The sequence below is a fragment of the Citrobacter sp. Cpo148 genome (genome assembly GCF_030332375.1).
In the GTDB taxonomy this organism is placed as follows: domain Bacteria; phylum Pseudomonadota; class Gammaproteobacteria; order Enterobacterales; family Enterobacteriaceae; genus Citrobacter; species Citrobacter portucalensis.
This window is the reverse complement of record NZ_JAOWHY010000044.1, coordinates 118,183-161,665: the sequence shown is the minus strand read 5'-3', so window position 1 is coordinate 161,665 and position 43,483 is coordinate 118,183. Positions and strand designations below refer to the sequence as shown.

The 43,483-nt window shown below is 52.9% G+C and carries 32 protein-coding genes, 1 rRNA gene, 1 other RNA gene, 1 pseudogene and 1 other annotated feature; of the genes and pseudogenes, 19 read left to right on the top strand and 16 right to left on the bottom strand.

The features are described from left to right. Window positions 1-12: 12 nt before the first annotated feature. From OGY10_RS14840 to rluD, 4 genes are all read right to left on the bottom strand, one after another. Window positions 13-1,554: ribosomal RNA gene (locus OGY10_RS14840) — 16S ribosomal RNA — on the bottom strand. Between the two features lie 444 nt (window positions 1,555-1,998). Further along, window positions 1,999-4,572, bottom strand: coding sequence for an ATP-dependent chaperone ClpB (clpB, locus tag OGY10_RS14835; protein ID WP_020996274.1), 2,574 nt, complete (start codon window positions 4,570-4,572; stop codon window positions 1,999-2,001). Window positions 4,573-4,701: 129 nt separating this feature from the next. Further along, the gene (gene yfiH / locus OGY10_RS14830; protein ID WP_008785512.1) at window positions 4,702-5,433 is read right to left on the bottom strand and encodes a purine nucleoside phosphorylase YfiH; all 732 of its coding nucleotides are present in this window, start codon (window positions 5,431-5,433) and stop codon (window positions 4,702-4,704) included. Continuing rightward, on the bottom strand, window positions 5,430-6,410 hold the full coding sequence (gene rluD / locus OGY10_RS14825) for a 23S rRNA pseudouridine(1911/1915/1917) synthase RluD (RefSeq protein ID WP_003826464.1): 981 nt from the start codon (window positions 6,408-6,410) through the stop codon (window positions 5,430-5,432). Before rluD ends, yfiH begins: the two co-directional genes overlap by 4 nt. Window positions 6,411-6,541: 131 nt before the next feature. Here rluD and bamD point away from each other — a divergent pair, with 131 nt between their 5' ends. The 4 genes from bamD to pheA all read left to right on the top strand — a co-directional run bounded on the left by bamD (window position 6,542) and on the right by pheA (window position 9,298). Further along, window positions 6,542-7,279 carry an outer membrane protein assembly factor BamD gene (gene bamD / locus OGY10_RS14820; RefSeq protein WP_003826460.1) on the top strand — a complete coding sequence of 246 codons (738 nt, stop codon included), beginning with the start codon at window positions 6,542-6,544 and terminating at the stop codon, window positions 7,277-7,279. Window positions 7,280-7,548: 269 nt separating this feature from the next. Continuing rightward, window positions 7,549-7,887 carry a ribosome-associated translation inhibitor RaiA gene (gene raiA, locus OGY10_RS14815; protein ID WP_003031244.1) on the top strand — a complete coding sequence of 113 codons (339 nt, stop codon included), beginning with the start codon at window positions 7,549-7,551 and terminating at the stop codon, window positions 7,885-7,887. A 102-nt stretch (window positions 7,888-7,989) separates the two neighbouring features. Continuing rightward, window positions 7,990-8,115, top strand: a sequence feature (Phe leader region). Beyond that, the gene (pheL, locus tag OGY10_RS14810) at window positions 7,991-8,038 is read left to right on the top strand and encodes a pheA operon leader peptide PheL (protein ID WP_100250063.1); all 48 of its coding nucleotides are present in this window, start codon (window positions 7,991-7,993) and stop codon (window positions 8,036-8,038) included. Its footprint overlaps the feature before it by 48 nt. 22 nt (window positions 8,116-8,137) lie before the next feature. Beyond that, window positions 8,138-9,298, top strand: coding sequence for a bifunctional chorismate mutase/prephenate dehydratase (pheA, locus tag OGY10_RS14805; RefSeq protein WP_048236504.1), 1,161 nt, complete (start codon window positions 8,138-8,140; stop codon window positions 9,296-9,298). 96 nt (window positions 9,299-9,394) lie between these two features. On the opposite strand, the gene tyrA is transcribed toward pheA, so the two are convergent. Both tyrA and aroF read right to left on the bottom strand, forming a co-directional pair. Continuing rightward, window positions 9,395-10,516 (bottom strand): bifunctional chorismate mutase/prephenate dehydrogenase, encoded by a 1,122-nt coding sequence (tyrA, locus tag OGY10_RS14800; RefSeq protein WP_003826456.1) that lies wholly within the window; start codon window positions 10,514-10,516, stop codon window positions 9,395-9,397. Window positions 10,517-10,526: 10 nt separating this feature from the next. After that, the gene (aroF, locus tag OGY10_RS14795; protein WP_008785515.1) at window positions 10,527-11,597 is read right to left on the bottom strand and encodes a 3-deoxy-7-phosphoheptulonate synthase AroF; all 1,071 of its coding nucleotides are present in this window, start codon (window positions 11,595-11,597) and stop codon (window positions 10,527-10,529) included. Between the two features lie 215 nt (window positions 11,598-11,812). Here aroF and OGY10_RS14790 point away from each other — a divergent pair, with 215 nt between their 5' ends. The 4 genes from OGY10_RS14790 (at window position 11,813) to OGY10_RS14775 (ending at window position 14,578) form a co-directional block, all read left to right on the top strand. Continuing rightward, on the top strand, window positions 11,813-12,187 hold the full coding sequence (locus OGY10_RS14790) for a DUF2799 domain-containing protein (RefSeq protein ID WP_008785516.1): 375 nt from the start codon (window positions 11,813-11,815) through the stop codon (window positions 12,185-12,187). Window positions 12,188-12,345: 158 nt separating this feature from the next. Continuing rightward, the gene (yfiR, locus tag OGY10_RS14785; RefSeq protein WP_003826451.1) at window positions 12,346-12,864 is read left to right on the top strand and encodes a regulatory sequestration protein YfiR; all 519 of its coding nucleotides are present in this window, start codon (window positions 12,346-12,348) and stop codon (window positions 12,862-12,864) included. Next, entirely contained in the window at window positions 12,857-14,083 is a 1,227-nt protein-coding gene (gene dgcN, locus OGY10_RS14780; RefSeq protein ID WP_003826449.1) for a diguanylate cyclase DgcN/YfiN, read from the top strand. The genes yfiR and dgcN overlap by 8 nt, the downstream gene beginning before the upstream one ends. Before the next feature lie 12 nt (window positions 14,084-14,095). Then, on the top strand, window positions 14,096-14,578 hold the full coding sequence (locus OGY10_RS14775) for an OmpA family protein (RefSeq protein WP_032944605.1): 483 nt from the start codon (window positions 14,096-14,098) through the stop codon (window positions 14,576-14,578). Between the two features lie 132 nt (window positions 14,579-14,710). Here the strand turns inward: OGY10_RS14775 and rplS are convergent, their stop codons facing one another. From rplS to ffh, 5 genes are all read right to left on the bottom strand, one after another. Then, complete coding sequence (gene rplS / locus OGY10_RS14770) at window positions 14,711-15,058, bottom strand: 50S ribosomal protein L19 (protein ID WP_002914145.1); 348 nt, start codon at window positions 15,056-15,058, stop codon at window positions 14,711-14,713. Between the two features lie 39 nt (window positions 15,059-15,097). Continuing rightward, on the bottom strand, window positions 15,098-15,865 hold the full coding sequence (trmD, locus tag OGY10_RS14765) for a tRNA (guanosine(37)-N1)-methyltransferase TrmD (protein ID WP_003031232.1): 768 nt from the start codon (window positions 15,863-15,865) through the stop codon (window positions 15,098-15,100). Window positions 15,866-15,909: 44 nt separating this feature from the next. Next, a complete protein-coding gene (gene rimM, locus OGY10_RS14760) occupies window positions 15,910-16,458 on the bottom strand; it encodes a ribosome maturation factor RimM (RefSeq protein WP_003031230.1) in 549 nt (182 codons plus the stop codon). 18 nt (window positions 16,459-16,476) lie between these two features. Then, the gene (rpsP, locus tag OGY10_RS14755) at window positions 16,477-16,725 is read right to left on the bottom strand and encodes a 30S ribosomal protein S16 (protein WP_003031228.1); all 249 of its coding nucleotides are present in this window, start codon (window positions 16,723-16,725) and stop codon (window positions 16,477-16,479) included. 249 nt (window positions 16,726-16,974) lie between these two features. Continuing rightward, entirely contained in the window at window positions 16,975-18,336 is a 1,362-nt protein-coding gene (gene ffh / locus OGY10_RS14750; protein ID WP_003031226.1) for a signal recognition particle protein, read from the bottom strand. Window positions 18,337-18,501: 165 nt separating this feature from the next. Between ffh and OGY10_RS14745 the strand changes: the two genes are divergently transcribed. Then, window positions 18,502-19,293, top strand: coding sequence for a cytochrome C assembly family protein (locus OGY10_RS14745; protein ID WP_003031224.1), 792 nt, complete (start codon window positions 18,502-18,504; stop codon window positions 19,291-19,293). Between the two features lie 18 nt (window positions 19,294-19,311). Next, window positions 19,312-20,601 carry an HlyC/CorC family transporter gene (locus OGY10_RS14740; protein WP_008785520.1) on the top strand — a complete coding sequence of 430 codons (1,290 nt, stop codon included), beginning with the start codon at window positions 19,312-19,314 and terminating at the stop codon, window positions 20,599-20,601. 49 nt (window positions 20,602-20,650) lie between these two features. On the opposite strand, the gene grpE is transcribed toward OGY10_RS14740, so the two are convergent. Then, a complete protein-coding gene (gene grpE, locus OGY10_RS14735; protein WP_008785521.1) occupies window positions 20,651-21,244 on the bottom strand; it encodes a nucleotide exchange factor GrpE in 594 nt (197 codons plus the stop codon). 122 nt (window positions 21,245-21,366) lie between these two features. Between grpE and nadK the strand changes: the two genes are divergently transcribed. The 3 genes from nadK to bamE all read left to right on the top strand — a co-directional run bounded on the left by nadK (window position 21,367) and on the right by bamE (window position 24,486). Next, entirely contained in the window at window positions 21,367-22,245 is an 879-nt protein-coding gene (gene nadK, locus OGY10_RS14730; protein WP_003826406.1) for an NAD(+) kinase, read from the top strand. A gap of 85 nt (window positions 22,246-22,330) precedes the next feature. Next, entirely contained in the window at window positions 22,331-23,992 is a 1,662-nt protein-coding gene (gene recN, locus OGY10_RS14725; protein WP_286576941.1) for a DNA repair protein RecN, read from the top strand. 149 nt (window positions 23,993-24,141) lie between these two features. Then, window positions 24,142-24,486 (top strand): outer membrane protein assembly factor BamE, encoded by a 345-nt coding sequence (gene bamE / locus OGY10_RS14720; RefSeq protein WP_008785524.1) that lies wholly within the window; start codon window positions 24,142-24,144, stop codon window positions 24,484-24,486. 50 nt (window positions 24,487-24,536) lie between these two features. Here the strand turns inward: bamE and OGY10_RS14715 are convergent, their stop codons facing one another. Together OGY10_RS14715 and ratA are read right to left on the bottom strand one after the other, a co-directional pair. Then, window positions 24,537-24,833, bottom strand: coding sequence for an RnfH family protein (locus tag OGY10_RS14715; protein ID WP_008785525.1), 297 nt, complete (start codon window positions 24,831-24,833; stop codon window positions 24,537-24,539). Then, entirely contained in the window at window positions 24,817-25,260 is a 444-nt protein-coding gene (gene ratA, locus OGY10_RS14710) for a type II toxin-antitoxin system toxin RatA (RefSeq protein WP_003826396.1), read from the bottom strand. The genes OGY10_RS14715 and ratA overlap by 17 nt, the downstream gene beginning before the upstream one ends. A 154-nt stretch (window positions 25,261-25,414) precedes the next feature. Between ratA and smpB the strand changes: the two genes are divergently transcribed. The 6 genes from smpB (at window position 25,415) to ssrA (ending at window position 42,971) form a co-directional block, all read left to right on the top strand. Further along, the gene (gene smpB / locus OGY10_RS14705) at window positions 25,415-25,897 is read left to right on the top strand and encodes an SsrA-binding protein SmpB (protein WP_003031211.1); all 483 of its coding nucleotides are present in this window, start codon (window positions 25,415-25,417) and stop codon (window positions 25,895-25,897) included. Window positions 25,898-26,481: 584 nt separating this feature from the next. Continuing rightward, on the top strand, window positions 26,482-37,671 hold the full coding sequence (locus OGY10_RS14700) for a BapA/Bap/LapF family large adhesin (protein ID WP_286576939.1): 11,190 nt from the start codon (window positions 26,482-26,484) through the stop codon (window positions 37,669-37,671). A 100-nt stretch (window positions 37,672-37,771) separates the two neighbouring features. After that, on the top strand, window positions 37,772-39,181 hold the full coding sequence (locus OGY10_RS14695; protein ID WP_008785529.1) for a TolC family outer membrane protein: 1,410 nt from the start codon (window positions 37,772-37,774) through the stop codon (window positions 39,179-39,181). After that, on the top strand, window positions 39,178-41,364 hold the full coding sequence (locus OGY10_RS14690; RefSeq protein ID WP_079934271.1) for a type I secretion system permease/ATPase: 2,187 nt from the start codon (window positions 39,178-39,180) through the stop codon (window positions 41,362-41,364). The genes OGY10_RS14695 and OGY10_RS14690 overlap by 4 nt, the downstream gene beginning before the upstream one ends. A 7-nt stretch (window positions 41,365-41,371) precedes the next feature. Beyond that, entirely contained in the window at window positions 41,372-42,535 is a 1,164-nt protein-coding gene (locus OGY10_RS14685; protein ID WP_156183273.1) for a beta-barrel domain-containing protein, read from the top strand. Window positions 42,536-42,607: 72 nt separating this feature from the next. After that, window positions 42,608-42,971: a transfer-messenger RNA gene (gene ssrA / locus OGY10_RS14680) on the top strand. Between the two features lie 117 nt (window positions 42,972-43,088). On the opposite strand, the gene OGY10_RS14675 is transcribed toward ssrA, so the two are convergent. Then, window positions 43,089-43,307 carry an ogr/Delta-like zinc finger family protein gene (locus tag OGY10_RS14675; RefSeq protein WP_000980498.1) on the bottom strand — a complete coding sequence of 73 codons (219 nt, stop codon included), beginning with the start codon at window positions 43,305-43,307 and terminating at the stop codon, window positions 43,089-43,091. Between the two features lie 68 nt (window positions 43,308-43,375). Next, window positions 43,376-43,483, bottom strand: a pseudogene (locus OGY10_RS14670) (phage late control D family protein); the annotation flags it as partial.

Below are 43,483 nucleotides of genomic sequence, written 5' to 3'. Positions count from 1 at the left end.
GGTTCTTTAAGGTAAGGAGGTGATCCAACCGCAGGTTCCCCTACGGTTACCTTGTTACGACTTCACCCCAGTCATGAATCACAAAGTGGTAAGCGCCCTCCCGAAGGTTAAGCTACCTACTTCTTTTGCAACCCACTCCCATGGTGTGACGGGCGGTGTGTACAAGGCCCGGGAACGTATTCACCGTGGCATTCTGATCCACGATTACTAGCGATTCCGACTTCATGGAGTCGAGTTGCAGACTCCAATCCGGACTACGACATACTTTATGAGGTCCGCTTGCTCTCGCGAGGTCGCTTCTCTTTGTATATGCCATTGTAGCACGTGTGTAGCCCTACTCGTAAGGGCCATGATGACTTGACGTCATCCCCACCTTCCTCCAGTTTATCACTGGCAGTCTCCTTTGAGTTCCCGGCCTAACCGCTGGCAACAAAGGATAAGGGTTGCGCTCGTTGCGGGACTTAACCCAACATTTCACAACACGAGCTGACGACAGCCATGCAGCACCTGTCTCAGAGTTCCCGAAGGCACCAAAGCATCTCTGCTAAGTTCTCTGGATGTCAAGAGTAGGTAAGGTTCTTCGCGTTGCATCGAATTAAACCACATGCTCCACCGCTTGTGCGGGCCCCCGTCAATTCATTTGAGTTTTAACCTTGCGGCCGTACTCCCCAGGCGGTCGACTTAACGCGTTAGCTCCGGAAGCCACGCCTCAAGGGCACAACCTCCAAGTCGACATCGTTTACGGCGTGGACTACCAGGGTATCTAATCCTGTTTGCTCCCCACGCTTTCGCACCTGAGCGTCAGTCTTTGTCCAGGGGGCCGCCTTCGCCACCGGTATTCCTCCAGATCTCTACGCATTTCACCGCTACACCTGGAATTCTACCCCCCTCTACAAGACTCTAGCCTGCCAGTTTCGGATGCAGTTCCCAGGTTGAGCCCGGGGATTTCACATCCGACTTGACAGACCGCCTGCGTGCGCTTTACGCCCAGTAATTCCGATTAACGCTTGCACCCTCCGTATTACCGCGGCTGCTGGCACGGAGTTAGCCGGTGCTTCTTCTGCGAGTAACGTCAATCGCTGCGGTTATTAACCACAACGCCTTCCTCCTCGCTGAAAGTACTTTACAACCCGAAGGCCTTCTTCATACACGCGGCATGGCTGCATCAGGCTTGCGCCCATTGTGCAATATTCCCCACTGCTGCCTCCCGTAGGAGTCTGGACCGTGTCTCAGTTCCAGTGTGGCTGGTCATCCTCTCAGACCAGCTAGGGATCGTCGCCTAGGTGAGCCGTTACCCCACCTACTAGCTAATCCCATCTGGGCACATCCGATGGCAAGAGGCCCGAAGGTCCCCCTCTTTGGTCTTGCGACGTTATGCGGTATTAGCTACCGTTTCCAGTAGTTATCCCCCTCCATCGGGCAGTTTCCCAGACATTACTCACCCGTCCGCCACTCGTCACCCAAGGAGCAAGCTCCTCTGTGCTACCGTTCGACTTGCATGTGTTAGGCCTGCCGCCAGCGTTCAATCTGAGCCATGATCAAACTCTTCAATTTAAAAGTTTGATGCTCAATGAATTAAACTTCGTAATGAATTACGTGTTCACTCGTTGAGACTTGGTATTCATTTTTCGTCTTGCGACGTTAAGAATCCGTATCTTCGAGTGCCCACACAGATTGTCTGATAAATTGTTAAAGAGCAGTTGCGACGCGCTTTAGCGCTCTGTCGCGAGGTCCCGTATATTACGTTTTCCTCATTCAGAGTCAAGCATTTATTTTTGCTTTTCTCTACGAGATTCTCAGGAGAACCCCGCTGACCCGGCGGCTTGTAATCCGTTGTTCCGTGTCAGTGGAGGCGCATTATAGGGAGTTATTTCAGGCTGACAAGTTAAAAATATAAAAAACTTATCAAGCGATTACTTTTCAATCAACACATCCATTTCTGCCTGGATTTTAAACAAAAACGAGCCCCGCAGGGCCCGTTTATTGTTGTTTTGTGACTTACTGCACTGCCACTATGCGATCGTCATTCACTTCCAAACGAATCGTTTTGCCTGGAATCAGTTCACCAGACAGAATTTGCTGCGCCAGCGGGTTTTCGATCTGCTGCTGGATAGCACGTTTCAATGGACGCGCGCCATACACCGGATCGTAACCATTCGCGCTCAGCAGTTTAAGCGCCTCGTCAGAAATATGTATTTCATAGCCACGCTCTTCCAGACGTTTGTACAGACGCTGCAACTGGATCTGAGCAATAGAAGCAATGTGCTGCTCACCCAGCGGATGGAATACGACAACCTCATCTATACGGTTGATGAATTCCGGGCGGAAGTTATGGCTCACGACGCCCAGCACCATATCTTTCATGTGACCGTAATCCAACTCACCGAAGCGTTCCTGGATCAGATCGGACCCCAGGTTCGAGGTCATGATGACAACCGTATTACGGAAGTCGACCGTTCTCCCCTGTCCGTCAGTCAAACGACCATCGTCAAGCACCTGCAGCAGAATGTTGAACACATCCGGGTGTGCTTTCTCCACTTCATCCAACAAGATGACAGAGTACGGACGACGACGTACTGCTTCCGTCAGGTAACCCCCCTCTTCATAACCGACATATCCCGGAGGTGCCCCGACCAGACGAGACACCGAGTGTTTCTCCATAAACTCGGACATATCGATACGCACCATTGCATCGTCACTGTCGAACATAAAGTTTGCCAGCGCTTTGCACAGTTCGGTTTTACCGACACCGGTTGGACCAAGGAACAGGAATGAACCAATCGGACGATTCGGATCGGACAAGCCCGCTCGGCTACGACGGATGGCATTAGAAACGGCTTCCACCGCTTCGTTCTGACCAATCACGCGGCTGTGCAGCTCCTGCTCCATACGCAACAGTTTTTCTCGTTCGCCTTCCAGCATGCGAGCAACTGGGATCCCGGTCCAGCGCGCCAGTACCTCAGCAATTTCCGCATCCGTAACTTTATTACGCAGCAGACGCATGGTTTTGCCTTCAGACTGGGTGGCTGCTTCCAGCTGTTTTTCCAGTTCAGGAATTTTGCCGTACTGCAGTTCAGACATCCGCGCCAGGTCGCCAACGCGGCGCGCCTGTTCGATGGCGATTTTTGCCTGCTCCAGCTCAGCCTTGATAGTTTGCGTTCCCGAGAGGGAAGCTTTTTCAGCTTTCCACTCTTCCTCTAACTCAGAATACTGGCGTTCTTTGTCGTCCAGCTCTTCGTTGAGCATATCGAGACGTTTTTTACTTGCCTCATCAGACTCTTTCATTAATGCCTGCTGTTCCAGTTTGAGCTGGATAATACGGCGGTCGAGTCTGTCGAGTTCCTCCGGCTTGGAGTCAATCTGCATACGAATGCTGGATGCCGCTTCGTCAATAAGGTCGATAGCTTTATCCGGCAACTGACGATCGGCAATATAGCGATGAGACAGCGTAGCAGCCGCAACAATCGCCGGGTCAGTAATCTGCACATGATGGTGCAGTTCATAACGTTCTTTCAGGCCACGCAAGATTGCGATGGTGTCTTCCACTGAAGGTTCAGCTACAAACACTTTCTGGAAACGACGTTCCAGCGCCGCATCTTTTTCGATGTACTGGCGATACTCATCAAGCGTTGTTGCGCCTACGCAGTGCAGTTCCCCGCGAGCCAGTGCTGGTTTCAGCATGTTCCCGGCGTCCATTGCGCCATCGGCTTTACCCGCCCCAACCATGGTATGCAATTCGTCGATAAACAGAATGACGTTGCCTTCCTGTTTCGAGAGATCGTTCAGCACACCTTTTAAACGTTCTTCGAACTCACCACGATATTTGGCCCCAGCCACCAGCGCGCCCATATCCAGCGCCAGTACACGACGGCCTTTTAAGCCTTCCGGCACTTCACCATTGATGATGCGTTGGGCCAGCCCTTCAACGATGGCGGTTTTACCGACACCGGGTTCACCGATTAACACCGGGTTATTTTTAGTACGACGTTGCAGCACCTGAATGGTACGGCGAATTTCTTCATCACGGCCGATGACCGGATCGAGTTTGCCCTGTTCGGCACGTTCGGTCAGATCGACGGTATATTTTTTCAAGGCCTGACGTTGGTCTTCAGCCCCCTGGTCATTCACGCTTTCACCTCCACGCATTTGTTCAATTGCCTGAGTGATATTGGCGGTCGTCGCGCCTGCTGATTTTAATAAGTCGGTCAGCGTACCGCGTGACTCAAGCGCCGCCAGAACGAACAGTTCTGACGAAATAAAGTTGTCCCCACGTTTTTGCGCCAGCTTGTCGCAAAGATTCAGTACACGCACCAGTTCCTGAGAAGGCTGCACATCGCCACCGGTACCTTCTACCTGTGGCAAACGGCTCAACGCCTGGTCAATGGCTGTACGTAACTGGCCAGCATTAATGCCAGCAGACGTTAATAAAGGACGTACCGATCCCCCTTCCTGATTCAGCAAGGCGCTCATTAGATGAAGTGGTTCGATGAATTGATTGTCGTGCCCCAATGCGAGTGACTGGGCATCGGCAAGAGCAAGCTGGAATTTATTAGTAAGACGATCCAGACGCATAACTCCTCCCATAACAGGTCAAAATTGCTACTGGAGATTAAATGAGGTCATCCCTCAATTATTCAAGGTGAATGACCTGAATTATGTGAAAAGAAAATTACACGTACCGGATCGTCTTGATTCTTTAGGTTATATCAGCCAAATAAAACTTGCCATACGACCCGTGGTATTGTCGCGACGATAAGAGAAGAACGTCTCACTTTCGCTGAAGGTGCAACGGTCGCCGCCGTGGATGTTCTCGACTCCGACACTGGAAAGACGCTGGCGCGCAAGCTGGTAGATATCCGCCAGATACTTGTCGCCACGCGGTACAAATGCGAGGTCCGCTTGCGGATCTTTCGTCATGAACGCCTCGCGGACTTCTGGTCCAACTTCAAACGCGTTTGGACCTATCGCCGGGCCTAGCCAGGCAATAATGTTTTCAGGTTTGTCGGCAAAACACGCCACCGTTTCTTCCAGCACGCCGGCGCATAATCCGCGCCAACCCGCATGGGCCGCAGCAACTTCCGTTCCGGCACGATTGCAAAACAACACCGGCAAACAATCAGCGGTCATCACCGCACACACGGTGCCCGGCGTGTTGCTGTACGACGCATCTGCGCGTTTGCAGGCGTAAGGCTCGCCGGTCAGTTTCAGGACATCCTTACCGTGGACCTGCTCCAGCCAGACTGGCTTTGACGGCAGATTGCCCGCAGCAAACAGTCGTTTGCGGTTCTCTTCAACATGCTCCGGGTTATCGCCGCAATGGGCGCCCAGATTCAGCGAATCGTAAGGCGGCATACTGACTCCGCCAATACGGGTAGAACTACACGCCGCGACACCTTGCGGTATCGGCCACTGCGGGACAATTAGCTTACTCATAGCCAGGCAATATCATCCTTATGTTCTTCGAAATCAGCGCGCATCACTTCAATCAACTGCACCATATCTTGTGGGATCGGCGCATGCCATTCCATTTCGATACCGGAAATCGGGTGATACAAACGCAGCATGGTCGCGTGCAGCGCTTGACGGTCGAACTTACGCAGTACGGAGATAAATTCGTCAGAAGCGCCTTTCGGTGGACGTGGACGACCGCCGTAAACCTGATCGCCCACCAGCGGATGAGTGATATGTGCCATGTGCACGCGGATCTGGTGCGTACGTCCGGTTTCCAGACGCAACCGCAGACGCGTGTGCACACGGAAGTGTTCCATAATGCGATAGTGCGTTACCGCCGGTTTCCCCATTGGGTGTACCGCCATGTGCGTACGCTTGGTCGGGTGACGGCTAATCGGTTCCTCAACGGTTCCGCCAGCAGTCATGTGACCAATTGCCACGGCTTCGTACTCACGGGTAATTTCGCGCAGCTGCAACGACTCCACTAAACGTGTTTGCGCCGGAACCGTTTTTGCCACCACCATTAATCCGGTCGTGTCTTTATCCAGACGGTGCACGATACCTGCACGAGGAACATCCGCGATTGGCGGGTAGTAATGCAGTAACGCATTCAATACCGTACCATCGGGATTCCCGGCGCCCGGATGCACTACAAGGTCACGGGGTTTGTTGATGACAAGAATGTCGTCATCTTCATAAACGATATCCAGTGGGATATCCTGAGGTTCAAAACGAACCTCTTCATCAATTTCTGCATTGATGGAGACACGCTCTCCACCCAGCACTTTTTCTTTCGGTTTATCGCAAAGTTGGTCATTTACCAGTACGCGCTGGTCGAGGATCCATTCTTTTATGCGCGATCGCGAATAATCAGGGAACAATTCGGCCAAAGCCTGATCTAAGCGTTGACCGAGCTGATTTTCGGAGACTGTTGCGGTGAGTTCTACTCGTTGTGCCATAAACTGCTTCTTCGTTTAACGTTGGGTTTTACGGCTTTGCCGTTTAATATAGTGTGCTATTGTAGCTGGTCTTAACCGGGAGCAGGAACAGAGAATCTCCCGTATTACATTTTGAGGAAAGTCAAAACGTCATGACGCGCATGAAATATCTGGTGGCAGCAGCCACGTTGAGCCTGTTTTTGGCGGGTTGCTCTGGTTCAAAGGAAGAGGTGCCCGATAATCCGCCAAATGAAATCTACGCGACTGCTCAGCAAAAGCTGCAGGACGGTAACTGGAAACAGGCAATAACGCAATTGGAAGCGTTGGATAACCGTTATCCATTTGGACCGTATTCTCAGCAGGTGCAATTAGATCTCATCTACGCCTACTACAAAAACGCCGATCTGCCACTTGCTCAGGCTGCCATCGATCGTTTTATCCGTCTTAACCCGACACACCCTAACATTGATTATGTCATGTATATGCGTGGCCTGACCAATATGGCGTTGGATGATAGCGCACTGCAAGGATTCTTTGGTGTTGATCGTAGCGATCGCGATCCGCAACATGCCCGAGCTGCGTTTAATGACTTTTCCAAACTGGTGCGTGGGTATCCGAATAGCCAGTACACCACTGACGCCACCAAACGTCTGGTGTTCCTGAAAGACCGCCTGGCGAAGTATGAATACTCCGTTGCAGAATACTACACTGCCCGCGGCGCATGGGTTGCCGTGGTAAACCGTGTGGAAGGCATGCTGCGCGACTACCCGGATACCCAGGCAACACGTAATGCCCTGCCGTTGATGGAAAACGCTTATCGCCAGATGCAGATGAATGCGCAGGCTGAAAAAGTCGCGAAAATCATTGCCGCCAACAGCAGCAATACCTGATTTGCCTCAGAATGCAAAACGGCAGCCCAAGGGCTGCCGTTTTTTTATCCGTTAACGCCACAACTGAAGCGGTTTAGCTCCAACGCATCCCATCAAATATGGCCTGCTTTCAGGTATTCCTCAAGTAAAAAATCGCCTGTTCCTGCGGTGCCTCACAAAAAGGTTTTCTTGACAAAAAGCGACAAAATAATGTGATTTAGATCACACATTTTGACATTAGGAACGGTATGCTGGAATCACCAAGACGGGAAAGACAAGAGGTAAAATTTATGACAATGAACATTACCAGTAAACAAATGGAAATTACTCCGGCAATTCGCCAGCATGTCGCAGACCGTCTCGCCAAACTAGAAAAATGGCAAACTCATCTGATTAATCCACATATCATTCTGTCTAAGGAGCCACAGGGTTTCATTGCTGATGCCACCATCAATACACCGAACGGACATCTGGTCGCCAGCGCAAAACACGAGGATATGTACACCGCAATTAACGATTTGATCAACAAGCTGGAACGGCAGCTCAATAAAGTGCAGCACAAAGGCGAAGCCCGTCGTGCAACAACTTCAGTCAAAGACGCCAACTTCGTCGAAGCAGAAGAAGAGTAGTCCCTTACATTGAGTGTATCGCCAACGCGCCTTCGGGCGCGTTTTTTGTTGACAGGGTGAAAACAGTACGGGTACTTTACTGACGTAGCCAAAGGAAAATTACATGAAACTTGTCCCGTTCTTCTTCGCATTCTTTTTTACCTTCCCCTGAATGGGAGGCGTTTCGTCGTGTGATAAAGAATGCGAAGACGAACAATAAGGCCTCCCCACACGGGAGGCCTTTTTTATTGATAACAAGAAAGGCAACACTATGACATCGGAAAACCCATTGCTGGCGCTGCGCGATAAGATCAGCACGCTGGATGAAAAATTACTGGCCCTGCTGGCTGAGCGACGTGGACTGGCCGTAGAAGTTGGTAAAGCCAAACTGCTTTCGCATCGTCCGGTTCGTGATATCGATCGTGAACGTGACCTTTTGGACCGACTCATTCAGCTTGGCAAAACACATCATCTTGATGCTCACTACATTACTCGCCTGTTCCAGCTCATAATCGAAGATTCCGTCCTGACTCAACAGGCTCTGCTCCAGCAGCACCTGAACAAAATTAACCCACACTCCGCGCGCGTGGCCTTCCTTGGGCCAAAAGGGTCATATTCCCATCTCGCCGCACGTCAGTACGCCGCTCGCCATTTTGAACAATTTATTGAAAGCGGCTGCGCAAAATTTGCCGATATCTTTAATCAGGTCGAAACCGGACAGGCTGACTATGCTGTGGTACCGATTGAAAACACCAGCTCAGGTGGGATTAACGACGTTTACGACCTGCTGCAGCACACCAGCCTGTCTATCGTTGGCGAGATGACCATTACGATAGACCACTGTGTACTGGTGTCTGGCACGACGGATCTTGAGACCATTGAAACGGTATATAGCCATCCGCAGCCGTTCCAGCAGTGCAGCAAGTTCCTGAATCGCTACCCGCACTGGAAGATTGAGTACACTGAAAGCACCTCTGCGGCGATGGAAAAAGTTGCGCAGGCTAACTCACCGCGCGTGGCGGCCCTGGGGAGCGAAGCCGGAGGCGTACTGTATGGATTGCAGGTTCTCGAGCATATTGAGGCTAACCAGTCGCAAAACATCACCCGCTTCGTGGTGTTGGCACGCAAAGCAATCAATGTTTCCGATCAGGTTCCGGCAAAAACAACCCTGTTGATGGCGACGGGGCAACAAGCCGGTGCGCTGGTTGAGGCGCTGCTGGTGCTGCGTAACCATAATCTGATTATGACTAAACTGGAGTCACGCCCGATTCACGGCAATCCGTGGGAAGAGATGTTTTATCTTGATATCCAGGCCAACCTGGAATCGCCCCAGATGCAAAAAGCATTGAAAGAGCTGGGTGAGATTACGCGTTCGATGAAAGTACTGGGATGCTATCCAAGTGAGAACGTGGTGCCAGTCGATCCGAGCTAACGTTTGGCAATGCCGGATGGCGCTACGCTTATCCGGCCTACGGTTCATACGATTTTTGAAGGCCGGATAAGGCGAAGCCGCCATCCGGCATCTTAATTAAGGACGGCTGTCATTCGCCTGACGTAACAAAGTACGGCTTTCACTCTGGAAGCGTTTCGCATAATCGCCAAACCAGTGCTCCACCTTACGGAAGCTGTCAATAAACGCTTGCTTATCTCCCTGCTCCAGCAAACCGATCGCCTCGCCAAAACGTTGGTAGTAGCGTTTAATCAGCGCAAGGTTGCTCTCAGACGACATAATAATATCGGCATAGAGCTGCGGATCCTGGGCAAACAGACGGCCAACCATCGCCAGTTCAAGGCGGTAAATCGGCGAAGAGAGCGCCAGCAGCTGCTCCAGTTGAACGTTCTCTTCCGCTAAATGCAGACCGTAAGCAAAGGTCGCAAAGTGACGCAGTGCCTGAATAAACGCCATGTTCTGGTCATGTTCAACGGCGCTGATCCGATGCAGTCGCGCACCCCATACCTGAATCTGTTCCAGAAACCACTGATAAGCTTCCGGCTGACGTCCGTCACACCAAACGACGACCTGCTTGGCCAGACTGCCGCTATCCGGACCAAACATTGGGTGTAACCCCACCACCGGGCCATCATGTGCAGCCAGCATCGCCTGTAAAGGACCATTTTTCACCGAAGCCAGATCCACCAGGATGCAGTCAGACGGCAGACGCGGTAGTTTGGCGATCACCTGCTCGGTGACGTGGATCGGCACGCTGACGATCACCATGCCGGCATCAGAGACGATCTCCGGCGCGCGATCCCAGTCCTGCTGTTCCAGGATCCGCACCTGGTAACCTGACAGGGTGAGCATTTTTTCGAACAGACGCCCCATCTGACCGCCGCCGCCGACAATCACCACCGGCCGCAGAGAAGGACAAAGCGTTTTAAACCCTTTGTCGTTCTCACTGGAGTAGGACTCACGCATAACGCGGCGTAGCACATCTTCAATCAGGTCCGGCGGCACGCCAAGGGCTTCCGCTTCCGCGCGACGAGAGGCCAGCATAGAGGCTTCCCGCTCCGGCACGTAGATCGGCAGCCCAAAGCGGCTTTTTACTTCACCTACTTCGGCAACCAGCTCCAGGCGGCGTGCCAGTAAATCCAGCAACGCCTTGTCGACTTCATCAATTTGATCGCGTAATGCGGTCAATTCAGCAACCATAACCAACCTCTTATGCTACACGCGCCGACAGCTGGCCGTTTAAATCCTGGCTAATTTCACGCAGCAGCGCATCCGTCATTTCCCAGCTAATGCAGGCGTCAGTTACGGATACGCCGTATTTCATTTCGCTGCGCGGCTGTTCGGAAGACTGGTTGCCTTCGTGAATATTACTTTCAATCATCAAGCCAATGATCGAGCGATTGCCATCTTTGATTTGTGCAATCACGGATTCAGCCACGGCAGGCTGACGGCGGTAATCTTTATTGGAATTACCATGACTGCAATCTACCATCAGAGAAGGTCGTAGTCCCGCCTGCTCCATCTCTTTTTCGCACTGGGCGACATCTGCCGGGCTGTAGTTCGGCGCTTTACCCCCGCGCAAGATCACGTGACCGTCCGGATTCCCCTGTGTTTGCAGCAGTGCAACCTGCCCGGCCTGGTTAATACCGACAAAGCGGTGCGACTGCGCAGCCGCACGCATGGCGTTAATGGCGGTCGCCAGGCTACCGTCGGTACCATTCTTAAAGCCAACCGGCATCGAAAGACCGGAAGCCATTTCACGGTGGGTCTGCGATTCCGTAGTACGGGCACCGATTGCGGACCAGCTAAACAGATCGCCCAGGTATTGCGGGCTATTTGGATCCAGCGCTTCAGTTGCCAGCGGCAGTCCCATATTTACCAGTTCAAGCAGCAGCTGACGCGCAATTTTCAGACCTGCTTCAACATCAAAAGAGCCATCCATATGAGGATCGTTAATTAACCCTTTCCAGCCGACAGTGGTACGGGGTTTTTCAAAATAGACGCGCATCACCAGGTAGAGGCTATCGCTGACCTCTGCGGCAAGGGCTTTAAATCGACGAGCATACTCAATAGCCATTTCAGGATCGTGAATGGAGCATGGGCCACATACGACCAGCAGGCGCGGATCGCGACCGGAGATAATATCTGAGATGGTTTTACGCGACTGGGCGATTTGCGCCTCTTGCTCATGGCTCAGCGGAAATTCAGCTTTCAGCTGCTCCGGAGTCATCAGAACCTGTTCGTCGGTAATATGTACGTTGTTCAGCGCGTCTTTTTGCATGATGGTGATCCTGTTTAGCTCGTTTGCGATAGTTGATCCTCAGCGAGGAGGAAATAACGATATCACAACAGGTAAAGATTTCAATCCACAATCCGTAAATTTTAATTTACATGATGTTATTTCAAGGCAAAAACAGCCCTTGCAAATGTACATTTAAATTTACATCACCGAATTTTCAGATCCACTATGCTTAAAAAAACGAAGGAGCACAGGCAATGAAGCAACTCATCAGCATCTTGTTTCTATTACTTCTGAGCGGATGTCAGATAGACCCCTACACCCATGCCCCTACCTGGACTGGTACCGACTGGTACGACGCCGGGATACAAGATGCCATTTCGGGTTATGCCGTTAAAGATAATGAAACGCTTGCCGACAACTACAATGACCCCGACGTCGATCGTACGGAATACCTTAAGGGTTACGCCGAGGGACAACGTAAAACCTGCCAGCAGGATTTTGTTTATGCCAGAGGCCTGACCGGGAAAACTTTTCCGCCCAGTTGCGATACTGTCGAAAATGTTGACCAGTTACACAGCGCCTGGCAGCAAGGGGCAAACGAGGGTGCTGCCTCGATAAGGTTAAATTAAACAATGGTTTATATTTTATAAACCATTAAGATTTAACTTAAATCACCAATAGCATTATTCCAGGAATAATGACGGCTTAGGAAAATAATGTTATTTTGTTGCAAACAATCTTGAATGTATTTCGACGTTTTACAGCAAACGCTGGTAGGTAACTATTCATGAGCTATTCTTACCGACTCATACTTCTACTGGCACTGCTCCTGACCGGATTACCGCTGTATGCCCAAAGCGTTACGGAAGAAGCAAAATCGGTACGCGCTATGGTTTCCGGCATCGTCAGTTATACACGCTGGCCTGCACTTTCCGGGCCCCCAAAACTGTGTATTTTCTCTTCATCGCGTTTTTCCAGTGTCCTGAAAGATACCAGTGCAGGCGCATTACCCTATCTTCCCGTCATCATCCGTACGGAACAAGAAATATTAGTTTCGCAGTGTGACGGTTTTTATTTTGGAAAAGAATCCCCTACTTATCAGGTGGAATTAAAGAATAAATATCCGACTAAGGCATTGTTATTAATTGCTGAACAGAACCCTGAATGCGTTATTGGCAGCGCCTTTTGCCTCATAATTAAAGACGAAGATGTGAGATTTTCCGTAAATATGGATTCCCTTTCACGCAGCGGCGTAAGGGTCAGTCCAGACGTATTGATGCTTGCACGGAATAATAAGCATGGATAAGGGCCATTCTCCCATAGCACGCCCGACGTTTAAGCGAACATTACGGCGTATCAGCATAATCAGCGTTCTGGTAACCATGATGCTGATCTGGCTGCTGCTCAGCATTTCTTCCGTGCTGGCATTAAGACAGTATGCGCAAAAGAATCTGGATCTGACTGCCGCTACCATGACCCGTACGCTCGAAGCTGCATTAGTCTTTTCTGATAGTGTTGCAGCAACTGAAACGCTGGCGGCACTGGGTCAGCAGGGGCAATTTTCCGTTGCAGAAGTTCGTAATAAAAACCAGAAGGTGATCGCCACCTGGCGCTATAACGCGCAGGATACCACTGAAAAGATCAGCGGGATGATCAGCCACTGGCTGTTCCCACAACCGGTCACTCAGCCGATTTTGCATAATGGCAACGTCATCGGTGAAGTACGATTGACTGCGCGCGATAGCGTTATCAGTCATTTCATCTATTTGTCGTTGGCCGTTCTTACCGGGTGCATTCTGTTGGCATCCGGAATTGCATTAATGCTCACTCGCTATTTACACAATGGCGTTGTGGATGCACTGCAAAACATTACCGAGGTGGTACATGATGTTCGTACCAACCGTAACTTTTCACGGCGCGTATCAGAGGAACGCATTGAAGAGTTTCATCTCTTTGCCCTGGACTTTAATAGTCTGCTGGACGAGATGGAGGAGTGGCAACTTAAACTGCAGGCAAAAAACGCTCAGCTTTTGCGTACTGCACTACATGATCCTCTGACGGGTCTGGCAAATCGCGCCGCATTTCGCAGCAGCATAAATGCCCTAATGAATGATGATGCCGCCCACAGCAGCTCGGCATTGTTATTCCTTGATGGCGACAATTTTAAATTTATTAATGATACCTGGGGCCACGCAGCGGGGGATCGGGTCCTGATTGAAGTCGCAAAAAGGTTATCCGAGTTTGGGGGGAGTCGCCATTACCCATACAGACTTGGCGGCGATGAGTTCGCCATGGTGCTGTACAGCGTTCATTCTGAATATGAGGTTCAGCGGATCTGCGCGGCACTGTCACAAGAGTTTAACCGACCTTTTGACCTGCATAATGGTCATTTGGCAAGCATGACGCTCAGCATTGGGTTTGCGCTGACGTGGGAACATGCCTCTGCCGAAAAATTACAAGAACTTGCCGATCAAAATATGTATCAGGCTAAACATTTGCGTTCTGAACGCATTATTAAAAAATAAGGAATTACACACATGCTAAAACGTTTATTATCCCCGTTTCTTCTGCTTTTACTGATTCTGGCTGGCTGTCAGGCACCTCAGGGAAAATTTACCCCAGAGCAAATTGCAGCCATGAAATCATACGGATTTACTGAAGCATCAGGAGACTGGTCTCTCGGCCTGTCTGACACCATCCTGTTTGACAAAAATGACTATAAACTCCGTCCTGAAAGTGAAAAACAGATCAAGGAAATGGCATCCAAACTGGCAGCTACCGGGCTAAATCATGCTCGCCTGGATGGTCATACTGATAACTACGGTGAAGACAGCTATAACGAAGCTCTGTCACTCAAACGCGCTAATGTCGTTGCCGATGCCTGGGCGCAGGGCGCTAATATTCCCCGCAGCAACCTGACGACTCAGGGACTCGGGAAGAAATATCCCATTGCCAGCAACCAGACATCAAAAGGTCGCGCTGAAAACCGCCGCGTGGCGGTCGTGATCACGACACCATAATCGTCCCCCAACTGGCTGCGCACCGCGCAGTCCTTCCATTGCCATAAAGAACAAAAGAGTAAACGTCGGGATAAAAAAAAGGGCCAGCCTTTCGGCCAGCCCTTTTCTAACAGGATGTCGCTTGCGCGAATCTTAGTTAAGACGCTCTTTGATACGAGCAGACTTACCAGTGCGCTCACGCAGGTAGTACAGTTTAGCTTTACGAACAGCACCACGACGTTTAACAGCAATGCTGTCAACTACCGGAGAGTGAGTCTGGAAGACACGCTCAACGCCTTCGCCGTTGGAAATTTTACGAACAGTGAATGCAGAGTGCAGACCGCGGTTACGAATAGCGATAACCACGCCCTCGAATGCCTGCAGACGTTTTTTGGAACCTTCAACAACCCATACTTTCACTTCCACGGTATCACCCGGACGGAAGGAAGGTACGTCCTGCTTCATCTGTTCTTGTTCAAGTTGCTTAATAATGTTGCTCATAATTTAATCTCTTATCCTGGGTAAACTGATATTGGGGGCTTACGCCTGCCCATCATGTTTATGTTGCTGTTGTGCGTGTTCCTTTTTGAACTCCGCCAGCAACCTTGCTTGCTCTTCAGTCAGAGCCAGGTTTTCCAGAAGTTCAGGTCTTCTAAGCCAGGTCCGGCCCAGCGACTGTTTCAAACGCCAGCGACGTATCTCAGCGTGGTTCCCCGACAGTAACACTGCCGGTACTTCCATCTGCTCTAACACTTCAGGTCGGGTATAGTGCGGGCAATCCAGCAACCCATCAGCAAAAGAATCTTCGATTGCCGAAGCTTCATGACCCAGAACTCCCGGAATAAACCGGGAAACGGAGTCGATCAGCGTCATTGCCGGTAACTCACCACCGCTGAGTACGTAATCGCCGATTGACCATTCTTCGTCAATTTCGGTTTGAATCACGCGCTCATCTATTCCTTCATAGCGACCACATACCAGAATCAGCTTTTGATTCGTGGCCAGTTCGCTAACGCCCGCTTGATCAAGCTTGCGTCCCTGAGGTGACAGATAAATCACCTTTGCGCCTTCACCAGCCGCAGCTTTTGCTGCATGAATGGCGTCCCGTAAAGGTTGCACCATCATTAACATCCCCGGTCCGCCGCCGTAAGGACGATCGTCCACGGTACGGTGCCGGTCATGAGTAAAGTCACGAGGACTCCAACTCTGGATGTTCAGCAGGCCATTTTTTACTGCCCGGCCAGTTACCCCGTAATCGGTAATTGCGCGGAACATTTCTGGAAACAGGCTAACGATACCTATAAACACAAGCCAATCCCCATAACGCCGACTTTTACCGTTTATCCGGTGGTTTAAAAACCAGGATCCCAATCTACTTCGATAGTACGAGTAGCGAGATCGACTTTCTTGATAACCTGCCCATCGAGGAACGGCACAAGACGTTCCTTGATACCAAACGCATCTTTCAGGTTTGCCTTGATGACGATGACGTCATTCGAACCGGTTTCCATCATATCGACGACTTTACCGAGATCGTAGCCTTCAGTAGTCACTACCTGACAGCCCATAAGGTCTTTCCAGTAGTAGGAACCATCTTCCAGCGCTGGCAACTGCGAGGAATCCACGACAATTTCGCAATTAGTCAGTAGATTCGCCGAATCACGATCGTCAACGCCTTTCAGCTTGATGATCAGATCCTGATTGTGGTGCTTCCAGCTTTCCAGCTGTACTTGCTGCCACTGACCCGCCTTCTGGATAAACCAGGGCTGATAGTCAAAAATGCTTTCGGCGTCTTCAGTGGAAGAAAACACTCTGAGCCAACCACGGATACCGTAAGAAGACCCCATTTTCCCCAAAACGATGGGTTCCACAGGAGCCTGTGCGGCGAGTTGCTTGCTCATCATGACCACCGTGACAGATTAAGCTGCTTTGTTTGCTGCTTTGATCAGCGTAGCTACGCGATCAGAAATAGTCGCACCCTGGCCAACCCAGTGAGCGATGCGATCCAGATCCAGGCGAGTGCCTTCTTCTTTTTCGCTAGCGATTGGGTTAAAGAAGCCAACGCGCTCGATGAAGCGACCGTTGCGTGCATTACGGCTGTCGGTAACAACAACCTGGTAGAACGGACGCTTTTTAGCGCCGTGACGAGCTAAACGAATAGTAACCATAACATCCTCTTGTGTGAATAAAACACCCAGGCCCCATCGAGGAACGGAGCCCGGGTGTCATATTAAAAGCCCGAAAATTTTACTGATTTCTGGGGAAAATGCAATCAGCAGTTGATAACTCTGCTATAAAAGGCCGCTGGCGGTGCCGTCAGTTCGGTGCCGGCGTGCGCGCAGCCACCGGAGCGTACACGCAGTACGTGAGGATGGCGAGCACACCCCGGTGCCGAAATGGCAAACAAGCCAGGCCGATTAGCGGCCTGGGAATCCTGGGGGCATCATCCCCTTCATACCACGCATCATCTTCGCCATTCCGCCCTTCTTCATTTTCTTCATCATGCGCTGCATGTCGTCGAACTGTTTCAGAAGGCGGTTTACGTCCTGTACCTGCATACCGCAACCGGCAGCGATACGGCGTTTACGGGAACCTTTGATAATTTCCGGCTTAGCGCGTTCTTTCATCGTCATCGAGTTGATGATGGCTTCCATACGCACCAGCACTTTATCGTCCATCTGCGATTTCACATTGTCAGGGATCTGACCCATGCCCGGCAGCTTGCCCATCAGGCTTGCCATACCGCCCATGTTTTTCATCTGGTTAAGCTGTTCAAGGAAATCGTTGAGATCGAAGCCATCGCCTTTTTTCAGCTTGCTGGCTAATTTTTCTGCCTGTGCGCGGTCAACCTTGCTTTCGATATCTTCGATCAGCGACAGCACGTCGCCCATGCCGAGAATGCGCGAAGCAATCCTGTCCGGATGGAACGGCTCCAGTGCTTCGGTTTTCTCGCCGACGCCGAGGAATTTAATCGGCTTACCGGTAATATGACGAATAGAGAGCGCCGCACCGCCACGGGCATCACCATCAACTTTTGTCAGCACTACGCCGGTTAACGGCAGCGCTTCGTTAAAGGCTTTTGCGGTATTCGCGGCATCTTGACCGGTCATGGCGTCGACCACAAACAGCGTTTCTACCGGCTTGATAGAAGCGTGGACCTGTTTGATTTCGTCCATCATCGCTTCGTCAACGTGCAGACGACCGGCGGTATCCACCAGCAGCACGTCGTAGAATTTGAGTTTGGCTTCTTTCAGCGCGGCGTTAACGATATCGACCGGCTTCTGGCCGACATCCGACGGGAAGAAATCGACACCGACCTGCTCGGCCAGCGTTTCCAGCTGTTTGATCGCCGCCGGGCGATAAACGTCCGCGGAGACCACCAGCACTTTCTTCTTGTGCTTCTCGCGCAGGAATTTACCCAACTTACCGACGCTGGTCGTTTTACCCGCACCCTGCAGGCCCGCCATCAGCACCACGGCTGGCGGCTGTGCAGCCAGATTCAGGGTCTGGTTTTCTTCGCCCATTGCCGCAACCAGTTCGTTACGGACAATCTTGACGAACTCCTGACCCGGCGTCAGGCTTTTGTTAACTTCATGACCAACCGCTTTCTCTTTTACGCGATTGATAAACTCACGCACTACCGGCAGCGCTACGTCAGCCTCCAGCAGCGCCATGCGCACTTCGCGCAGCGTCTCTTTAACGTTGTCTTCAGTAAGGCGTCCACGGCCACTGATATTGCGCAGCGTGCGCGACAAACGATCGGTTAAATTATCAAACATTGTCTCTCGCCTGGGGTGGAAACGGTCGGTCGCGACAGCGACACATCAACAGAAATTTGTCGCAGTATAACATGAAGCCGCCTTTGTTGTTATGCAACGGTTGGAGCAGCGGTCACGTAACGCTATACTGCTTTTCTTTATCACTGGCCAACTGTCGACACCTATATGCCCGTTTTTGCTCTGCTCGCCCTTGTCGCCTACTCAGTCAGCCTCGCGCTGATTATTCCCGCTCTGCTGCAAAAAAACAGCGGCTGGCGGCGTATGGCTATTCTCTCTGCGGTCGTTGCGCTGGTAAGCCATGCTATCGCCCTGGAAGCGCGTATCCTACCCGGCGGTGAAAGCGGACAAAACCTGAGCCTGTTGAACGTCGGCTCGCTGGTAAGCCTGATGATCTGTACGGTAATGACCATCGTCGCGTCCCGCAATCGTGGCTGGCTATTGCTGCCCATTGTCTACGCCTTTGCGCTGATAAACCTGGCCTTCGCCACATTTATGCCTAACGAGTTCATCACTCATCTCGAAGCTACGCCAGGCATGATGATTCACATCGGGCTATCACTGTTCGCTTACGCCACGCTGATTATCGCCGCGCTCTACGCGCTACAGTTGGCATGGATCGATTACCAACTGAAAAACAAGAAACTGGCCTTCAGCAATGAGATGCCGCCACTGATGAGTATTGAGCGGAAGATGTTTCATATCACCCAAATTGGCGTGGTTCTGCTGACGCTCACCCTGTGCACTGGCCTGTTTTACATGCATAACCTGTTCAGTACCGAGAACATTGATAAAGCCGTTCTCTCTATCGTGGCATGGTTTGTCTATATCGTTCTGTTGTGGGGACATTACCATGAAGGTTGGCGCGGACGTCGCGTCGTATGGTTTAACGTCGCAGGCGCTGGCATTCTGACGCTGGCCTATTTCGGCAGCCGTATCCTGCAGCAGTTCGTGAGTTAAATCTTTAAGGAACCCTACGTGGAACACATCTCCACCACCACGCTCATTATCACGCTCCTCATCATGGTGGTCATTTCCGCCTATTTTTCCGGTTCTGAAACCGGAATGATGACCCTGAATCGCTACCGCCTACGCCATCGGGCCAAACAGGGAAATCGCCAGGCAAAACGCGTTGAAAAGTTACTTCGCAAGCCGGATCGCCTGATAAGCCTGGTGCTCATCGGTAATAATCTGGTGAACATTCTGGCCTCCGCACTCGGCACCATTGTCGGTATGCGCCTGTATGGCGATGCTGGCGTCGCCATTGCCACCGGGGTACTGACGTTTGTGGTGCTGGTTTTTGCCGAAGTGCTACCAAAGACGATTGCCGCGCTATATCCGGAAAAAGTTGCCTATCCGAGCAGCGTCCTGCTGGCTCCGCTGCAGATTCTGATGATGCCGTTAGTATGGCTACTCAACACCATTACGCGGCTTCTGATGCGCATGATGGGCATCAAAACGGATATCGTAGTGAGCGGTTCGCTGAGTAAAGATGAACTGCGAACGCTGGTGAATGAATCGCGCTCGCAAATCTCACGCCGTAACCAGGATATGCTGCTGTCAGTGCTGGATCTGGAAAAAGTCAGCGTCGATGACATCATGATCCCGCGTAATGAAATCATCGGCATTGATATTAACGATGACTGGAAATCAATCGTGCGTCAGCTTTCGCACTCCCCGCACGGTCGTATTGTGCTGTATCGCGACTCGCTCGACGATGCCATCAGTATGCTGCGCGTACGTGAAGCCTGGCGATTGATGGCCGAGAAAAAAGAGTTCACCAAAGAGACCATGTTACGCGCCGCCGACGAAATTTATTACGTTCCGGAAGGCACACCACTCAGCACCCAGCTCATTAAATTTCAGCGCAATAAGAAGAAAGTGGGCCTGGTCGTTAATGAATATGGCGATATTCAAGGACTGGTTACGGTCGAGGATATTCTGGAAGAGATTGTTGGTGACTTCACGACCTCAATGTCACCGACGCTTGCCGAAGAAGTCACGCCGCAGAATGACGGTTCGGTGATCATTGACGGTAGCGCCAACGTTCGTGAAATCAATAAGGCGTTTAACTGGCACCTGCCGGAAGATGACGCTCGTACCGTGAACGGTATTATTCTTGAAGCGCTGGAAGAGATCCCGGTTGCTGGCACACGTGTGCGTATTGGGCAGTACGATATCGATATTCTCGACGTGCAGGATAATATGATTAAACAGGTGCAGGTGTTGCCCGTCAAACCGCTGCGGGAAAGCGTATCGGACCAGTGAGAGTAATCCAGACCGGGTAGCGCATCAGCATTACCCGGTCTGAGGCTGATTAGCCTTTGGCTTTCGCCACAGAGACCATCGCCGCACGGATGGTACGTCCGTTCAGGGTATAGCCTTTCTGCATAACCATCAGCACATTACCGGCAGCAACGTCGTCAGACTCTACCATTGCAATCGCCTGGTGCACGTTCGGGTCCATCGGCACGTCGATATCTGCAACCACCTGTACGCCAAACTTCGCCACGACATCCAGCATTGACTTACGGGTCAGCTCAATACCTTCGACCATAGCCGCCATAGCGTCATTGCCTTTGTCCGCAACTTCCAGCGCACGGTCCAGGCTATCCAGCACCGGCAGCAGTTCGTTGACGAATTTTTCCAGTGCAAACTTATGCGCTTTTTCTACGTCCAGTTCGGTACGACGACGCAGGTTTTCCATTTCCGCTTTGATACGCAACACGCTGTCGCGCTCGCGCGTTTCGGCTTCAGCAAGCTGAGCTTCCAGATTCGCAATTTTTTCATCGCGCGGATCCACCTGCTCAGCAGAAGCGTCTGGTTCAACCGCCTCAACTTCTTCGTGCTGATCCATGATAATTTCTTCCGGGGCTTGCCCCTCAGGCGTTTTCTGTTCTTTACTACTCATGAATTTCTCCGCGTTTTTTTCGCATTCATCTCGCTAACTTGGCTTATTATGGGGATCAGATTCAGGGATTCAAGGGAAGTACTCACATTGTCACTAATCTTCGTTACAAGGACCTCGAGAAAATGAACAAACATTTCAAGTGTATTGGCATTGTGGGGCATCCACGTCACCCCACTGCACTGACCACACATGAAATGCTCTACCGTTGGCTGTGCGCCAAAGGTTATGAGGTTATCGTTGAGCAACAAATCGCCCACGAGCTGCAGCTGAAAAATGTGAAAACCGGTACGCTCGCAGAGATTGGCCAGCAGGCAGACCTCGCCGTGGTAGTCGGCGGCGACGGCAATATGCTGGGCGCCGCACGCACCCTGGCACGTTATGATATCAAGGTTATTGGCATTAACCGCGGTAATCTCGGTTTTCTGACCGACCTTGACCCAGACAATGCCCACCAACAGTTAGCTGACGTGCTGGAAGGCCACTACATCAGCGAAAAGCGCTTTTTACTTGAAGCCCAGGTGTGCCAACAGGATTGCCAGAAGCGCATTAGCACTGCGATCAATGAAGTTGTGTTGCACCCCGGAAAAGTGGCGCACATGATTGAATTTGAAGTCTATATCGATGAAATTTTTGCCTTCTCCCAGCGTTCGGACGGCTTGATTATTTCCACACCGACCGGCTCTACCGCCTACTCGCTCTCTGCCGGAGGTCCGATCCTGACGCCTTCACTGGATGCTATTACGCTGGTCCCGATGTTCCCGCATACGCTTTCCGCACGACCACTGGTGATCAACAGTAGCAGCACCATTCGCCTGCGCTTCTCTCATCGCCGAAACGATCTGGAAATCAGTTGCGACAGCCAGATCGCCCTGCCTATACAGGAAGGTGAAGACGTATTAATTCGCCGCTGTGATTATCATCTGAACCTGATACACCCAAAAGATTACAGCTATTTCAACACATTAAGCACTAAACTAGGCTGGTCAAAAAAATTATTCTAATTTAACGCCAACCCCTTTACTGTATAAAAAACCAGTTTATACTGTATGTAATTACAGTTATGGTTTTTCATACAGGAAAACAGTTATGTTGGCACAACTGACCATCAGCAATTTTGCTATCGTTCGTGAACTTGAGATCGATTTCCAGAACGGAATGACCGTTATTACCGGTGAAACCGGTGCGGGTAAGTCCATTGCCATTGATGCTCTCGGTTTGTGCCTGGGCGGACGCGCAGATGCCGACATGGTACGTGCAGGCGCCACGCGAGCCGACCTCTGCGCGCGATTCGCCTTAAAAGACACCCCCGCGGCTCTGCGCTGGCTGGAAGAAAACCAGCTTGAGGAAGGCCGTGAATGTTTGCTGCGTCGTGTTATCAGCAGCGATGGACGTTCACGCGGCTTCATTAACGGCACTGCCGTACCGTTGTCACAGCTGCGCGAGCTGGGCCAGTTGCTTATTCAAATCCACGGTCAGCATGCGCATCAGCTCCTGACAAAATCAGAACACCAAAAGTCTCTGCTGGATGGTTACGCCAATGAAGCGTCCCTGACTCAGGAAATGGCTGCGCGCTACCAGCTGTGGCACCAAAGCTGCCGTGACCTGGCGCATCATCAACAACAGAGTCAGGAACGAGCAGCCCGGGCGGAACTGTTGCAATACCAGTTAAAAGAACTGAACGAATTCAACCCGCAGCCGGGTGAATTTGAGCAAATTGATGAAGAGTACAAGCGTCTGGCTAACAGCGGGCAATTGCTCACCACCAGCCAACAGGCGCTGGCTATCCTGGCGGATGGCGAAGACATCAACCTGCAAAGCCAGCTGTACACTGCAAAGCAGCTGGTCACTGAACTGGCAGGCATGGACGGCAAACTTTCCGGTATCCTGGATATGCTGGAAGAGGCCACGATCCAACTCAGCGAAGCCAGCGACGAGCTGCGCCACTATTGCGATCGTCTGGATTTGGACCCTAACCGTTTGTTCGAACTTGAACAGCGTATTTCCAAACAAATCTCATTGGCCCGCAAGCATCATGTTGCCCCTGAAGCGCTGCCACAGTTCTATCAGTCATTGCTGGATGAACAACAGCAGTTAGACGATCAGGCCGACTCGCTCGAAACCTTAACCCTGGCGGTGAACAATCACCACCAGCAGGCTCTGGAAACGGCAAAAATGCTGCACAAACAGCGCCAGCATTATGCTCAGGAGCTGGGACAACTGATTACAGAGAGCATGCATACTCTCTCAATGCCGCACGGTGTCTTTTGCATTGATGTGAAATTCGAGGAACATCATTTGAGCGCAGACGGTGCCGATCGCGTAGAGTTTAAAGTGACCACTAACCCAGGCCAGCCGTTGCAGCCGATTTCGAAAGTGGCTTCAGGTGGGGAACTGTCGCGCATTGCGCTGGCTATTCAGGTTATTACCGCACGCAAAATGGAAACACCGGCGCTGATTTTCGATGAAGTGGATGTCGGTATCAGCGGCCCGACTGCTGCGGTAGTGGGAAAAATGCTGCGTCAGTTGGGCGAGTCAACTCAGGTAATGTGCGTTACTCACTTGCCGCAGGTTGCTGGCTGTGGTCATCAACACTTCTACGTCAGCAAAGAAACGGATGGCGCGATGACCGAAACACACATGCAGCCGCTTGATAAACGCGCTCGCCTGCAGGAATTAGCCCGCCTGCTTGGCGGTAGCGAAGTGACGCGCAATACCCTCGCAAATGCAAAAGAACTGCTGGCGGCATAAACTTTTTTACCTTGTTAAGGTCTGAGTTCAACATAAAATCGCAGACCGACCCGACAGCAAAAGGTTTTAAAGTGGTGAAAGGTCTATTATCATCGGCATATTACATATGAGCCGCGTACTGCTCGGGCCCGAAAAGGAATCAAATCACTATGCGCTGTAAAACGCTGACTGCTGCTGCAGCAGTACTACTGATGTTGACTGCAGGCTGTTCCACTCTGGAGCGAGTGGTTTACCGCCCTGACATCAACCAGGGAAATTATCTGACACCTACCGATGTCGCCAAAGTGCGCACGGGTATGACGCAACAGCAGGTTGCTTATGCTCTGGGTACACCAATGATGTCCGATCCTTTTGGCACTAACACCTGGTTTTATGTGTTCCGTCAGCAACCTGGTCATGAAGGCGTAACCCAGCAAACACTGACGCTGACCTTTAACAGCAGCGGCATTTTGACGAACATTGATAACAAACCTGCTTTGACCGACAACAAGTAGGATTAACAGATCAAAAAAAGGTGCTCAATGAGCACCTTTTTTATTGTCTGCTATTTTTTAGCGGATTTCTCTGCTCGCTGTCTGCGCAGCTCTTTCGGATCAGCAATCAGTGGCCGGTAAATTTCCACCCTATCACCGTCCTGGAGAACATCAGCAAGCTTTACCGGACGGCTGTAAATGCCCACTTTATTTTTGCTGAGATCGATATCGGTACGCAATTCCAGCAGCCCGGAAGCGCGAATAGCCTCTTCCACCGTAGCGCCCTGTTGCAGCGTCACACGCTGTAGATACTGTTTCTCGGGTAGCGCATACGCCACTTCAACGACAATTTTAGCTGACGCTGACACTGTAAACCTCTTTCGCGCGGACCGTAAAGGCCTGCACCATGTTCGAAGCCAGCTCTTTAAAGATACGACCAAATGCCAGCTCGATTAACTTATTGGTAAACTCAAAATCGAGATGAAATTCAATGCGGCACGCTTCATGACTCAATGGCGTAAACTTCCATCCGCCAATGAGTTTCTTGAACGGTCCGTCGACCAGATGCATCAGGATGCTCTGGTTACTGGTCAATTGATTGCGCGTGGTGAACGTTTTGCTAATCCCTGCTTTCGAGACATCCACCGCTGCGGTCATCTGTCCCGGAGTCGACTCCAGCACACGGCTACCGGTGCATCCCGGTAAAAACTGGGGATAGGATTTAACATCATTCACTAGCTGATACATCTGTTCCGCACTGTAAGGTACTAAAGCGGTCCGGCTAATCTGAGGCATAACAATTTCCATCAATATCAATCACACAAATAATACCATTTATCCCCCGCTAAAAAAAACGCTATAGCCTAACTCGTGCTAAGATAGCGCCTTGCGCCCCGCTGGATGAAATGGGGTGTTTTTCGATTCCAGATTACCTATACTGAGCGGCATTATGACGAAGAAAAAAGCACACAAACCTGGCTCAGCCACAATCGCGCTTAACAAGCGCGCACGACACGAATACTTTATTGAAGAAGAGTTCGAAGCAGGACTCGCTCTGCAAGGTTGGGAAGTCAAATCCCTGCGGGCGGGTAAAGCTAACATCGGCGACAGCTACGTCATCCTTAAAGACGGCGAAGCGTTCCTGTTTGGCGCCAACTTCACGCCAATGGCTGTTGCCTCAACGCATGTGGTATGTGATCCCACCCGTACCCGTAAGCTGTTGTTAAACCAACGTGAGCTCGACTCCCTGTATGGTCGAATGAATCGTGACGGTTATACCGTTGTTGCGCTTTCACTGTACTGGAAAAATGCCTGGTGCAAAGTGAAAATTGGCGTCGCGAAAGGTAAGAAACAGCACGACAAGCGCTCCGATGTGAAAGAACGCGAATGGCAGTTAGATAAAGCGCGTATTATGAAAAATGCTGGTCGCTAAACGCTATTCTCCTGTGACCAGTCTCTCATCCTGAGACTGGTTCTTATTTTTTAGTTATTGAAACCCACCCAATACATTCATCAGGTTTATGGTTTATTTGTGCTGAATCGTTCAGGTATGAAATAAACTCCCCTGGCATTACCGTAGCGCCCCATAGTCTAATAAAATAAAACTTCAAGACCATATCGCATATATTCAAACTTATTTAATAACACTATTATTACTGTTGTTTATTATATCCCCGTCCATTTCAATTAAATGAGCAAACCTTTAAATACAATAAGTTAACTAAAGACAAATCATTGAATACACACCGGGAAGTATACTTTTCAATTAGCCAAATATATTTTTATATATGGATAAGTTGCAGAATACATTCTTTCTGACTATATCATCTAATACGAAAGAACTATTCAGCTAACAGGGCCCGAACGTATTTGATAAGTAAATGAACTTCTGCATGATCTAATCAATGTAATTACCTGTGTAAATTCATCTTTATGGTGAACGGGGCCCCTGTCTGCTCATTTTCCCAGCGCGCTGTTGCGGATTAATACTCCCGACATGCCATCAGGAGTGAACATATGCGTCTACTCGCCGTTGTATCAAAATTAACTGGCGTTTCCACAAATGTTGAATCCTCTGAAGTTACGCTCAGTTCGCCTTCTATCGTGAAACTGTCGGTGTCACGTGAGGAGGTAAGTCAACTGACTCGCGTGAATCAGGATCTGGTTGTCACTCTCCGCTCAGGTGAAACCATCACCATTAAGAACTTCTATGTCGGAAAAGGTGATGCGCAAAACCAGCTTGTTCTGGAAGACAGTAATGGCGCGCTGTGGTGGGTTCAGGATACTGATGGGGCATTCCATTTCCAGCATCTGGACGATCTCACTCCGCTAATGACTGCTGAGGGAAGCCATGAAGGCGGCGCCGTCTGGCCGTGGGTTCTTGGTGGGATCGCGGTAGCAGGCGGAATTGGCCTCGCGGCGGGTGGTGGAGGTGGCGGCGGTGGTGACGGCGGGAGTGATAATAATGCCGGCAACGGTAATGGCAACGGTGGTAATGGGGATGGTGGTTCACCGCCAACAACAACCCCTAACATGCCTGACGTACCCGTTATCACCAGCGTAATCGATAACCAGGAGCTGATTACTGGCCCTGTTAATCAGCAGGAATCCACCAACGATAATACGCCTACTCTCCAGGGCACCGGCCCCGCAAATGCCACATTGCATATTTTTGATAACGGCGTCGAAATAGGCCAGGTCACTATCGATGCCAACGGCAACTGGTCGTTTACGCCATCCTCTCCACTCGCAGACGGTACCCACAAGTTTACCGTCAGTGCATCAGACGGTACGGGCAGCAGCGACATGTCGGACAGTTGGGAGATTATTGTCGATACGCTTGCCCCCGACGCCCCTGTGGTCACAGAAGTAACTGACGATTCAGGTTCCATTAAAGGCTTGATAGGTAATAACGGTGTAACCGACGATGCCACGCCAACACTCACAGGCACTGGTGAAGCGGGCTCTTACATCAGCATTTCTGATAATGGCATTCTGATTGGCATGGTTCAGGTGGATGACAATGGTAACTGGACGTTTACACCTGACACGCCGCTTAGCGACGGTGTTCATAATCTGACGCTGACGCAAACTGACGATGCGGGTAACGTGAGCGCGGAAACGAGTGTACCGACATTCACCATCGATACTACCCCGCCTGAAGGCGCGGTCATTTCCTCCGTAAACCTGCAAGGCACCGAGGTAACCGGTAGTGCTGAGGTAGGAAGCCAAGTCATTATCATCGGTAGTAATAATCAGGTTTTGGGTTCAACTACCGTTGATCAAACCGGCAATTTCGTCATCGCGATTTCACCTTCACAGACGCACGGTGAAGCGCTGATCGCGAAGATTCAGGACCAGGCAGGCAACGTCGGGCCAGACACGTCCTTCAATGCCACCAACTCTGGCTACCCGGGCGTGCCTGTTATCATCAGCATTGTGGATGATGTTACCCCCTCAACTGGGCCATTGAACAATAATCAGGCCACCAACGACCCAACGCCTACGATCTCGGGTACCGCAGACGCCAACAGCACGGTTAACATTTATAACAACGGCGCGCTTGTTGTAAGCGTACAAGCCGATTCCAGCGGCAACTGGACCTGGACCTCCAACACCAACTTGCAGGACGACTCATACTCCTTCACCACCACAGCAACCAACCACCTGGGCACGGGAGGAACGTCATCGGCATTCAATATCACTATCGATACTCAGCCACCGTCAGCGCCGGACGATCTGAACGTATCTGCCGACGGCTCTGTCGTCACCGGTACAGCCGAACCAGGAAGTACCGTGACCATCAATAATAATAACGGTCTTCAGATCGGCAGCGGCGTCGCCGGAACGGATGGCTCATTTACCATCACCATTAACCCGCCTCAGACCAATGGTGAAACCATTACCGCTATCGCCACCGATCCTGCCGGGAACCCAAGCCTACCGGAAACCGCGCTCGCGCCAGACATCACGGCCCCGCTGCCGCCAGCTAATCTGGTGATTAATCCTACAGGCGATCAGGTTACCGGCATGGCGGAACCCAACAGTACGGTACATATTCTGGATCCTGGTGGCGCGATAATTGGAACAGTAACCGCCGGCTCGAACGGAGAATTCACCGCCACGCTGGTTCCGCCGCAGACCAACGGAGAACATCTTGTCGCCAACGCGACGGATGCTGCTGGCAATACCAGCGGCAACAGCGCGATTACCGCCCCGGATACCACGGCGCCTGACGCGCCAACCGGCGTCACCGTCGCCGGGGACGGTGGTTCTGTAAGCGGACATGCTGAAGCGGGAAGCACCGTCACTGTAAAAGACAGCAATGGTATTCAGATCGGCACAGGCCAGGCAGACAGCGGCGGCAACTTCACGGTGTCGATTACGCCGTCGAAAATGAACGGCGAAACGGTAAAAGTTACCGCAACGGACAGTAGCAATAACGAGAGTCAGCCAACTTCCGCGGTGGCTCCGGATATTACCGCCCCTGGAACGCCCATCATCACCGCCGTGACGGATGACCAGCCCATGTATCAGGGCCCTCTCAATAACGGCGATGTCACCAACGATAGCAAACCTAAGCTGGAAGGCACCGCCGAAGCAGGTTCTCAGGTCAAAATTTACGATAACGGCACCCTGCTGACGACCGTTGTCGCTGATATCAACGGTAACTGGAACTATACGCCAGTCTCGGCGCTAAGCGAGGGCGCTCACATCTTCACGGTGACCTCCACAGACGCCGCGAATAACACCAGCAGCGCGGCAAGCTGGAAAATCATTGTCGATACAATTGCGCCAACTGTTCCAGTGATAACGTTGGTTAACGATGACGTTGGCAGCATTACGGGCAGCGTTGCAAATAACGGTTGGGTCACCAACGACAATACGCCAACCATCTCGGGTACCGGTGAGCCAGGTTCACTGGTAAACCTGTACGATGGCATTCAGTTATTGACGGTTATTCTTGTCGACAGCTCGGGTACCTGGAGTTATACCGTTCCGGGGAATCAGGTGCTCAGCGATCGCACCCACCAGTTTACGGTATCGGCAACTGATGCCGCCGGTAATGTCATCACCTCACCCACAGTGGTCAGCGTTACCGTAGATACCCAACCGCCAGGCGCTCCTGTCATTTTGGCTGCTACCGACGACGTTGGGAATGCACCGATCGATCTGCCTACCGGAAGCCGTTCAAACGATACCTTGCCAGAGCTGAAAGGAACCGGAACGGACGGTTCTAAGATCACTCTTTATGATGGAGCTACGCCAATTGGAAGCACGACTGTTTTGCCCGGAGGCACCTGGAGTATTCAACTCGACCAACCGCTCAGTGAAGGCACACACAATTTATCCGCTATTGCCACGGACGTTGCAGGCAACGCCAGCAATGCCGGGACCTTTACGCTAACGATTGATACCACCCCACCAGCAGCCCCGGTTATCAGCTCTGCAGAAGGTCTGATTGGGACAAATCTACAAACGCTGAGTAACGGCAGCAGTACCAAGAGCTTGAATCCTGAACTCTCCGGAACCGGCGAGCCCGGCGCGAAGATTACGATTTATGATAATGGCGGTTCCATTGGTACCGTCACCGTACAGCCAGACGGCACCTGGACATTTACCCCAACCTCACTCACCGACGGGCCGCATAAGTTCACCGCTACAGCGACTGACGTTGCAGGCAACACGGGGATCCCATCGGCCAGCTTTACCTTGACGGTAGACAACACACCTCCCGCACAACCAGCCGCGCCAATCATTACCGACGATGTGGCTCCAGTAACGGGTGTGGTCACTAACGGCAACACCAACGATACCACGCCAACCTTTAGCGGCACGGGGAACGTCGGAGATTTGATTACCGTTTATCTGAACGGCACTCCCCCTTTGCAGGGAACGACAACAGTAGGTGCAGACGGAACCTGGAGCTTTACTCCGCCAGCACCGGTTACTCCAGGTACTTACCAGGTAACCCTCACCGCAACCGATCCTGCAGGCAACGTCAGCCAGCCATCAACAGCTATAACACTGAACATCGACACGACGCCGTCTGCGCCGCCGGTGATTATCGCCGCCAATGATAACGTCGGCGATATCATGGGTGACCTTGCACCCAACGCCGTGACCGATGACACCACGCCAACCATTCGTGGTACAGGTGTCAATGGAGACATCATCACTCTGTATAACGGCGGTACGGTGATCGGTACTGCAACGGTGGCAGGCGGTACCTGGAGTATTACCCCCGGGACTGCGCTGGCAAACGGGAGCTACACATTAAGCGCTACCGCAACAGACCCCGCAGGTAACGTCAGCGACAATTCAAACAGCATTTCGTTTACGGTTAACAACACGAAGTTAACGTTGCCGCAGGTCACGGATATCCAGGATAACGTTGGCGTCTTTACCGGTTCGCTAACCAGCGGCAGCGTCACGGACGATACAACGCCAACCATTAGCGGTACCGGCACACCGGGCAGTACGGTTTTGATTTTCGATGGTAACAATCCCATCGCCATTGCGACAGCTACCGTTGCTGCTAACGGCAGTTGGAGTGTGGATGTCCCCCTCACGCCCAATATCACTCACAAACTGACTTTCGGCGCCGTGGATGACGCAGGTAACTCACTGGCAGCAGATAACCCGCTGACGTTGATTGTCGATACCCTGCCGCCTGCAACGCCTACGGTTACCAGCGTAGACCCGAACGGTACGCTGGTTAGCGGCTCTGCCGATCCAGGCAGTACCGTCATCATTCGCAGCGGTACTTCGATCCTCGGCCAAGGGATCGCTGACGATTCAGGTAACTTCGCTGTCACAATTTCGCCAGCGCAAACAACCGGTCAGGCGCTCAACGCCATCGCTCAGGATCCCGCCGGAAATCAAAGCGACCCGACAACGTTTAGCGCTGCTACCTCCAGCGTTCCTCATCCACCAACGCTTGAGATCGTTGATGACATCGCGCCCATCATGGGGGTGATTGGCAACGGTAAAACCACCAATGACACCTTACCACTGCTGCAAGGGACTGCCACTGCAGGAGCGACTGTTAATATTTATGTAAATGGTGTTTTGCAAGTTCCATCGGTAATAGCCGACGTTGTTTCTGGCGCATGGAGTTATCAGTTACCCGCCCCACTAACTAACGGTGCAACTTATAACTTCACTGTGTCGCAAACCGTCGGTGGCATACCCAGCGGTCAGTCACCCAACTACGCTATCACCATCGACACGACGGCACCGCAAGCGCCAACGATCACCAGCATTATCGACGATGTTGCCCCCGGCACTGGCTCGTTGGATAAAGGGCAAATTACAAATGATTCGCGTCCGACGCTCAACGGAACTGGCGAACCCGGGGCAACCATTACCCTCTACGATAACGGTGTCGCTTATGCCACAACGACCGTAAACAGTAACGGATTCTGGAGCTTTACCCCGACAGCACCGCTGGGAGAAGGCGATCATCTCTTTACCGCCCGCGCAACGGACGCCGCTGGCAACCAGGGAGATCCATCCAGTGATTTCCGGATCATTGTCGATACCCTGGTACCGAATGCGCCATCTATTGTGACAGTCACGGACAACGTTGGTACGATCCAGCCCCTGACCTCAGGGCAGTTGACCAATGATAATACCCCAACGCTTGCTGGCGTTACCGAGGCGGATTCGGTTGTTACCATCCGCGATAATGGCACGGTAATCGGCACAACCACCAGCGACGAAAATGGCAACTGGAGCTTTACGCCTGCCCCTGCTCTCGGAGAAGGAAGCCACTCGCTGACTGCCAGCGTTACAGATAACGCGGGTAACATTAGCCCGACAACGCCACCATTTGTGGTCGTCGTCGACACGCTGGCGCCAGCCGCACCGAGCATTACCTCAGTAATTGACGATCAGCCCGGCAATACCGCGCTGACCAACGGACAGCTTACAAACGATGCGCAGCCTACCCTGAACGGCAAAGGTGAGATTGGTGCCATCATCACGATCCGTGATAACGGCGCTGAAATAGGTACAACTCAGGTGGACGAGTCAGGTAACTGGAGCTTCACTCCGGATGCTCCGCTGGGACAGGGGCAACATATTTTCACCGTCGTTGCCACAGATCAGGCGGGAAACACAGGCGGAGTATCATCATCGTTTACTATTGAGCTGGACTCTATTGCCCCGTCAATACCGGTCATCAGTTCGGTGCAGGACAATACTGCGCCGACAACCGGGCCTATCTCCAACGGGCAAATCAGCAACGAAAGTCGCCCGGCGCTCAGCGGTACCGGTGAAATTGGCGCGACCATTACCGTGCTGAGCGATGGTCAGCCGATTGGCACCACCATCGTCGGCGCAGGCGGAAGCTGGAGTTTTACACCCTCCGCGGCATTGGGTAACGGCCAGCATACTCTGACCGTCACGGCTACAGATAGCGCAGGCAATACCAGCCTGCCTTCTGGTGGCTTTACCTTCACCGTCGATACTCTGGCACCGACAGCACCAGTGATTACTCAGGTTGCGGATGATGTCGGCCCACTGATTGGAAATCTGAACAACGGTCAGGCCACGAACGATCCACTCCCGACGCTTAGCGGTACGGCAGAAGCCAATTCCATGGTGAAAATTTACGATAACGGAGCGCTGATCGGATCTGCTCCTGTAGATGGTACGGGCGCCTGGACCTTCACACCGGGAACCCCACTTAGCAACGGTAACCACGCGCTGACGGTAACAGCCACCGACGCGGCTGGAAACGTCAGCCCGACGTCTGCGGGATTTAACATCGTTGTTGATACCGTCGCCCCGCTTGCGCCAACGATTATCCAGGCGTTTGATGACGTGCAGCCGGGAACCGGAACGCTATCGAACGGAGCCTCTACCAACGACACCCGTCCCGTACTCAGCGGTTCAGCGGAAGCCGGAGCCCGGGTAGCCATCTACGATAATGGCGCGCTGCTGACAACGGTGACTGCGACGATAGACGGCACCTGGGAATATCTGACCACCACACTTGGCAACGGTCAGCATGTGTTTACCGCCATCGCCACCGACGCCGCCGGGAACGTGAGTCCTGTCTCAGGTGGGTTTACGATTAATGTCGACACCATTGCACCATCCGTCCCGCTGCTGGTCTCTGTGGTGGATGATATCGCAGGCGGCGTGTTCAATGCAGCGCTCAGCAACGGACAGCTGACCAACGATGCACGCCCGACGCTGAACGGCACCGCCGAGGCAGGCAGCACCATCAGCATCTATGACGGAAGCACCCTGTTGGGTACCGCGCTGGTGCAAAGCAATAACAGTTGGTCGTTTACCCCAACCACACCGCTGGCTAATGGATCGCACACCTTCACAGTCACCGCCACTGATGCGGCGGGCAACACCAGCGGCGCGACGGCAGGCTTTAGCGTGGTGGTTGACACCACGGCGCCGACGCAGCCTTCAATCAGCAGCATTATTGACGATGTCGGGCCAAACACCGGGCCGATTGGCAGCAATCAGCCGACCAACGACGCACGCCCAACGTTAAACGGCATCACGGAAGCCAACGCGCGAGTTGATATTTATGATAACGGCAGCTTTGTCACCAGCGTAACGGCGGATGGCAGCGGCAACTGGAGCTACACCCCGACTACCGCGCTGGCACAAGGTACCCACTCGTTTACCATCACCGCAACGGACAGCGCGGGTAATACCAGTGGTATATCGTCTGCGGCAGCGATCGTGGTCGATACCGTTGCCCCGGGTATCCCAACCGGGCTGGCGGTAAACGCCAACGGCACCGCGCTCACCGGCGTTGCCGAGCCAAACAGCACGGTCATTATTACCTCCAGCGGCGGAACGGTGCTCGGCACGGCAACCGCCAACGCCTCCGGTAATTTCACCTTCACTCTGAACCCACCGCAAATCAGTGGGCAAACTCTGATGGTCAGCGCACAGGATGCCGCAGGCAACATCGGTACGGCGGGTAACGTGCTGGCACCGTTTACCGGCGTACCACCTGCGCCTGTTATTGCCAGCGTGCTCGATGACGTCGGCACTATCATGGGACCCGTCGCTCCCGGTAAAACCACCAATGACACCCTGCCAACGCTCAGCGGAACGGCGCAGGCTAACGCCGTCATCAATCTGTACAACAACGGCGTGCTAATGGGCTTCACGACCGCAGACGGTAACGGGATCTGGAGCTTTACCCCATCCGGTGCACTCAGCGAAGGTAACCATGCGTTTACCGCCACGGCAACCAACGCCAACGGCGCAAGTGGGTTGTCCGGTTCGTTCAGCGTGATTGTGGACACCACGCCACCGACCGCGCCAACGCTCCTGATCAACGCCGATGGCGGTACCGTCAGCGGCGTCGCCGAAGCGGGAAGCACGGTCACCATTTCTCTGCCCGGCGGCACCAGCGTGACGGCAATCGCCAACAGCAGCGGTGTCTACAGCGTCAACCTGCCGGTTCGCCAGATTGAAGGGCAGTCACTGTCCGCCACGGCGACCGATGCGGCGGGAAATACCTCATCGCCGACAAGCGCTCTCGCACCAGTATTGCCGCTGCTGGCTGAAGACAATGTCACCAGCCTGCCGCTACAAACCGATGTCACTGTCAGCACCGAGCATCAAAGCGATTATGGTTTCCTGTTGGTCAATGCGCTGGGAAATGTCGCCAACGTGCTGGGGAACGATACGGCAAGCGTGAATTTCAGCATCGCTTCTGGCGGCAGCGGATCCATTACAATCAATGCCGCAGCGACCGGCGTAGTGCTGTCGCTGTTAAACACACTTGAAGTCGTCATCCAGCGCTTTGACACCGCGCTGAATGCCTGGGTTACGGTGGTGGATACCGGAAAACCAGACTTTGCCAGCCTCCTCACTCTGGGCGCCTCAGGCGTAACGCTCAATTACAGCGGACTGACTGGTGGTGATTACCGCGTGGTCAGCTACAACACCAACCTGCTGGCGACCGGAGCATACACCAGCCTTGATGTCTCTGTGGTAAAAGCTAGCGCAGGAACCATCACCGGCGGTACTACCGAGTCTGGCAATATCATCACCGATATCGATCCCGCCAACGGGCAGGATAATGCCCCTTCCGGCACGCTGGTCACCGCCATCACCGACGGTAACGGCAACGTCGTGAACATCCCGTCGGGCGGCATTGATGTGCAGGGGAAATACGGCATCCTGCATATCAATCAGAACGGTAGCTACACCTATACCCTGACCGATACGTCAATCTCGGTGTATGGCCGTTCTGAAAGTTTCACCTACACGCTGACGCATGGCAGCGATCACTCCTCGGCAAAACTGGTGGTAACGTTCGGTCAGGCGCCCACCACCAGTACGGTAACCGCGGCAGACGATGTGGCTGCGCTGACTTACGGGACGCAGGTCATCGCGGTTGATCATGGCACATCACAGCAAACCGGCTTCACCCTCGCCAACGTCGGACTGGGTAATGTGCTGGATGTCAGTCTGGTTAACGGTTTAACCAATCCGATCAAATTTAATGTGGATGATGGCGCAACCCGCACGCTGACCGTCAAGGCCAGCGTTCTCGGCGTCACGGTTGGCGGTTTTGACCTCTATGTTTATCGCTTCAACGAGTCCATTCAGCAGTATGAGCAGTTCCGCGTGAAGCCCAACTGGGTCACGGCGCTGCTAGGAGGTAGCTCAACGGATTACACCATCACCCTGCCTGGCGGTGACTATCTGTTCCTGCTTAACGCCTCCGGCGGTCTGACGCTGCTGACCAGCTATACCCTGAATATCCAGGCCGATCACACCTACGCCGTCGACAGCCTGAGTGCGACAACCAATGGAAACCTGCTGGTCAACGACTCGGCTCCGGCCAATACCGTTATCACCGAAGTTAACGGTGTCACCGTAAACGGAACGGGTACAACCACCATTAACGGGCAGTACGGCACGCTGACTATTGATGCGAAAGGGAACTACACCTACACGCTGAGAAGCGGACTGGGCGCAGACGGTATCAATACGCCGGACAGTTTCGTGTATAAGGTCAAAGCGCCAAACGGTGATACCGGCAGTGCATCGCTGAATATCAAACCGACCCCACAGGCGCTGGATGCAGTAAATGACGTCAGCAGCACGATGGCGGTTAGTACCCAGGCGGATACTTCCCGGTCGTTTACCGACGACAGCGTCGGGAACGCCAGCTGGAGTGCCCAACTCCTTTCACCCACCTCAAAAAGTGGTACTGGCGTCATTGAAATCGCTACGGGAACGGCGGTGCAAAACGCCATACTGCATTTTAACGTCGCGTCAGGTCTGACGCTGGGCGGGCTGACCGTCACCTGGGCGCTGTATGACAGCAACAACATCAAGATTGCCGGTAACTCTTTCAATGGCGGATTGCTGGTTGGTGGCAATATCGATATAGCCTTGAGCGGGATCGTACTGCACCCCGGCAACTATCGCCTCGACTATACCGGAAGCGTCGGGGGGCTGGGGCTGGGGAATATCACCATCACCCCCAGCGTGAAAGGTACGATAATCGACCTGCAAAACTTCGAGACTTCCACAGCGAACAGCGTCACCGGCAATATTTATGACGGAGACCATATTGCCAGCGTGCATACCTTGCTGACGGTGAACGGCACGGGCGGCAGTACCGTCACGCTTGATCCGCTGAGTAGCACGACCAGCGCCATCATTAACGGGTTGTACGGCAAACTGACCATTGGCATTGATGGTCATTACACCTATGCCCTCAACAGCGATGTCTCGCTCTCCACCATCGTCACCAAAGAGACATTTACCTACACCCTTAACGACCAGAATGGCCATACCGATACCGCTACGCTGACCATCAATATGAATCCGCAAGTGGTGAGTACCGTCGATGCCGATCGCCTGACTGGCAGCGCCTACGGCGATACGCTGATTTATCACCTGCTCAACGCCAACGACGCTACCGGCGGCAACATTAGCAATGGTGCTACCGACACCTGGACCAACTTCTCACTGGCCCAGGGTGACAAAATCGATATCGGCGACCTGCTGGTGGGCTGGAACGGGCAGAACGCTACGCTCGGCAACTACCTCACCGTAACCACCAGCGGTAACAACACGGTGATTGCCATCGACCGCGACGGTACGGGCAACACATATCACTCAACCAATCTCATAACGCTGGAGAACGTACACACCACGCTCGATGAGCTGGTGCAACAAAATCACATCGTGCCCTGACGTTAACGCAATGCGTTAAAGCGCCATAACTACAGCCCCGGATGCCATGACGTCCGGGGCAATAACAGTCGTCGCTGCCGTATTTTGTAAGGGATAAACTATGAGAAATGTCGCGCCTGTTGCATTACTTCTGGCATTAACGCTCTGTACCCTGCGGGTGAATGCCGAAGATGAACCGCAAATTATTACGCCGGAAGGACTGGCCACCAGCCAGATGCTTCCCTCGCTGGACGGCGCGGTTGCCGATCTGCCGCTGAGCGCTGCCGCCCCCGGCAACCTGATGCTCAACGACGCGGTAAGTCGTGCCGTGAGCTGGCATCCTTCTATTCGTGAATCGATCGGCAAACTGCTTTCGCAAAACGAACAGATCGACGTGGCGAAATCGAAATATTACCCGCAGGTTTCTGCCGGAATGAATAACGGTTACAGCAATACCTATACCGACCACGGCTTTAGCCCGGCGCTGGTTATTTCGGTGTCACAAATGCTGTACGACTTCGGCAAAGTGGCAAGCCAGGTCCGAGCCGAGACCGCCGGAGCCGCACAACAGCAGGCGAATGTGTTACTCAGTATTGATACCATCGCCCACGCAACCGCCAACGCGATAGTCCAGGTGCAGACGTGGCAACAAATGGTGGATGCCGCCGAAGAACAGCTCACCGCCTTAAACGACATTGGTCGACTGACCCGACAACGCAATGATGAAGGGGCAACCTCGCTGTCCGACGTGGTACAAACCGATGCGCGTATCGAGTCTGCGCGTTCTCAGCTGGCGCAGTATCAGGCCAATCTCGACAGCAGTAAGGCCACATTGATGAGTTACCTCGGCTGGAACTCACTTAACGGCATCAGCAACGAATTCCCGGCCAAACTGGACAGCAGCTGCGATGTGGTCAAACCGGAAGATAAACTGGTTCCCGCGGTTCTGGCGGCCTGGGCACAAGCGAATGTGGCACAGGCAAATCTCGATTACGCCAACGCGCAGATGACGCCCACCATCTCTTTGGAACCGTCGGTGCAGCATTATCTCAACGACAAATACCCCAGCCATGAGGTGCTCGACAAAACCCAGTACTCCACGTGGGTAAAAGTTGAGATGCCGCTGTATCAGGGGGGCGGACTCACCGCCAGGCGCAACGCCGCCAGCCATGCGGTAGAGTCTGCACAATACTCCATCCAGCGCACCCGACTCGAAGTACGACAAAAATTACTGGAGTCCCGCAGCCAGGCAATGAGCCTCGCCACCGCCCTGCAGATTCTGCGCCGCCAGCAGCGACTGAGTGAACAAACGCGCGAGCTTTATCAACAGCAGTATCTGGACCTCGGTTCGCGCCCGCTGCTCGACGTGCTTAACGCCGAGCAAGAGGTGTATCAGGCCCGTTTTGCGGAACTCCAGACTCAAAACCAGCTGCGCCAGCTCCAGCTGAACTGCCTCTATAACACTGGCTCGCTTCGCCAGGCGTTCGCCTTAAATAATCGCAGCATTCAATCGGTGGAGATCAAGCTATGAGCGACCTCGATTCACATGCAAAAGATGCAATTAGCGAACACGCTCTTAGCCAGTGGGCGCAGGCGATGACGCATATTGCCAATCACTATCGCGTGGCCTGTTCTCCCGGCGCAATCCAGGCCAACGCCCCGTGGTTTGCGGGAAAAAGCCGGGCAACGGCCCTGTCGCAACTGGCGCGTCAGGCGGGACTGTCATTTCATGCGCTGGATACCGCCACGCAGGTGTTCGGTCAGTGGCGTCTGCCGGTGGTGGCGGAACTGCGCGACGGCCAGCTAATGGTGATAGAACATTTCAACGGCGAAGATGCACTGGATGTGTTTATCATCGCCGAAGAGGGCCAGCGTAACCGGCTCACGGTCGCAGAGCTTCTGCCGGAGATCGTGAGTATTACCGCGATGCGCCCGCTGTCGGCGCTGAAGGACAGTCGGGTAGACCGCTATATTTCGCGCTTCAAGCCCGACTGGATGCGCGAACTGGTGTTAAAAGACATTAGTCCTTATCTGCCGGTCATGATTGCCGCCTTTCTGATTAACGTTCTGTCGCTCGCCGGGATTATCTTTTCCATGCAGGTTTATGACCGGGTGATCCCCGCCCAGTCTTATCCAACGCTGTATGTTCTCTCCACTGGCGTACTGGTGGCGGTGCTGTTTGGCTTTTTGCTGCGCGAAGCGCGTACCCACATAATGGACCTGCTCGGCAAACGCGCCGATATGCGCATTTCCGATCGCGTGTTCAGCCATGCATTGCGCCTGCGCAACAGCGCCGTCCCCCGCTCGACGGGGAGCTTCATTTCTCAACTGCGCGAGCTGGAACAGGTTCGCGAGATGATCACCTCCTCGACCATGTCGACCATTGTCGATCTGCCGTTTTTCTTTTTGTTTATCGTAGTGCTGGCTTTTATCGCCCCGCCGCTGGCATGGATAGCGCCCGTCGCGGCCCTGCTGATGATCCTGCCCGGTTTGCTGTTACAGAAGAAGCTGGCGGTGCTCGCCAACCAGGCTGCCCATGAATCCACCCTGCGCAACGCGGTGCTGGTCGAGAGCGTTCAGGGGCTGGAAGACATCAAGCTGATGCAGGCGGAAAACCGCTTTTTACAGCAGTGGAACAGCTACATCCGCATTACCGGAGAGTCCGGGCTGCGCACGCGCAGGCTGACTCAGGGGCTGATTGGCTGGGGCATGTCGGTACAAAGTCTGGTCTACGCCGCCATCATTATGTTCGGCGCGCCGATGGTCATTGAAGGCACGATGACCACCGGGGCCGTGGTGGCCGCTTCGATGCTCGGTTCCAGAATGATTGCCCCAATGGCTAATCTGTGCGGTGTGCTGGCCCGCTGGCAACAGGTCAAGGCGGCGAAGATGGGGTTAGACAGCATCATGCAGCTTCCCACCGAAACGCAGTACGACGAAGACCGGGTGCATCAGGAGATTTTTCACGGCCATTATCTGTTTGAGAACGCACACTTTCGCTACCACAGCGACGATCAGCGCGTTCCGCTGCGCATCTCGCGCCTGGAGGTCATGCCCGGCGAGCGCGTGGCAATCCTCGGGCGTAACGGTGCCGGGAAATCAACCCTGCTGCAAGCCATGGCGGGCGGTGTGGAGATTATCCAGGGCGATGTCCGGCTCGACAACCTGAGTCTGGCGCAGATCGATATGGCTGATTTACGCCGCAACATCGGTTTTCTTAGCCAGAACGCGCGGCTGTTTTTCGGCACCCTACGCGAGAACCTGACCCTCGGCGCACCGCATGCCAGCGACGCGCAGATCTTCGAAGCGCTGGAGGTCAGCGGCGCGGCAGCTTTCGTTAAACAGCTCGCCAAAGGGCTGGCGCATCCCATTATGGAGGGCGGCAACGGTTTGTCCGGTGGACAACGGCAGTCGATCCTGCTGGCAAGAATGCTGCTGCGATCGCCCAATATCGTGCTGCTCGACGAACCCAGCGCCTCGCTGGATGAACATACCGAGCGGGAGTTTATTCAGCGCCTGAACCAGTGGCTGGGCAACCGCACATTGATTGTCGCCACTCATCGCGTACCGGTTCTGGAGCTGGTCGAACGCGTGGTGGTATTAAAAGAAGGCCAACTGGTTATGGATGCCCCGAAAGCGCAGGCATTAAATGCGAGCCGGGCACCCGCCCCAACTCACGGTCGGGAGTGGAAAAATGAAAACCAATCCGCATGATGCCGCCATGGACGACCTCGATATCCGCCGCGAGCACCGTTTTTCCGGGGCCAGCCGTATTATTCTGCTCAGCACGCTGCTGTTTGCCGTCCTGGGTATCTGGGCATATTTCGGCAAGCTGGATGAAGTCTCAACCGGCAGCGGGAAAGTGATCCCCAGCTCGCGAGAGCAGGTCTTGCAGTCGCTGGATGGCGGCATTCTCGCCGAGCTTACAGTACGCGAGGGAGATAAAGTGCAGGCCAATCAAATAGTCGCCCGCCTCGACCCCACCCGTTCTGAGTCCAACGTTGGGGAGAGTGCAGCCCGTTATCGCGCCTCACTGGCTTCCAGCGCAAGGCTTAATGCCGAAGTTAACGATCTGCCGCTGGTCTTTCCCGATTCACTGCGCGCCTGGCCGGATCTCATCGCCTCCGAAACTCGCCTGTATAAAAGCCGCCGCGCGCAGCTTGCGGATTCAATGGCAGAACTTCAGGATGCACTGATCTCAGTAAATAAAGAACTGGCCATCACCCAACGGCTGGAGAAAAGCGGTGCTGCCAGCCACGTAGAAGTGCTGCGCCTGCAACGACAAAAAAGCGATCTGGGATTAAAAATCACCGATCTGCGCTCGCAATATTTCGTGCAGGCGCGGGAAGCGCTGTCAAAGGCCAACGCCGAAGTGGATATGCTGGCGGCGATTTTAAAAGGACGTGAGGATTCCGTCACCCGCCTGACCGTACGCGCGCCGATGCGCGGTATTGTGAAAAACATCCAGGTCACCACCATCGGCGGCGTTATCCCGCCCAACGGCGAGATGATGGAGATTGTGCCGCTGGACGATCATCTGCTGATAGAAACCCGCCTGTCGCCGCGTGATATCGCTTTCATCCATCCCGGCCAGCGGGCGCTGGTAAAGATAACCGCCTATGACTACGCCATTTACGGCGGACTGGAAGGCGTAGTCGAAACCATCTCTCCGGACACCATTCAGGACAAAGTGAAACCGGAAATCTTCTATTACCGCGTGTTTATCCGCACACATCAGGACTTCTTACAGAACAAACTGGGACGCCATTTCTCCATAGTACCGGGCATGATTGCCACAGTGGATATAAAAACAGGTGAAAAAACCATCGTCGACTATTTAATCAAACCGTTTAATCGCGCAAAAGAAGCGCTGCGCGAGCGCTAAATCCTTGAGGATTAGGGGTTGCGGGGGCTGGTCACGCGTGTCACAAGTCTGTTATACTTGCTCTAACACATTGGGGCTGATTCTGGATTCGACGGGATTCGCGAAACCCAAGGTGCATGCCGAGGGGCGGTTGGCCTCGTAAAAAGCCGCAAAAAAATAGTCGCAAACGACGAAAACTACGCTTTAGCAGCTTAATAACCTGCTCTGAGCCCTCTCTCCCTAGCTTCCGCTCTTAAGACGGGGATCAAAGAGAGGTCAAACCCAAAAGAGATCGCGTGGAGGCCCTGCCTGGGGTTGAAGCGTTAAAACTAATCAGGCTAGTCTGGTAGTGGCGTGTCTGTCCGCAGGTGCCAGGCGAATGTAAAGACTGACTAAGCATGTAGTGCCGAGGATGTAGGAATTTCGGACGCGGGTTCAACTCCCGCCAGCTCCACCAAATAAAACAAGGGGTTACGTGAAAACGTAGCCCCTTTTTCTATGGTTGTGGCGGCAAAATGGCGACAGAGTGTCGGAGTGGCGGCAACAAAAAACCCGCCATTAAAGCGGGTTCTGTTCAGAAACTCATGTGGCCTTGACCACCTTTTCCAGGATGTGGCGGCGCAGAAGAAATTAGATTCGGTTTTATAATGTGCCGTACAAACGTTTCATGAGTAACGAACGTACAGCCACAATTTATATTTTGGCACTGGTTGTAACGTTCTTTTGTCGTAGCTGATACCTGAAAGCTGCTTCTGGTATGTGCTGCATGACCGCACTCTGGACAGTTCATCATCGCTGTTATCCCACCACCCTTGCCGTAGTCGCAATAATGATACATCATTATTTAATATTGAGAACCAATTATTCAATTTCAAGATCATCAATCTTTACTTCAAGCTCCATGCTGGTCGTAAATCCATTATCCGGGCTGACAGAATGCGTCAGGGTGGTAATGGTCCATTCTGCATC

Bases quoted from the DNA above. Each gene is read 5' to 3' on its own strand.
- clpB (WP_020996274.1), bottom strand. From the start codon at position 4,572: ATGCGTCTGGATCGTCTTACTAATAAATTCCAGCTTGCTCTTGCCGAT.
- yfiH (WP_008785512.1), bottom strand. From the start codon at position 5,433: ATGAGTAAGCTAATTGTCCCGCAGTGGCCGATACCGCAAGGTGTCGCG.
- rluD (WP_003826464.1), bottom strand. From the start codon at position 6,410: ATGGCACAACGAGTAGAACTCACCGCAACAGTCTCCGAAAATCAGCTC.
- bamD (WP_003826460.1), top strand. From the start codon at position 6,542: ATGACGCGCATGAAATATCTGGTGGCAGCAGCCACGTTGAGCCTGTTT.
- raiA (WP_003031244.1), top strand. From the start codon at position 7,549: ATGACAATGAACATTACCAGTAAACAAATGGAAATTACTCCGGCAATT.
- pheA (WP_048236504.1), top strand. From the start codon at position 8,138: ATGACATCGGAAAACCCATTGCTGGCGCTGCGCGATAAGATCAGCACG.
- tyrA (WP_003826456.1), bottom strand. From the start codon at position 10,516: ATGGTTGCTGAATTGACCGCATTACGCGATCAAATTGATGAAGTCGAC.
- aroF (WP_008785515.1), bottom strand. From the start codon at position 11,597: ATGCAAAAAGACGCGCTGAACAACGTACATATTACCGACGAACAGGTT.
- OGY10_RS14790 (WP_008785516.1), top strand. From the start codon at position 11,813: ATGAAGCAACTCATCAGCATCTTGTTTCTATTACTTCTGAGCGGATGT.
- yfiR (WP_003826451.1), top strand. From the start codon at position 12,346: ATGAGCTATTCTTACCGACTCATACTTCTACTGGCACTGCTCCTGACC.
- dgcN (WP_003826449.1), top strand. From the start codon at position 12,857: ATGGATAAGGGCCATTCTCCCATAGCACGCCCGACGTTTAAGCGAACA.
- OGY10_RS14775 (WP_032944605.1), top strand. From the start codon at position 14,096: ATGCTAAAACGTTTATTATCCCCGTTTCTTCTGCTTTTACTGATTCTG.
- rplS (WP_002914145.1), bottom strand. From the start codon at position 15,058: ATGAGCAACATTATTAAGCAACTTGAACAAGAACAGATGAAGCAGGAC.
- rimM (WP_003031230.1), bottom strand. From the start codon at position 16,458: ATGAGCAAGCAACTCGCCGCACAGGCTCCTGTGGAACCCATCGTTTTG.
- rpsP (WP_003031228.1), bottom strand. From the start codon at position 16,725: ATGGTTACTATTCGTTTAGCTCGTCACGGCGCTAAAAAGCGTCCGTTC.
- ffh (WP_003031226.1), bottom strand. From the start codon at position 18,336: ATGTTTGATAATTTAACCGATCGTTTGTCGCGCACGCTGCGCAATATC.
- OGY10_RS14745 (WP_003031224.1), top strand. From the start codon at position 18,502: ATGCCCGTTTTTGCTCTGCTCGCCCTTGTCGCCTACTCAGTCAGCCTC.
- grpE (WP_008785521.1), bottom strand. From the start codon at position 21,244: ATGAGTAGTAAAGAACAGAAAACGCCTGAGGGGCAAGCCCCGGAAGAA.
- nadK (WP_003826406.1), top strand. From the start codon at position 21,367: ATGAACAAACATTTCAAGTGTATTGGCATTGTGGGGCATCCACGTCAC.
- recN (WP_286576941.1), top strand. From the start codon at position 22,331: ATGTTGGCACAACTGACCATCAGCAATTTTGCTATCGTTCGTGAACTT.
- bamE (WP_008785524.1), top strand. From the start codon at position 24,142: ATGCGCTGTAAAACGCTGACTGCTGCTGCAGCAGTACTACTGATGTTG.
- ratA (WP_003826396.1), bottom strand. From the start codon at position 25,260: ATGCCTCAGATTAGCCGGACCGCTTTAGTACCTTACAGTGCGGAACAG.
- smpB (WP_003031211.1), top strand. From the start codon at position 25,415: ATGACGAAGAAAAAAGCACACAAACCTGGCTCAGCCACAATCGCGCTT.
- OGY10_RS14700 (WP_286576939.1), top strand. From the start codon at position 26,482: ATGCGTCTACTCGCCGTTGTATCAAAATTAACTGGCGTTTCCACAAAT.
- OGY10_RS14695 (WP_008785529.1), top strand. From the start codon at position 37,772: ATGAGAAATGTCGCGCCTGTTGCATTACTTCTGGCATTAACGCTCTGT.
- OGY10_RS14690 (WP_079934271.1), top strand. From the start codon at position 39,178: ATGAGCGACCTCGATTCACATGCAAAAGATGCAATTAGCGAACACGCT.
- OGY10_RS14685 (WP_156183273.1), top strand. From the start codon at position 41,372: ATGGACGACCTCGATATCCGCCGCGAGCACCGTTTTTCCGGGGCCAGC.
- OGY10_RS14675 (WP_000980498.1), bottom strand. From the start codon at position 43,307: ATGATGAACTGTCCAGAGTGCGGTCATGCAGCACATACCAGAAGCAGC.